Origin of the sequence: Caniella muris (assembly GCF_943193035.1) — a bacterium.
In the GTDB taxonomy this organism is placed as follows: domain Bacteria; phylum Actinomycetota; class Coriobacteriia; order Coriobacteriales; family Atopobiaceae; genus Granulimonas; species Granulimonas faecalis.
Genome location: NZ_CALPCK010000001.1, coordinates 232,260 through 289,694, shown reverse-complemented (window position 1 = coordinate 289,694; position 57,435 = coordinate 232,260). Strand labels below are relative to the sequence as shown.

At 71.0% G+C, this 57,435-nt stretch carries 48 protein-coding genes, 3 tRNA genes, 1 other RNA gene and 1 pseudogene (2 of these 53 running past the window's edge); 14 read left to right on the top strand and 39 right to left on the bottom strand.

Translation table 11 applies throughout. The features are described from left to right. The 19 genes and pseudogenes from mnmA to NFR49_RS01155 all read right to left on the bottom strand — a co-directional run. Window positions 1–646 (bottom strand): annotated as a pseudogene (gene mnmA, locus NFR49_RS01245) (tRNA 2-thiouridine(34) synthase MnmA); its annotated part reaches 407 nt to the left of the window's first position; the annotation flags it as partial. A gap of 118 nt (window positions 647–764) precedes the next feature. Further along, entirely contained in the window at window positions 765–1,931 is a 1,167-nt protein-coding gene (locus NFR49_RS01240) for a cysteine desulfurase family protein (protein WP_251157884.1), read from the bottom strand. Between the two features lies 1 nt (window position 1,932). Then, the gene (gene rpe, locus NFR49_RS01235; protein WP_251157883.1) at window positions 1,933–2,613 is read right to left on the bottom strand and encodes a ribulose-phosphate 3-epimerase; all 681 of its coding nucleotides are present in this window, start codon (window positions 2,611–2,613) and stop codon (window positions 1,933–1,935) included. Between the two features lie 20 nt (window positions 2,614–2,633). Beyond that, window positions 2,634–3,668, bottom strand: coding sequence for an NAD(P)H-dependent glycerol-3-phosphate dehydrogenase (locus NFR49_RS01230; protein WP_251157882.1), 1,035 nt, complete (start codon window positions 3,666–3,668; stop codon window positions 2,634–2,636). A 1-nt stretch (window position 3,669) separates the two neighbouring features. Then, window positions 3,670–4,623, bottom strand: a complete 954-nt coding sequence (gene plsY / locus NFR49_RS01225; protein ID WP_251157881.1) for a glycerol-3-phosphate 1-O-acyltransferase PlsY — start codon at window positions 4,621–4,623, stop codon at window positions 3,670–3,672. 5 nt (window positions 4,624–4,628) lie between these two features. After that, a complete protein-coding gene (der, locus tag NFR49_RS01220) occupies window positions 4,629–5,951 on the bottom strand; it encodes a ribosome biogenesis GTPase Der (protein WP_135977571.1) in 1,323 nt (440 codons plus the stop codon). A 45-nt stretch (window positions 5,952–5,996) separates the two neighbouring features. Beyond that, on the bottom strand, window positions 5,997–7,385 hold the full coding sequence (locus NFR49_RS01215) for a DUF512 domain-containing protein (RefSeq protein ID WP_251157880.1): 1,389 nt from the start codon (window positions 7,383–7,385) through the stop codon (window positions 5,997–5,999). Beyond that, window positions 7,382–8,236 (bottom strand): 4-hydroxy-3-methylbut-2-enyl diphosphate reductase, encoded by an 855-nt coding sequence (ispH, locus tag NFR49_RS01210; protein WP_135977572.1) that lies wholly within the window; start codon window positions 8,234–8,236, stop codon window positions 7,382–7,384. The genes NFR49_RS01215 and ispH overlap by 4 nt, the downstream gene beginning before the upstream one ends. Before the next feature lie 2 nt (window positions 8,237–8,238). Then, window positions 8,239–9,840, bottom strand: a complete 1,602-nt coding sequence (cmk, locus tag NFR49_RS01205; protein WP_251157879.1) for a (d)CMP kinase — start codon at window positions 9,838–9,840, stop codon at window positions 8,239–8,241. Then, window positions 9,837–10,487, bottom strand: a complete 651-nt coding sequence (locus NFR49_RS01200) for a histidine phosphatase family protein (RefSeq protein ID WP_251157878.1) — start codon at window positions 10,485–10,487, stop codon at window positions 9,837–9,839. Before NFR49_RS01200 ends, cmk begins: the two co-directional genes overlap by 4 nt. Beyond that, on the bottom strand, window positions 10,484–11,314 hold the full coding sequence (locus NFR49_RS01195) for a pseudouridine synthase (RefSeq protein WP_251157877.1): 831 nt from the start codon (window positions 11,312–11,314) through the stop codon (window positions 10,484–10,486). Before NFR49_RS01195 ends, NFR49_RS01200 begins: the two co-directional genes overlap by 4 nt. Next, window positions 11,301–12,047: an SMC-Scp complex subunit ScpB gene (gene scpB, locus NFR49_RS01190; RefSeq protein ID WP_251157876.1), complete on the bottom strand. Its 747-nt coding sequence runs from the start codon at window positions 12,045–12,047 to the stop codon at window positions 11,301–11,303. The genes NFR49_RS01195 and scpB overlap by 14 nt, the downstream gene beginning before the upstream one ends. Further along, window positions 12,044–12,850 (bottom strand): segregation and condensation protein A, encoded by an 807-nt coding sequence (locus NFR49_RS01185; RefSeq protein WP_204407474.1) that lies wholly within the window; start codon window positions 12,848–12,850, stop codon window positions 12,044–12,046. Before NFR49_RS01185 ends, scpB begins: the two co-directional genes overlap by 4 nt. Beyond that, complete coding sequence (locus NFR49_RS01180) at window positions 12,851–13,540, bottom strand: site-2 protease family protein (protein WP_251157875.1); 690 nt, start codon at window positions 13,538–13,540, stop codon at window positions 12,851–12,853. A gap of 10 nt (window positions 13,541–13,550) precedes the next feature. Continuing rightward, window positions 13,551–13,841, bottom strand: a complete 291-nt coding sequence (locus tag NFR49_RS01175; protein WP_251157874.1) for a hypothetical protein — start codon at window positions 13,839–13,841, stop codon at window positions 13,551–13,553. Further along, window positions 13,834–15,861, bottom strand: coding sequence for an ABC-F family ATP-binding cassette domain-containing protein (locus NFR49_RS01170; RefSeq protein WP_251157873.1), 2,028 nt, complete (start codon window positions 15,859–15,861; stop codon window positions 13,834–13,836). Before NFR49_RS01170 ends, NFR49_RS01175 begins: the two co-directional genes overlap by 8 nt. Before the next feature lie 11 nt (window positions 15,862–15,872). Beyond that, window positions 15,873–16,247 (bottom strand): VOC family protein, encoded by a 375-nt coding sequence (locus NFR49_RS01165; RefSeq protein WP_251157872.1) that lies wholly within the window; start codon window positions 16,245–16,247, stop codon window positions 15,873–15,875. 196 nt (window positions 16,248–16,443) lie between these two features. After that, entirely contained in the window at window positions 16,444–17,121 is a 678-nt protein-coding gene (locus tag NFR49_RS01160) for a thiamine diphosphokinase (RefSeq protein WP_251157871.1), read from the bottom strand. Then, the gene (locus NFR49_RS01155) at window positions 17,121–17,789 is read right to left on the bottom strand and encodes an HAD family hydrolase (RefSeq protein WP_251157870.1); all 669 of its coding nucleotides are present in this window, start codon (window positions 17,787–17,789) and stop codon (window positions 17,121–17,123) included. Before NFR49_RS01155 ends, NFR49_RS01160 begins: the two co-directional genes overlap by 1 nt. 118 nt (window positions 17,790–17,907) lie before the next feature. Between NFR49_RS01155 and NFR49_RS01150 the strand changes: the two genes are divergently transcribed. Beyond that, entirely contained in the window at window positions 17,908–18,156 is a 249-nt protein-coding gene (locus tag NFR49_RS01150) for an FmdB family zinc ribbon protein (RefSeq protein WP_251157869.1), read from the top strand. Window positions 18,157–18,193: 37 nt separating this feature from the next. On the opposite strand, the gene NFR49_RS01145 is transcribed toward NFR49_RS01150, so the two are convergent. The 3 genes from NFR49_RS01145 to def are packed head-to-tail and all read right to left on the bottom strand — an operon-like array spanning window position 18,194 to window position 21,120. Beyond that, the gene (locus tag NFR49_RS01145) at window positions 18,194–19,639 is read right to left on the bottom strand and encodes an RsmB/NOP family class I SAM-dependent RNA methyltransferase (protein ID WP_251157868.1); all 1,446 of its coding nucleotides are present in this window, start codon (window positions 19,637–19,639) and stop codon (window positions 18,194–18,196) included. Next, window positions 19,639–20,559 carry a methionyl-tRNA formyltransferase gene (gene fmt / locus NFR49_RS01140; RefSeq protein WP_251157867.1) on the bottom strand — a complete coding sequence of 307 codons (921 nt, stop codon included), beginning with the start codon at window positions 20,557–20,559 and terminating at the stop codon, window positions 19,639–19,641. The genes NFR49_RS01145 and fmt overlap by 1 nt, the downstream gene beginning before the upstream one ends. Window positions 20,560–20,568: 9 nt before the next feature. Next, a complete protein-coding gene (def, locus tag NFR49_RS01135; protein ID WP_251157866.1) occupies window positions 20,569–21,120 on the bottom strand; it encodes a peptide deformylase in 552 nt (183 codons plus the stop codon). Window positions 21,121–21,489: 369 nt separating this feature from the next. On the opposite strand from def, the gene NFR49_RS01130 reads away from it, so the two are divergent. Further along, window positions 21,490–21,795 carry a helix-turn-helix transcriptional regulator gene (locus tag NFR49_RS01130; protein ID WP_251157865.1) on the top strand — a complete coding sequence of 102 codons (306 nt, stop codon included), beginning with the start codon at window positions 21,490–21,492 and terminating at the stop codon, window positions 21,793–21,795. Then, entirely contained in the window at window positions 21,792–22,163 is a 372-nt protein-coding gene (locus NFR49_RS10215) for a HipA N-terminal domain-containing protein (protein WP_420840254.1), read from the top strand. The genes NFR49_RS01130 and NFR49_RS10215 overlap by 4 nt, the downstream gene beginning before the upstream one ends. Before the next feature lie 21 nt (window positions 22,164–22,184). On the opposite strand, the gene NFR49_RS01125 is transcribed toward NFR49_RS10215, so the two are convergent. From NFR49_RS01125 to NFR49_RS01105, 5 genes are all read right to left on the bottom strand, one after another. Then, the gene (locus tag NFR49_RS01125) at window positions 22,185–23,945 is read right to left on the bottom strand and encodes a DUF262 domain-containing protein (protein ID WP_251157864.1); all 1,761 of its coding nucleotides are present in this window, start codon (window positions 23,943–23,945) and stop codon (window positions 22,185–22,187) included. A gap of 36 nt (window positions 23,946–23,981) precedes the next feature. Continuing rightward, window positions 23,982–27,086, bottom strand: a complete 3,105-nt coding sequence (locus NFR49_RS01120; protein WP_251157863.1) for a GIY-YIG nuclease family protein — start codon at window positions 27,084–27,086, stop codon at window positions 23,982–23,984. 2 nt (window positions 27,087–27,088) lie between these two features. After that, complete coding sequence (locus NFR49_RS01115; protein ID WP_251157862.1) at window positions 27,089–28,597, bottom strand: Eco57I restriction-modification methylase domain-containing protein; 1,509 nt, start codon at window positions 28,595–28,597, stop codon at window positions 27,089–27,091. Beyond that, entirely contained in the window at window positions 28,590–29,258 is a 669-nt protein-coding gene (locus NFR49_RS01110) for an SAM-dependent DNA methyltransferase (protein WP_251157861.1), read from the bottom strand. The genes NFR49_RS01115 and NFR49_RS01110 overlap by 8 nt, the downstream gene beginning before the upstream one ends. Window positions 29,259–29,467: 209 nt before the next feature. After that, window positions 29,468–30,082, bottom strand: a complete 615-nt coding sequence (locus NFR49_RS01105; RefSeq protein WP_251157860.1) for a recombinase family protein — start codon at window positions 30,080–30,082, stop codon at window positions 29,468–29,470. A 163-nt stretch (window positions 30,083–30,245) separates the two neighbouring features. Between NFR49_RS01105 and NFR49_RS01100 the strand changes: the two genes are divergently transcribed. Further along, complete coding sequence (locus NFR49_RS01100) at window positions 30,246–30,863, top strand: Fic family protein (RefSeq protein ID WP_251157859.1); 618 nt, start codon at window positions 30,246–30,248, stop codon at window positions 30,861–30,863. Between the two features lie 109 nt (window positions 30,864–30,972). On the opposite strand, the gene priA is transcribed toward NFR49_RS01100, so the two are convergent. Beyond that, window positions 30,973–33,264, bottom strand: coding sequence for a replication restart helicase PriA (gene priA, locus NFR49_RS01095; protein WP_251157858.1), 2,292 nt, complete (start codon window positions 33,262–33,264; stop codon window positions 30,973–30,975). Window positions 33,265–33,702: 438 nt separating this feature from the next. After that, window positions 33,703–34,965 carry a methionine adenosyltransferase gene (gene metK, locus NFR49_RS01090; RefSeq protein WP_251157857.1) on the bottom strand — a complete coding sequence of 421 codons (1,263 nt, stop codon included), beginning with the start codon at window positions 34,963–34,965 and terminating at the stop codon, window positions 33,703–33,705. Between the two features lie 274 nt (window positions 34,966–35,239). Here metK and NFR49_RS01085 point away from each other — a divergent pair, with 274 nt between their 5' ends. From NFR49_RS01085 to msrA, 6 genes are all read left to right on the top strand, one after another. Continuing rightward, window positions 35,240–37,948, top strand: a complete 2,709-nt coding sequence (locus NFR49_RS01085) for a YhgE/Pip domain-containing protein (protein ID WP_251157856.1) — start codon at window positions 35,240–35,242, stop codon at window positions 37,946–37,948. Further along, on the top strand, window positions 37,945–40,209 hold the full coding sequence (locus NFR49_RS10130; RefSeq protein ID WP_275557124.1) for a YhgE/Pip domain-containing protein: 2,265 nt from the start codon (window positions 37,945–37,947) through the stop codon (window positions 40,207–40,209). Before NFR49_RS01085 ends, NFR49_RS10130 begins: the two co-directional genes overlap by 4 nt. 68 nt (window positions 40,210–40,277) lie before the next feature. Continuing rightward, on the top strand, window positions 40,278–41,774 hold the full coding sequence (gltX, locus tag NFR49_RS01065) for a glutamate--tRNA ligase (RefSeq protein ID WP_251157855.1): 1,497 nt from the start codon (window positions 40,278–40,280) through the stop codon (window positions 41,772–41,774). Window positions 41,775–41,779: 5 nt separating this feature from the next. Next, a complete protein-coding gene (sdaAB, locus tag NFR49_RS01060) occupies window positions 41,780–43,351 on the top strand; it encodes an L-serine ammonia-lyase, iron-sulfur-dependent subunit beta (protein WP_251157854.1) in 1,572 nt (523 codons plus the stop codon). Between the two features lie 98 nt (window positions 43,352–43,449). Beyond that, the gene (locus NFR49_RS01055) at window positions 43,450–44,676 is read left to right on the top strand and encodes a lysylphosphatidylglycerol synthase transmembrane domain-containing protein (protein WP_251157853.1); all 1,227 of its coding nucleotides are present in this window, start codon (window positions 43,450–43,452) and stop codon (window positions 44,674–44,676) included. Window positions 44,677–44,698: 22 nt separating this feature from the next. After that, on the top strand, window positions 44,699–45,238 hold the full coding sequence (msrA, locus tag NFR49_RS01050) for a peptide-methionine (S)-S-oxide reductase MsrA (protein ID WP_251157852.1): 540 nt from the start codon (window positions 44,699–44,701) through the stop codon (window positions 45,236–45,238). A gap of 49 nt (window positions 45,239–45,287) precedes the next feature. Here the strand turns inward: msrA and NFR49_RS01045 are convergent, their stop codons facing one another. From NFR49_RS01045 to NFR49_RS01005, 9 genes are all read right to left on the bottom strand, one after another. Next, on the bottom strand, window positions 45,288–46,784 hold the full coding sequence (locus NFR49_RS01045) for a lysylphosphatidylglycerol synthase transmembrane domain-containing protein (RefSeq protein ID WP_251157851.1): 1,497 nt from the start codon (window positions 46,782–46,784) through the stop codon (window positions 45,288–45,290). A 178-nt stretch (window positions 46,785–46,962) separates the two neighbouring features. After that, window positions 46,963–47,039 (bottom strand) — tRNA-Glu (locus NFR49_RS01040). A 34-nt stretch (window positions 47,040–47,073) separates the two neighbouring features. Next, window positions 47,074–47,150, bottom strand: a tRNA-Glu gene (locus NFR49_RS01035). An 8-nt stretch (window positions 47,151–47,158) separates the two neighbouring features. Continuing rightward, window positions 47,159–47,232: transfer RNA gene (locus NFR49_RS01030), tRNA-Gln, on the bottom strand. Window positions 47,233–47,378: 146 nt separating this feature from the next. Further along, the gene (brnQ, locus tag NFR49_RS01025; RefSeq protein ID WP_251157850.1) at window positions 47,379–48,749 is read right to left on the bottom strand and encodes a branched-chain amino acid transport system II carrier protein; all 1,371 of its coding nucleotides are present in this window, start codon (window positions 48,747–48,749) and stop codon (window positions 47,379–47,381) included. A 92-nt stretch (window positions 48,750–48,841) separates the two neighbouring features. Continuing rightward, on the bottom strand, window positions 48,842–49,762 hold the full coding sequence (locus NFR49_RS01020) for an SPFH domain-containing protein (RefSeq protein ID WP_251157849.1): 921 nt from the start codon (window positions 49,760–49,762) through the stop codon (window positions 48,842–48,844). Window positions 49,763–49,794: 32 nt separating this feature from the next. After that, window positions 49,795–51,132 (bottom strand): glutamate-cysteine ligase family protein, encoded by a 1,338-nt coding sequence (locus NFR49_RS01015; protein WP_251157848.1) that lies wholly within the window; start codon window positions 51,130–51,132, stop codon window positions 49,795–49,797. Window positions 51,133–51,221: 89 nt separating this feature from the next. Beyond that, entirely contained in the window at window positions 51,222–52,655 is a 1,434-nt protein-coding gene (locus tag NFR49_RS01010) for a CCA tRNA nucleotidyltransferase (RefSeq protein WP_251157847.1), read from the bottom strand. Further along, window positions 52,648–54,003 (bottom strand): C1 family peptidase, encoded by a 1,356-nt coding sequence (locus tag NFR49_RS01005; protein ID WP_251157846.1) that lies wholly within the window; start codon window positions 54,001–54,003, stop codon window positions 52,648–52,650. The genes NFR49_RS01010 and NFR49_RS01005 overlap by 8 nt, the downstream gene beginning before the upstream one ends. Before the next feature lie 121 nt (window positions 54,004–54,124). On the opposite strand from NFR49_RS01005, the gene NFR49_RS01000 reads away from it, so the two are divergent. Beyond that, the gene (locus tag NFR49_RS01000) at window positions 54,125–54,748 is read left to right on the top strand and encodes an HAD family hydrolase (protein ID WP_251157845.1); all 624 of its coding nucleotides are present in this window, start codon (window positions 54,125–54,127) and stop codon (window positions 54,746–54,748) included. 69 nt (window positions 54,749–54,817) lie between these two features. Here NFR49_RS01000 and rnpB read toward each other — a convergent pair. After that, window positions 54,818–55,170, bottom strand: an RNA gene (gene rnpB / locus NFR49_RS00995) — RNase P RNA component class A. Window positions 55,171–55,225: 55 nt separating this feature from the next. On the opposite strand from rnpB, the gene NFR49_RS00990 reads away from it, so the two are divergent. The 3 genes from NFR49_RS00990 to NFR49_RS00980 form a co-directional block, all read left to right on the top strand. Continuing rightward, the gene (locus NFR49_RS00990) at window positions 55,226–55,861 is read left to right on the top strand and encodes an IMPACT family protein (protein WP_251157844.1); all 636 of its coding nucleotides are present in this window, start codon (window positions 55,226–55,228) and stop codon (window positions 55,859–55,861) included. Between the two features lie 70 nt (window positions 55,862–55,931). Next, the gene (locus NFR49_RS00985) at window positions 55,932–57,311 is read left to right on the top strand and encodes a putative DNA modification/repair radical SAM protein (protein WP_251157843.1); all 1,380 of its coding nucleotides are present in this window, start codon (window positions 55,932–55,934) and stop codon (window positions 57,309–57,311) included. Beyond that, a protein-coding gene (locus tag NFR49_RS00980; RefSeq protein ID WP_251157842.1) for a TIGR03915 family putative DNA repair protein crosses the window boundary here: on the top strand, window positions 57,247–57,435 show its 5' end (the start). It continues 951 nt past the right edge of the window; 189 of the gene's 1,140 nt are visible here — the first part of the coding sequence; it begins with the start codon at window positions 57,247–57,249; its stop codon lies off the right edge, out of view. Before NFR49_RS00985 ends, NFR49_RS00980 begins: the two co-directional genes overlap by 65 nt.

The following is a 57,435-nucleotide window of genomic DNA, read 5'->3' as shown; positions in this document are numbered from 1 at the left end:
CTCCGGGCTCGAAGGCGTCGGGGCGCCGCCCCCGGAGGAACGCGCGGTAGTCGCCGCCGGGGGCGAAGCACACGCCCATGGAGTCGGGGGCGTCGGCGGCGGGCAGGGAGGCGGCGCGGGCCTCCGCCCTGACCTCGGACTTCGTGGCGGCCGAGAGGGGCGCCAGGAGCCGGGCCACCTGTGCCTGGGACAGCTCGCAGAGGTAGTAGCTCTGGTCCTTGGAGCGGTCCTCTGCCCGGGCCACGCGGGTGACGCCGTCGTCGCCCGCCACGAGCCTGACGTAGTGGCCCGTGGCCACCCGGTCGCAACCGAGGGAGTCGGCGAGGTCGAGGAGGGCGGCCACCTTCACGGAGCGGTTGCAGGCCACGCAGGGGCTCGGCGTGAGCCCCGCGGCGTAGGCCTCGGCGAAGGGGGCGCACACCCGCCGCTCGAAGGCGTCGGAGACGTCCACGGCGCGGTGCTCCACGCCGAGCGAGGCGCAGAGGGCCCGGGCGCGGTCCATGGCGTCGTCGGACGGCACGGGGACGCCCCCGCGCGCCATGACGAGCGTCGCGGCCACGACCTCGTGGCCCTGGACCAGGAGCCGGGCCACCGTGGCGGAGGAGTCCACCCCTCCCGACAGGCCCACGAGAACCCTCACGGCACCACCCCTTCGAACGGGCGCGGCCCGACGGGGCGCCGCGCGACGACCGGCCCACCCGCGGAACCTTCCGCGGGTGCCAAGGGGTCCGGAGCCGCCCGCCCCCGGACCCGTGCCCCCTACCCTAGCGCCAGCGCGCGACGACGGCCAGGAGCTCGTCGCAGAAGGCGTCGAGGTCGGCCGGGTCCACGCGCTCGTCGAACGAGACGCGCAGCGACCCCAGGGCGAGGTCGCGCGGGATGCCCATGGCCGTGAGCACGTGGCTCGGGTCGAGGGAGCCGGAGCTGCAGGCGGAGCCGGCCGACACCTCGAAGCCCGCGGCGTCGAGGGCGAGGATGAGGGTCTCGGACTCAACGCCCTCCACCACCACCGACACGATGCCGGGCAGGCGGTCGTCCCCCACCTCGGCGCCGGCCGTGGGCCTGATGCCCGTGCCCGGCGCGCAGAGGCGCCCGTAGACCCCCCGGGCGAGGGCGGCCACCGCGGGGCGCACCTCGGGGATGGCGCCCACGCAGAGCTCGGAGGCCGCGGCGAGGGCCACGGCGCCGGCGACGTCGGGGGTCCCGGGACGCCGCCCCCCCTCCTGGCCGCCGCCGAACTCCTGGTTGCGGTAGGGCGCCCCGCCGCGCACGGCCAGGGCCGCGGTGCCCTGGGGGGCGCCGATCTTGTGGCCGGCGATCGAGACGCCGTCCACGGAGGAGAGCCCGAGCGGGATGCGGCCGAACGCCTGGATGGCGTCCACGAACACGAGGGCGCCCGCGGCCTTGGCGGCCTCGGCGACGGCAGGCACGGGCTGCACGACGCCCGTCTCGTTGTTGGCGGCCATGAGGCACACGAGGGCCACGTCGTCGCCCAGGAGCGGGGCCACGCGGTCGGGGCCCACGGCGCCCGAGGCGTCGGGCGAGGCCACGTCCACGGAGAAGCCCCGGGCCTTGAGGGGCGAGGCGAGGTCGATGACGGAGTCGTGCTCCACGGCGCTCAGCACCACGCGGCGCCGCCCGGGGTCGCGCTCGCGGGCCCCCTCGGCGAGGCCGACGACCCCGAGGTTGTTGGCCTCGGTGCCGCCCCCGCAGAACGAGACGTCCATGGGGCGGAACCCGCACCCCAGGCACGCGGCCACGGTGCGCCGCGCCCCCTCGAGGGCGGCCTGGGCCTGGCGGCCGAGGGTGTGGAGCGAGCTCGGGTTGGCGCATGCCCAGGGCTCGGCCTCGTAGGCGGAGCGGGCGGCCACGGCCTCGGGCCGGAGGGGCGCCGAGGCCGCGTAGTCGAGGTAGACGAATCGACGGTCCATGTCAGGCGCGCCCCGTCCTGCCGAGGTGGCCGGCGCGGCGCAGGCGGTCGACCGCCGCGGCGCGGTCGGGCCTCCCGAACACGGAGCTGCCGGCCACGAGCACGTCGGCGCCGGCGGCCACGATGTCGGCGGCGTTGACGTCGCCCACGCCGCCGTCCACCTCCACGAGCGGCGCCGCGCCCACCCGCTCGCAGAGCCTGCGGAGGTCGCGGAGCTTGCCGAGGGTGGACGGGATGAACGACTGCCCGCCGAAGCCCGGGTCGACGCTCATGACCAGCACCATGTCGAGCTCGCCGAGGAGCGCCTCGAGGGCGCCCACGGGCGTGCCGGGGTTGAGGGCCACGGCGGCCTTGGCGCCGGCGGCGTGGATCTGGGACACGATGCGGTGCGGGTGCCGCGCCGCCTCCATGTGGAAGCTCACGACGTCGGCGCCGGCGTCGAGGTAGAGGCCCACGCACTCGTCGGGGTTGGTGACCATGAGGTGGACGTCGGCCACGAGGTCGCCCTGGCGCCTCACCGCGGCCACCATGGCGGGACCGAACGTGAGGTTGGGCACGTAGTGGCCGTCCATGACGTCGATGTGGGCCCAGTCGGCCGTCCCGATGGCCTCGAGCTCGGAGCGGAGGTCGAGCAGGTCGGCCGAGAGCAGCGACGGGGCGATGAGGACGGGTGCGTCTTCCATGGGTACTCCTCGGCGGTTCGTCATCGGGCGTCGCCTCCCAGTCCGTAGAACTCGTCGTAGGGCATGCGGTCGAGCAGCCGGCGCATCTCGCCCTGGAGGGGAGCGTGGTCGTAGAGCACGGCGTGGACGGCGGCCACGATGGGGGCGTCCACGCCGAACCTCCCGGCCAGCTCGTGGGCGGAGCGGGCAGCGGCGGCGCCCTCCACCACCATGCGGGTGCGGGCCTGGTACTCGTCCAGGGTCTCCCCCGCCACGAGGGCGGCGCCGAACGTGCGGTTGCGGGAGTGGGGCGACATGCAGGTGGTGGCGAGGTCGCCCATGCCGGCGAGGCCCATGCAGGTCATGGGCTCGGCGCCCATGGCGCAGGCCAGGCGGCCGATCTCGGCCAGGCCGCGGGTCATGAGCACGGCGCTCGTGTTGTCGCCGAGCTCGAGGCCGCGGGCGATGCCGCAGGCGATGGCCACCACGTTCTTCACGGCGCCGCAGACCTCCACGCCCACCATGTCGGACGACACGTAGGCCCTGAAGGAGGGGGCGATGAACAGCGAGCGGAAGAGGTCGGCCACGGCGTCGGAGGCGGCGGCCACCACGGCCGCGGCCGGCTTGCCCTGGCAGATCTCCTCGGCGTGGGTGGGGCCCGAGAGGCACGCCATCCGGCCCGGCCCGCCGCAGACGTCGGACACCACCTGGGTCATGAGCATCATGGTCCCGGGCTCGATGCCCTTGGTGAGCACGCACACCGGGACGTCGTCGCCCAGGAGCGGCGCGAGCCTCTCGGCGGTGGGGCGCATGAAGGCGGAGGGGACCACGACGACCACGGCGTCGGCGCCGTCCAGCGCCTCCCCCATGGAGGAGGTGGCGCGCACGTTGGCCGGCAGCTCGTAGGAGGGGAGGTAGAGCGGGTTGCGGTGCCCCTCGGTGATGCCGCGGGCGACCTCGTCCTCGAGGGCCCAGCCGCAGACCTCGCCGGCGTTCCGGGCGAGGAGCCCGGCCGCGGCCGTGCCCCATGAGCCCATGCCCACGACGGCGACCTTGCCGCACACGGTGCCAGCCATGTCACTCACCCTTTCCGGTCTCGTCCTCGATGTGTCGGGTCACGGCCTCCTCGTCGCCGAAGAACAGGCCGGTGCCCGGCGCGGGGACCCGGGAGGCGTCCCGCTCGGCAGCCTCCTCGGCGGCCTCCTGCACCCGCTCGACGGACTCGACGCGCTCCCCGGCGTCCACGCCGGCGTCCTCGGCCACCTCCGCGCGCTCGGCGCGCTGCAGGCGCGAGGGGGCGCCGTCGGTGCCGGAGACGGAGACGTCGGCGCGGGCCACGGCCTCGGAGGCCACGGCCTCGGAGGGGGCGTCGCCGGTCCTCATGGAGAAGGTCGACTCGTCGCCGGAGCGCATCTTGGCGATGTTCTGGCGGTGCGCCCAGACCACGACCACGGCGACGACGACGAACGGCAGCTCGAAGGCCCAGGAGGAGGGCTGGTAGAGGAAGAACGCGAGGAACGGCAGGGCCACGGCGGCGGCCACGGACCCCAGGCTCACGACCTTGGACGGCACGGTGCAGAGCGCCCACACCACGAGCAGGCCGAGGGCGATGGGCCACGAGATGCCGAGGGCCGCGCCGAACCCCACGGCGATGCCCTTGCCGCCGCGGAAGCGCAGGTACGGCGAGAAGACATGGCCGCAGACGGCGGCCAGGAACAGGCAGGCGCCGGTCCAGGACCACGCGCCCATGGGCAGCGCCTGGGAGACGTCGCCGCCGAAGCAGAAGAACGCCAGCACCCACGTGCCGAGGAACGTGCACACGAAGCCCTTGGCCACGTCGCAGGCCAGCGTGAGGGCGGCGGCCTTGGGGCCGACCTCGCGCGCCACGTTGGTGGTGCCGATGTTGCCGGAGCCCTTGGTGCGGACGTCGACGCCGTCCGCGTCGCCGAAGATCAGGCCGAAGGGGATCCCGCAGATGCAGTAGGTGGCGAGCATCAGCAGGAGCAGGACGAGCGTTACGGAGGTGCCCATGGCGGTCACGAGTCCTTTCTACGGAAGCGGAGGCGCACCGGGGTGCCCTCCAGGTCGAAGTTCTCCCGGAGCCGGTTCTCGAGGTAACGGCGGAAGTTGTCGTCGACCACCTCGGGGTAGTTGCAGAAGAACGCGAAGACGGGGGGCCTCGACCCCGTCTGGGTGCCGTACATGATGCGCAGGCGCTTGCGGTCGCGCGACACGGTGTGGCCGGTCTCGCGCAGGCGCTGCAGCAGGTCGTTCAGGGCCGACGTGGGCACCTGGCGCGAGCGGTTCTCGCAGACCTGCGCCACGAGGGCCCAGATCTTGTCGACGGAGCGGCCGGTGAGGGCGGAGATGCGCAGCCGGGGCGCCCAGGGGGCGAAGTCCAGGCGGCGGTCCACCGACATGACGCACTCCTCGCGCTTGCGGTCGGTGTCGGCGAGGTCCCACTTGTTGAGCAGCACCACGAGGGCGCAGCCGCGCTCGATGGCGAGGCCGGCGATCTTCTGGTCCTGCTCGGTCATGCCCTCGGAGGAGTCGACCACGAGGAGGCAGACGTCGGCCTCGTCGATGGCACGCAGGCCGCGGACCATGGAGTAGTACTCGATGTCCTCGTGGACCACGGAGCGCTTGCGCATGCCGGCGGTGTCGACGATGCGGAAGGGCACGCCGTCGCGCTCCACCACGATGTCCACGGCGTCGCGCGTGGTGCCGGCGACGTCGCTCACGATGGAGCGGGTGCGGCCGGCGATGCGGTTGACGAGCGACGACTTGCCCACGTTGGGGCGGCCGATGATGGCGATGTTGACGGTGCCCTCGGGGTAGACGTCGTCGTGGGCCACCTCCTCGGGAAAGGAGCCCACGAGGTCGTCGAGCAGGTCGCCCGTGCCGGTGCCGTGGAGCGCCGAGAGGGCGCGGGGCTCGTCGAGGCCCAGGGAGTAGAAGTCCCAGAGCGCCGCCTCGTTGGTGGGGTCGTCCACCTTGTTGACGCAGAGGAAGACGGGCTTGTCGCTGCGGCGCAGGATGCGCGCCACGGCCTCGTCCTCCTCGGTGGCGCCGGTGCGGCCGTCCACCACGAACACGATGGCGTCGGCCTCCTCCACGGCGGCGAGGGCCTGCTCGCGGATGCGGCCGGAGAAGGCGTCGTCGGTGCGGCCGGTCTCGATGCCTCCGGTGTCGACGAGCACGAACTCCACGCCGTTCCAGTCGGCCTCGTGGTACGAGCGGTCGCGCGTGACGCCGCGCGACTCGTGGACGATGGCGTCGCGGCCCTGGGCGATGCGGTTTACCAGGGTGGACTTGCCCACGTTGGGGCGGCCCACGACGGCGACGATGGGTTTGGGCATGGATCACTCCTCGGCAGTTCCGACACAACCCCTTGATTATGCTTGTTACCCGTTCAGCAGGTGCCCGTAAACGCCGTCCACGAGGCTCTCCGGCAGCGTCTCGATGAAAAAGGCATCCCCGCCGCGCTCGGCGAGGGCCGCGACGACGTCCGCGGCGGCCATGCCGTCGAGGGTCACGGAGTCGAAGTTGAGCATGAGGTCGGGCAGCACCACCACGGTGCGCGACAGGTCGGCCGGCAGCTGGGCGAGGAGGTCCTCGGCCACGATGAGGCCGGTGACGTTGACGTCGCCGCCGAAGTAGTCGTTGCGCACGGCGAAGGCCTCGGCCCGGGGCGCCCAGCCGACCCCCTCGAGGAAGCCGCGGTACACGCCCTCGGCGGCCTCGCCGCACACGAGCAGGAGCCTGAGGTCGTCACGCTCCAGGGCGCCGGCGACCGCGGCCGCCCTCCCGGGCAGCTCCGCCACCACGCGGGAGGTGTCGTCGATGAAGCTCCTGAGCATGCCGATGCCGTCGTAGAACTGCGGGTAGCCGTCGTAGTCCTCGGCGGGCGGCGGGTCCAGGCGGGCGGCCACGTAGAACTCGTCCGAGAGCTGGAACCGCGTGATGCCCAGGGTGGCGCGGGCGCGCCCCTGGTAGGGCGCCACGGCCTCCACCACGGCGCGGGCGGCCTCGGGGTCGTCGGAGTAGCTCCTCGTGAAGGGCGAGTTCTTGGTGTAGCCCATGGGCACGATGGCGAGCGAGGTGACGGCCGGGTGCGCCTCCACGTAGTCGAGGGTGCGGAGCAGCTCCTCGCCGTCGTTGAGGCCCGGGCAGAGCACCACCTGGGCGTGGACCTCGATGCCCTCGTCGCACAGGCGCTCGAGCACCTCGAGGCCCCGGGCCTCATTGCGGCCCATCATGGCCCGCCGGGCCTCGTGGGACACGGCGTGGATGCTCACGTTCATGGGCGAGAGGCGGTACGAGACGATGCGCTCCAGGTCGTCGTCGCCCACGTTGGTGAGCGTCACGAAGTTCCCCTGGAGGAAGCTCAGGCGGTAGTCGTCGTCGCGCAGGTAGAGCGAGTCGCGCATGCCCTCGGGCAGCATGGCCATGAAGCAGAAGACGCAGGCGTTGCGGCAGGTGCGGATGCCGTCGAACAGCACGTCGGAGAAGGCGAGGCCCCAGTCCTGGCCGGGCCCGCGCTCGAGGGTGCAGGCGCAGGCCTCCTCGGAGCCGTCCTCCCCCACCACGGCGACGTCGAGGTCCACGGAGGCGCCGTCGGCCTCCCAGCGCCAGGTGATGATGTCGTCCAGGGGCACGCCGTTCACGGCGTCCACACGCATGCCCGGCTCGAGCCCGGCCTCCCACGCGGGGCTCCCCTCCTCCACGGAGGCCACCCAGGCGCCGAGCACCGGGAGCTCCTGGCGGCCGTAGTCGGCCCGCTGCTCGCTCACCGGCCCTCGCCCACCATGGCCTCAAGGGCCTCCACGACCTCGTGGATCTGCGTCGCGGGCGTGGAGGCGCCGGCGGTGACGCCCACGGTGTCCGCGCCGGCGAGGAACGCGGGGTCCAGCTCGGAGGCGGACTCCACGTGGCACGTGGGCACGCGGCCGGCGCAGATCTCTGCCAGGCGCGTGGTGTTGGCGGAGTTCTTGCCGCCGATGACCACCATGGCGTCCACGGAGTCGGCCAGGCGCGCGGCCGCCTCCTGGCGCTCGCGGGTGGCCTCGCAGATGGTGTTGTGCACGCGCACCTCGCCGAACCTCGCGAGGAGCTCGGAGACCACCTCGTCGAGGAGGCCCTTCTCCGTGGTGGTCTGCACCACCACGCCCACCCGCCTGGCGTCGGGCAGGGCCCGGGCGTCCGCCGCGGACCCCACCACGTGGGCGCCAGGGGCGTGGCCGAGGATGCCCTCGACCTCGGGATGGCCGGCCTGGCCCACCACGACCACCTCGTAGCCCTCGGCGGCCAGGCGCTGCGCCGCGCGGTGCACCTTCTTGACGTAGGGGCAGGTGGCGTCCACGACCTCGAGCCCGGCCGCCGCGGCCTCGTCGGCCACCTCGGGCACGACGCCGTGGCTGCGGAGCACGAGGCGGTCGCCCGCCGGGAGCCCCCGGATGGCCCCGTCGTCCACGGCGTCGGCGCCGCGCTCCTCGAGGGAGGCCACCACCTGCGGGTTGTGGATGAGCGGTCCCATGGTGTGCACGGGGGTGCCGCCGGCCGAGAGGACGCCGTCCACGAGGGAGAGGGCGCGCTCCACGCCGAAGCACGCCCCGGCGCGGTCGGCCACGACGATGGTGGCCACGGCTACCACTCCCCCGGGTGCTCGCGGCGGAGCTCGGCGCGGAGCTCCCAGACGCGGTCCATGGCGCGCCGCTCCATGGCGTCGAGCTGCTCGCGACGCCCCTTGACGCCGAGGGCGCCGAACCTCAGGGGGCGGCCCACCTTGAAGAAGACGCGGTGGGGCCGGGGCAGGCGCTTGCCCTCGGGGGTGACGTCCCTGGCCCCCACCACGGCCATGGGGGTGACGTCGGTCTTGGCCATGCGGGCGATGAGGGCGAAGCCCCCGTGGATGTCGGCGGTGCCGTCGTCGTCGCGGATGCGGGTGCCCTCGGGGTAGATGAGCACGGACTCGCCGCGCTGGATGGCGCGCTTGGCCCGGCGCACGGCCTTGAGGTCGGCCGTGCCGCGGTCCACGGGGATGCCGCCCACCCGGGTGAAGACCCACCGGGTGAGGTCGTTCCCGTTGAACTCCTTCTTGAACACCGGGCGGATGCGCAGGCCGTGGCGCCAGAACATGACCACGCAGATCACCGGCTCCACCATGGAGACGTGGTTCATGACCACGACGGTGCCCTTGTCGCGGCGCCCGAGCTCCTCCATGAGGGGCTCGGCGTCCTCGAAGCGCCAGGGCCAGTACAGGCGCGTGAAGCCGTACACGACGGCGCACGCCGCCGAGTAGACCATGCGGCTGGGCAGGGGAAACTCGGCCATGCCGTGGTCGTAGTAGTCGTCCCACGTGTTGTGGAAGGGCCGCATGGGGGCGTCCCCGCCCGCGGCCTTGGAGGCCTTGGCCGACTTGGCGGCCTTCCCGGCCCCCTCCCCCGCCTCGGAAGCGGGAGCGGGCTCAGGCGCGGGCACGGCCTCGGCCTTGGGGGCCTCCTCGGGGGCGTCCTTCGGCGCGGCTTTCGGCGCGGCCTTGGCGGCCGCCCGCTCCCGGGCGCCGTCCACGAGGGAGGCCACGGCGTCCACGACCTCGTCGGCTGTCATGGAGGTGGAGTCCAGGCGCACGGCGTCGTCGGCGCAGCGGAGCGCGCCCACGGCGTGGGCCTCGTCACCGGCGTCGCGGGCCAGGATGTCGCGGTAGATGCGCTCGTAGAGGGCCTGGTCGCGGACCTCGGCGCCGGGGGTTCGGGGGTCGGTGCCCTCGCGCTCCATGGTGCGGCGGCGGGCCCGGGCCGCGGCGTCGGCGGAGAGGAACACCTTCACGTCGGCGTCGGGGAAGACCACGGTGCCCATGTCGCGGCCCTCGGCCACCACGTCGCCGGCGGCGCCCACGGCGCGCTGCTGGGCCACCATGGCCTCGCGCACGGCGGGGACGCCCGAGACGGCGCTCACGTTGGAGTCCACCTCGGCCGTACGGATGGCGGAGGTGACGTCGCGGCCGTCGAGGAGCACCGTGGGCGCGCCGCCGGGCTCGGCGGCCGGGCCGAAGGCGATGGTGACCGAGCGGGCCAGGGCACCGAGGGCGCAGGCGTCGGAGGGGTCCACGCCCCGTTCGAGGGCCGCCAGGGTCACGCAGCGGTACATGGCGCCGGTGTCCAGGTAGGTGAGCCCCTCGCGGCGGCCCAAGGCCCTCGCCACGGTGGACTTGCCGGACCCCGCGGGGCCGTCGATGACCACGATCATTGATTCTCCTCCTTCTCCAGGGCGGTGCGCGCCCTGCCTCGGGCCGCCACCTCCTCGGGCGTGAGCCCCATGGCACTGACCATAAGCCTGGACGAGCCGTCGCCGACGAAGATCTGCGACGAGACGTTGCCTATGGCCATATCCCAGAATCTGTCCACTTCCATACCGTAGGCGGCGCCGAGGAGGGCCCTCGTCATGCCGCCGTGGGTGACGCAGGCCACGCGCCCCCCGAAGCCGCGGGCGTCCTCGAGGAAGTCCGCGGCCCGTCCCATGAGGTGCTCGAACGACTCGGCGCCCGGCGCGGGGCGCGAGCGCCCGTCCGGGCCCACGGGCCAGGGGAACGCGAGGCCGCGCTCCCGGCCCTCGGCCGCCGTGAGCCCCTCGAGCGCGCCGAAGTCTATCTCGACGAGGCGCTCCTCCACCTCGGGCTCGATCCCGAGGCAGAGCGCCGCCCCGAAGGCGATGGAGCGGCAGCGCACGAGCGGCGACGTCAGGATGCGGTCGGGGCGCCAGTCCACGAGGGCCCGCACGGCCCGGGCGCACTGCAGGGCGCCGCGGTCGGACAGCTCGACGTTGCGCCGGCCCGAGAAGAGGTGGGCGGTGTTGCCCAGGGTCTCGGGGTGGCGCATGAACAGGACCTCGCTCACGGGCGCCCACCCCTCCCCCTGCGGCGTGCGGCGGCCTCGGCCTTCACCCCGTCGAGCTCCCGGGCCTCCACGCTCGTGAGGGGGCGCCAGGCGCCCTCGGCGAGCCCTCCCAGGCGCACGGGGCCGAAGCCGTCCCGGTGCAGCCGCACCACCGGGTGGCCGATGGCCTGGAGCATGCGCTTGACCTGGTGCTTGCGGCCCTCGTGGATGGTGAGGGCCACGACCGACATGCCCTCGGGCACCCCGTGGGGCGCCACGGCCGCCACGCGCGAGGAGCGCGGCGAGAGCACGTGGCCGCGGGCGGGCGCGCAGGGGCCGTCGTCGAGCTCGATGCCGTCGTGGAGCGGCTCCAGCTCGCGGGGGCGCACGACGCCCTCCACGAGAGCCACGTAGTCCTTGGACTTCTCGGCGGACGGGTGGGCAAGCGCCTGGCCGAGGTCGCCGTCGGTGGTGAAGAGGAGCAGCCCCGTGGTGTCGCCGTCGAGGCGCCCCACCGGGAAGAGCCCGGGGTGCTCGGCCACGGGCACGAGCTCGGCCACACAGGGGCGGCCCCGGGGGTCGCGCATGGTGGTGAGGTAGCCCGCCGGCTTGTTGAGCACGATGGTGAAGGGGCCGTCCCCGAGGGAGACCGGCCGGCCGTCCACGCGCACCTCGTCCACGGCGGGGTCCACCTTGCTGCCGAGCTCGGTGACCGTCACGCCGTTCACCGTCACGCGGCCGGCGGTCATGAGGTCCTCGGAGCCGCGGCGGCTGGCCACGCCGGCCCGGGCGAGGAACTTCTGGAGCCGCATGGGCACCACGGCAGGCGCGCCCTCACTCGTCGTCATCGTCGTCCACCTCCAGGAGGCCCGGGTCGATGTCGTCCAACACGTCGCCCTGGACCTCGACCTGCCCCGTCACGACCTCCTCGTCCAGCTCCGCGCCGACCTGCCCCGCGCCGTCCAGGCCCTCGCCGTCGTCGGCCGGGGCCGGGGCCGCGCGGCCTCCCAGGCGCTCGATGATGAACCGGCGCGAGGCCTCGTCGGGGGCGAAATCCTCCAGGGGCGGCAGCGCCTTGATGGACGAGAGGCCGAACCTCTCGAGGAACGCCGTGGTGGTGCCGTAGAGCACGGCGTGGCCGCGGTCCTTGTCGCGCCCGGCCTCGCGCACGAGGCCCTTGTCGATGAGGGAGGCGATGACGCCCTCGGAGTTCACCCCGCGCACGGCCTTGACGCCCTCGCGGCTCACGGGCTGGTGGTAGGCGATGACGGCGAGGGTCTCGAGGGCGGCCTGGGAGAGCTTGCGGGTGTCCCAGGAGGCCACGAGGCGCTCCACCTGGTCGTGGTAGGCCGGGTGCGTGAACAGCCGCCAGCCGCCGGCCACCTGCCTGAGCTGGATACCGCGGTTGGCGTCCTGGTACTCGGCGGAGAGGTCCGCGAGCGCCTCCACCGCCTCACCCGGCGCGATGCCGAGCACCTTGGCCACGGTGGTGGCGGGCAGCGGATCGGAGGACACGAGCAGCAGCGCCTCTATGCAGCCCTTCTGGGAGTCGGCCGGCAGGCGGTCGAGGGTCTCGTTCATAGGTCGTCCTCCATGTCCTGGATGTCGGTGGGCTCGTAGGGCCCCGAGCCCTCCACGCAGGCGACGTCGATGTCGCCGAAGAGCTCCCTCTGGGAGAGCCGCACCATGCCGCGCTTGAAGAGCTCGAGGATGGCGAGGAAGGTCACCACCACGGTCTCGGGGTCGCGGGAGCCGTCGAGGAGCTCCGAGAAGGTGGCGAACCCGCGGGAGCGCACCACGCGGTCCACGCTCGCGGCCGTGAGGGCCACGGGGAGCCGCTTGGGCGCCACGTGCTCCGCCTCGAGGAGGAACCCCTGGCGGCGCGACTCGCAGTCGGCGCAGATGACGGCCAGCCCGCGCAGGGTGACGCCCTTGAGGAAGTCGGGCATGACGCCCAGGAACTCCGGGTCGGGGCCGGCCGTGCGCGGGTGCATGCGCGACTCCGCCTCCATGCGGGCCCCGAGCGCCGCGCCGGCGTTGCGGAACTGCTTGTAGGCCATGAGCCGGGCCACGAGGACGTCGCGGGCCTCGTCCGGGGAGAGGTCGAGCAGGTCGTCCTCGTCCTCCTCGTCGCCGCGGGGCCGGCCGGCGCCGTCCTCGGGGACGAGGGAGGCGGCCTTGATGTCGAGCAGCGTGGACGCCACGAGGACGAAGTCGCTCGCCACGTCGAGGTCCATCTCGCCCATGCGCTCGACCTCGGCCAGGTACTGGTCGGCCACCTCGGCGACGCTGATGGCGCCGATGTCCACCTTCTGGCGGCTCACGAGCGACAGCAGCAGGTCGAAGGGGCCCGAGAACGAGCCGGTCTGCACCCGGAACGACACCTACAGGCCACCTCCCCAGAGCATGACGTCGTAGAGGCTGCCGGCGGTGACGTCGAAGTACGCGCCGAGCGGGTTCACGTGCAGGAAGTCGGGCAGCAGGTAGAGCACGACGATGAGCACGGGCATGGCGTAGCGCTGCACCTGGTAGTAGGCGTCGAGGGCGCGGCCCTTGAGGAAGAAGCCGATGACGTGGGAGCCGTCGAGCGGCGGCAGCGGGATGAGGTTGAAGAAGCAGAGCACGAGGTTGACCCACACGTAGTCGGCCAGCACCTGCACGAGCACCGGCGCCTGGAGGGGCGCCATGGGCCAGAGGGCCACGACGGCGCGGAAGACGAGCGCGCCCACGGCGGCCTGCACGAGGTTGGAGGCGGGGCCGGAGAGGGCCACGAGCACCTCGTCGCGGCGCCGGTGGCGCAGGCGCCACGGGTTGTAGGGCACCGGCTTGGCGTAGCCGAAGACCGGCCCGCCGAGGAGCACCATGACGAGCGGGAGCACCACCGAGCCGAAGGGGTCGAGGTGCCTGAGGGGGTTGAGGGAGAGGCGCCCCTCGTCCTTGGCCGTGGCATCGCCGCAGAGGTAGGCCGTGTAGCCGTGGGCCACCTCGTGGAGCGTGGCGGCCCACATGACAATGGCCACGGTGATGGCGGCGTCGAGGAGGTAGGACAGGACGCCGGCGCCGGTGAGATACATGGCCCTCCCCTCAGCGGACGGCCGACGAGGCCCGCATGAGGCCCCAGTCGAGGACGAACAGGAAGACGGCCACCAGGAAGAAGTCGCCGCGGAAGGCACCGCCGAGCGGCGTGGGGATCACGAGCAGCCCGGAGACCGCCGTGGGCACGAAGTCGTTGAGCCCCATGACGATGGAGACGAGGCCGAGGTTGGTGGCCGTGCCCAGGCAGAGGACCACCACCAGCGCGGAGAGCACGATGGCGGCGGCGCGGCAGAGGTAGGCGAGCGCCCGGAAGGCGCGGGAGGCGGCGGCGCTAGCCATCGACCTCGGCCTCCTCGATGAGCGTGGAGAGCTCCAGCCACTCCTCCTCCAGGGAGGAGATCCTGGCCTTGAGGTCGTTGTACTCCTTCATGGCCTCCTCGAAGCGCGCGGCGTCGGCGTAGAGCTCCTCCGACGCCATGAGCTCCATGAGCTCGTCGTAGCGCCTGTGGGCGGGGTCGAGCTCCCTCTCCACCTGGCGCAGGCGCTTCTTGGAGCCGGAGAGGCGCCTGTTGCGGGCGTTGCGGGCCTCGGCCTCGGCGCGGCGCTGCTCCTTGGTCTTGACGTTGCGCCCGGCGGGCTTGGGCGCCTCCTCGGCCGCCCGCTGCGGCGCCTTGGCCTTCTGGCCGATGGCCACGACGTTGCGCGAGCCGGCCGACGCGGAGGCGGCCTCGGCGTCGGCCCGGGAGGCGAGCTCGGCGCGCTTGAACAGGAAGTAGTCGTAGTCGCCGTCGTAGACCGTGACGGTGCCGTCGCGGACGTCCACGACCTTGTTGGCCACGGCGCGCACGAGGTGCTCGTCGTGGCTGATGAGCACGATGGTGCCGTCGAACTCCTTGAGGGCCTGCTCGAGCACGTCCACGGAGTCGATGTCCAGGTGGTTGGTGGGCTCGTCGAGGCAGAGGAGCGGGTCGGGCGACACGAGCATCTTGGCGAGCGCCAGGCGCGCCCGCTCGCCGCCGGAGAGCATGGAGACACGCTTCTCGACGTCGTCGCCGTGGAACAGGAAGGCGCCCAGGAGCTGGCGCTCCTGGGACGTGGTCCAGCCGGGGGCAGCGGCGTCCATCTCCTGCATGACGGTGTTGGCGGCCGTGAGCTCCTCGAGCTGGTGCTGGGCGTAGTAGGCGAGCTCGACGTTCTTGCCGAGGGAGACCGAGCCGGCGTCCGGCTGCAGGTGCCCGCAGATGAGCTTCATGAGCGTGGACTTGCCGGCGCCGTTGGGGCCCACGAGGGCCACGTGGTCGCCGCGGTAGAGTGTGAGGTCGGCGTCCTCGTAGACCACGTTGTCGTCGAAGGCCTTGCGCACGTGGTCCACCTTGACGACCTCGTCGCCAGTGCGCGGCGGCTCAGGAAAGCGGAAGTGCACCTTCTTGGACTGCTCGGGGAGCACCACGAGCTCGCTCTTGATCTTCTCGATGCGGGCCATGCGCTCCTGGGCCGCCTTGGCCTTGGTGGGCTTGTAGCGGAACTTGTCCACGAAGACCTGCATGTGGGCGATCTCGCGCTCCTGGGCGGCGCGCTTGGCGCGGAGCTGCTCGAGGTTGGCCTCGCGCTGGCGCAGGTAGTCCGAGTAGTTGCCGGTGTAGGTGCGCAGGGAGCGGTTCTCGAGGGCGGCCACGTGGTCCACGCAGGCGTCCATGAAGGAACGGTCGTGGGAGACGATGAGGACGACGCCGTCGTAGCTGGACAGGAAGCCCTCGAACCACTGGACGCTCTCGAGGTCGAGGTGGTTGGTGGGCTCGTCGAGAAGCAGGACGTCGGGGTGGCGCAGCAGCAGCTTGGCGAGGCTGATGCGCATCTGCCAGCCGCCGGAGAACTCGAAGGCCGGCTTGTCGAGGTCCTCCACGGGGAACCCCAGGCCGCACAGGATCTGGCGGGCGCGGCTCTCGAGCTCGTAGCCGCCGGCGGCCTCGAAGCGGTCGCGGGCGCGGCCGTACTCCTCCATGGCGGCGTCGAGGGCGTCGGGGTCCTTCTCGGTGGCCATGACCTGCTCGAGCTCGGAGATGCGCTCGCCCAGGTGCGCGATCTCGGTCGCGGAGGCCATGACCTCCTCGAGGGCCGAGCCGTCGCCGGCGAGCTCCGCCTCCTGCTCGAGGTAGCCCACGGTGGCGCCCCGGGCGAGGGTCACGGAGCCCTCGTCGGGCGACTCGAGGCCCATGACGATCTTGAGCAGCGTGGTCTTGCCGGCGCCGTTGGGGCCCACGAGGGCCCACGACTCGCCGGCGTTGAGCTGGATGGTGGCGCCCGAGTAGAGGACCTGGGGGCCGAAGGACTTTGCGACCTTGTCGATGAGGAGGATCACGGGGCTTGTTCCTAGTCTTGCGTGAGGTGGATGGCGAAGCCCGCGACGGGCTCCTTGAAGTAGACGAGCTTGGTGGAGCCGTCGGGCAGCAGGGCGCGGGAGGACTCGTCGACCTCGAAGCCGCGGGCGGCGAACCAGGCCTCGGCGGCGGGGATGTCGTCCACGTGGAAGCCGATGTGCCCGTGCTCGCCGCGGCCGCAGCCGCGCATGGTCTCCACGAGCGTGCCGCTGAACAGCGACACGGGGGTGTCGGTGCGGGGCAGGCCCATGAGGCGGGAGAAGGCCTCCGCGATGGAGGCGGCCTCGGCGTCGTCGGCGGCGTTGACACCCACGTGGGCGATGCGCAGGCCGAAGAGCTCTACGGGGTCCTCGCTGGGTCGTTCCATCGGTTTGTCCCTTCACCGTGTGCAGGCAGTACCGTCAAGTATATGCCAGCGCCCGGCGGGGCTGTCACCCCCGGCCGGAAACGCGGCGCGACCGTGCAGGGGACGCGCACAATCGCGGTTTGTCCTCATCGACCCGTCGAGGATGCGGGGGATCCGGACCTCCCCTCGGTCGGCGTCGCCCGAGCGAGGCGCCGGCTCAGCCCTCGAACAGGAGCACGAGGCAGCAGCCCGCGTGGCACTCCACCTCTCCCCCGCTGGCGGCCTCCACCACGTTGGAGACGCCGAGGTCGTCCAGGGCGTCGAGCCACCGGTGGTCCAGCGGCCAGTGGAGGCCGCGCTCGGAGATGCAGGTGCCGTCCGCGAGGGGCACCGCGGAGACCGTGCGGCCCCGGCCCTCCACGCGCACGGAGCGCATGCCCTCCGGCGAGAGGACCCAGCCCCGCCAGCCGTCACCCACGAGGGCCACCGGGCGCCCGCTGTGCCGCCGCACCACGCCCAGGACGCCCAGGCCGTGGTCGACGCGGCCGCCGGTGGCGCAGAGCAGGGTGAACGCGGGGACCGTCCCGCGGGCGGCCGCGACGGCCTCCCCCAGGGCGAACGCGGCCTCCAGGTCGGTCATGTCCTTCTCGCACGGGAGGGCCACGCGCTCCGGCACCGCCGAGGCGACCCACGCGAGCACGTCGGGCCCCGCGGAGTCGCCGTCGCCCACGAAGGCGTCCGGCACCACCCCGGCGTCGCGGCACCACGCGGCGCCGCGGTCGGCCGCCACGACGTAGTCGGCCCCGGCGCAGCATGCGGCCAGCAGCCCGCGGGAGCAGGGCTCGGGCGAGCCGGCCACCACGGCCACCGAGAATGACACGTCGCCAGGACCCACTAGAGCGCCTCCAGCACCTCTTGGAGGGTGACGCCGCGCCAGCCCTCGGGGAGCGCCACGTCGGCCACGGCCTCCATGTCGCCGAGCCCGTGGCGGCTCGTGGGCCAGGTGAGGCCGAGCGTGGGGAAACCCGCCCCGTGGGCCACGGTCACGGCGTGGAGGGAGTCGTCCACCACGAGCACCTGCGAGGGGTCGAGCCCCAAGTCGGCGGCCGCCGCGAGCCACATGCCGGGCTCGCTCTTGCTCGGGTAGCCCATGGACACGGAGTAGATCCGGTCGAAGAAGCCGCGGAGCCCGTTGGCCCCAAGGCCGCACTCGACCTCGGGGAGCTCGGAGCAGCTGGCCACGGCCATGGGCAGGCCGGCCCCGCGCACCTGCTCCAGGAAGTCCCGGGCGCCGGGTATGGCCGGGACGTCGTTGGCGTAGTGCCAGTGGGCCCGCTCCATGACCTCGGCCTTGATCCGGGCCGGGTCCACGTCCAGGCCGTTCTCCCTCACGAACATGGCCAGGCCCTCGTCGGCCCCCATGGTCTCGGCGCGGGCCTGGTGGGCCCGGGCGGCCTCCTCGCCGGCGTAGGCGGAGAGGACCTCGGGCAGCACCGAGCGCCACATCCCCATGGAGTCGAGCAGTGTGTCGTCGCAGTCGAAGACTATGGCCTTGATGTCCACGGAAACCTCCCTTTTCAAGCGGTCCACCAGACTCTAGCGCAAGGGCGTCGCAGTGTTTATGGAGGGGACAGCCGAGGGGTACAGTTATGCGTCGCACAGCATCGACGAAAGGAGCGCCATGGCCCGCTACGACTACCGCTGCACCGAGTGCGGAACCGTCTTCGAGGTGGAGCACCCCATGGGCGAGCGCCCGGAGGTGGCCTGCCCTGCCTGCGGCGCACCCTGCGAGCGCGTCTTCGAGGCGAGCGCCATCACCTTCACCGGCTCCGGCTTCTACAACACCGACAGCCGCGACTCCTCGGGGTCGGGGCCCCACTCCACGTCGTGCGCCGGCTGCTCCGGCGGCGACTGCTCCGGCTGCCACTAGCGGCACCGACGGCGCCCGGCCGGGACCGGGGCGCCGCCTACCCCCGCCGGACGAGCCGGGCCGCGAAGTGCCCGTCGGGGCCGTCCGTGGCGGGCACGCTCGCGAAGTCGCCGGACGGGAGCACCCACCGGCGCACCATGCCCTGGAACGGCACCGGCGCCGCGGCCACGCCGGGCGCGCGGCCGCAGTCCTCGCGGCGGAAGCCGCGGCCGGCGGGGCTGTCCAAGAACCGGTCGACGACGGCCGGGCCCTCCTCGTCCAGGACCGAGCACGTGGCGTAGACGAGGGTCCCGCCCGGGGCCACGCGCCTCGACGCCGCCTCGAGGATGCGGCCTTGGAGGGCCGGCAGGCCGTCGGGGTTGTCGGCGTCGAGCACCGAGGGATCGAGGGTCCAGGGGATCTCCGGGTGGCGGCGCATGGTGCCCGTGCCGGAGCAGGGCACGTCGCAGAAGACGGTGTCGAAGGAGCGGTCCAGCTCCCCGGGCAGGCCGGGGCCGTCGAGCAGGCGGGCGTCCCAGGCCATGGAGGTGACGGACGCCTCCCAGCCGTGGCTCACGCGCTCCCGGGCCAGCTCCACCTTGGACTCGGAGAGGTCCACGGCCACCACCTTGGCCGGGCCGCCCAGGGCCGCCGCGGCGTTCTCCAGGAGGATGGTCTTGGTGGCGCGCCCCTGCCCCACCTCGAGCAGCGCGGTGCCGGGAGCCGGCGCGCCGATGCGGCTCACCATCTGGGAGCCGAGGTCGCTCACCACCACGTCCACCGAGCCCACGAGGCCGCTCCGGGCCAGGGCGGCGGGCTTCTCGAGCAGGAACGACCCGGGCAGCGCCACGGGCACCGGCGCCGTGCCGCTCTCGCGCAGGCGTGTGTAGGCCTGGGCGGCGTCGCACACGCCGGCGTTGGCGGCGACCCACGCGGGGGCCGGCTCCAGCTGGGCCAGGGCCATGGCGGCCGCCTGGGGCCCCGGCAGCGAGGCGCACAGGCGCGCGGCGAGCCAGGAGGGCATGCCGGCCACGAGGGAGACGTCGGCCACGGAGACGGGCACGCCGCCCGCCAGGGCCGCCGTCACACGCTCCCGGGCGCTCCGCACGCGGGGGCGGTCGCAGGAGACCACCTTGCGGAGCACGGCGTTGGCCAGGCCGGACGCGCGTCTCGCCACGGTGCGCACGAGCTCCACGCCCTGGGAGACGGAGACCTCGGGCGAGGTCTCGAGGTACATGACCTCGAAGCAGGCCACGCGCAGGGCGTCGCGCACACGGGGCTCGAGGTCGCGGGGGCGCCGCAGGTGGCTGTCGAGCACGGCGTCGAGCAGGCCGCGGCAGGCCGTGGACCCCAGCACGAGGCGGGAGGCCAGGCCGCGGGCCTTGAGGGAGAGGCGCGCCATCTCCGGGGCGGCGCGCAGGAGCTCACGGGCGTAGGCGTCGCGGCGGCGGGCCCGGGAGACCACGGCCAGGGCCACGGCGCGGGAGGGCGAGACCTCGGCCATCAGATACGCTCCCAGCGGCAGTCGGGGTCGTCGTGCAGGCCGCGGGCCCACTCGCCGGCGGCCATGGCGCGCTTGCCGTCGGGCTTCACCTCGAGCAGCTCCACGACGCCGTCGGAGCAGCCCAGGGCCACGCGGCCGTGCTCGATGCGCAGATGCCCAGGACGGGCGCCGAGGCCGGCCACCGTGCGGGCGGCGAGCACACGCATGCCTCGGCCACCGGCCCTGAGGCGGGCGGGAGCGGCGTCGCTCGAGGCCAGCACGCGGCGGACGTTGGCCACGGCGGTGTCGTCGGGGTCCAGACGCATCTCGGCCTTCTCCACCTTGGAGGCGTAGGTCACGAGGGACTCGTCCTGGGGCGTCCAGACGGCCTCGCCGGCCTCGATGGCCACGAGGGCCCGCACGAGGAGGCGGGCGCCCAGGTGGGAGAGCTCGTCGGTCACCTGGGCGCTGTTCTTGCCGTCGATGGGCACCGACCCCGTGAGGCAGAAGTCGCCGGCGTCGAGCTCCTTGACCACGCGCATGATCGAGACGCCGGCCGTGCGGTCGCCGGCCAGGATGGCGCGCTGGATGGGGGCGGCGCCGCGCCAGCGCGGCAGCAGCGACGCGTGGACGTTCACACAGCCGAGAGGCGCGAGGTCGATGACGCCCTGGGGCAGGATGCAGCCGAAGGCGGCCACACACAGGATGTCGGGCTCGAGGCCGCGGAGCCATGCCTGGGTCTCGTCGTCCATGCGGGTGGCCTCGCGCACGGGGAGGCCGAGACGCGCGGCGCACGCCTTGACGGGAGAGGGGTCGAGGGTCTTGCCGCGGCCGCGCACGGCGTCGGGGCGCGTGACCACGCCCACGACGTCGAAGGTGGCGTCGAGGGCCTCGAGGGAGGGCACGGCGAAGTCCGGCGTGCCCATGAAGACGACGCGCATGGCGGCCCCCTACTCGGTCTCGCCGGGGCGGACGCCCTCGGCGATGGCCTGACGGACGCGGGTGGCGGCACGGGCGCGCGCGATGGGGCCGAGGTGGTCGAGCATCACGGTGCCGTGGAGGTGGTCGATCTCGTGCTGGAGGCAGCGGGCCAGCAGCGTGCCGTCGGCCTCGTAGCGCATGAGGTCGCCGTCGAGGTTCTGGGCGTGCACCACCACGTGGCGGGGGCGCTCCACGTCGACGGTGACGCCGGGAAACGACAGGCAGCCCTCGGAGCCGGTGAAGGTCTCCTCGGACTGCTCCACGATCACGGGGTTGATGAGCACGTAGGGGTTCTTCTTGGTGCCGTCGCCGTAGTCGCAGTCGATGACCACCATGGCCACCGACTCCCCCACCTGCGGGGCGGCCAAGCCGCAGCCCTCGGCGGCGTACATGTCGTCGATCATGCGCTCGGCGAGGGCGCGCACCTCGGGGGTTATCTCGTCGATCTGGCTGGCCTCGCGGGTGAGCACGGGGTCGCCCATGAGGACGATGTCATCAAGCATCGCATCTATATCGGCCATGGGTCTCCTCACGGTAGGTTTTCCACCCAGCATTCTACCCGGAGAGGGGGACCGTGAGCGGGGAGCTGCAGTGATGTGCGTGTGGGGCCGCGGGGGGCGCGGGGCCGGCGGCGATGCGGGGGAAATCGCGATTTCCCCCGCAACTTGGGGCGGGAAACGAGGGGAAATGGGGGTTGCCCCTCGGTTTTTGAGGCCGACGGTGCGGCCAGATCCCGATTTCCCCTCACTTCATGGCGAGAAATGAGGGGAAATCGGGATTGCTCCTCATCGAGGAAGACGCGTGAGAGGCAAACGGCCGCAGCGAGATACCATCGTTTATTTGCTACACTCTATTGGATTGTGTCGTTAGTAAGCGACGTTAGGTTGAGCATGAAGCGAGCCATCCCGTTCAGGACGCGTCAAGCCGCAAAGGAGATCGGCCAGTCCATCGGAGACTGGCGAAGGATGCAGAACCTCAAGTCAGAAGAGCTCGCGGACATGGCGGGCGTCTCACGCTCCACCCTATCGAGGCTGGAGAACGGAGACCCCTCCGTGAGCCTGGCGACGCTGCTCAACATCTGCAACGTCTTTGCGGTCATGGACCGGGTCATCGACGCCGTCGACCCTTACGAGACGGACTACGGGCGGGCGCGTGCGTCCCAGGAACTGCCGCAGCGGGTGAGGAGGGCCAGGTGATAGGGCGGCTCGAGGTCTTCTGCGATGGGAGCAGGGTGGGAACCGCGTGCTTCAACCTGAGGCGAGGGGGCATCAGCACCACCTTCACCTATGAGGAATCGTGGCTGGGAGACGAGACGGGCTTTGCACTCGACCCCGCCCTCCCATTGGTGTCCGGCGCCCATCACACGCAAGGGCTGCCCGGCAGCTTCAGGGATTCCCTGCCCGACCGCTGGGTGACGTCGACCGCCTCATCGGCGTCTCGGACCGTGGAAGGCAGGAGTCGCACGCGGGGCCGGCGGCGATGCGGGGAAATCGCGATTTCCCCTCACTTCATGGCGAGAAACGAGGGGAAATCGCGATTGCCCCTTACCGAGGAAGCCGCATGAGAGACGAGCGGCCTGCGACGCCTAGATCGCCCAGACCTCGTTGGCGACCGCAGCGAGCTCCTCGGCGCGCTCGGCGATGGCCGTCTCGTCCCACACCTCGGCCGCAAGGGGCCTCTCCATGGTACGGAGGCCGGCGGCCGACGACTCGAGGCCGGGCTTCGCGCGCGTCCTCCCCTGCGCCTCGCGTCCCTTCTTCTTGACGTCCCATGGTGCATTGCTCACCGAGGAGTTCAGGCCCTGGGTGATGATGGCAAGGTTGCCGAGCGTCTTGAGCGTGTCGTTGCGCTCGCGCTTGGCCTGCTCGTCGCCGTCGAACGGCCACTGCTCCTCCCACTTTCTCGGCATGAGGTGCTCCAGGCTGTAGGAGTCGAAGCCGAGGAGCTGGGTGCAGTCCTTGTCGTCCCTGAGCGAGGCCTCGAGCAGGTAGAGGATGCCGCGGGCCTGCAGGTGGTTGAGGCGTCCCTCGCTGCGGAAGGCTGCGTCGACCTTGTCGAGGGAGGGAAGGTCGGTCGTGCTCTCGCTCTCGCGCGACAGGCGCTCGCGCAAGGCGTCGGGCGCGACCACGCCCTCGCGGATGAGGCTGGAGAAGAAGCGGTTGTAGTTCTTGGTATCCGCCCGCAGTACCATGCGGCGCATGACGTAGGCCTCGAGGATGCCGAGCATCTCGTCAAAGAGGGCGTCGTCGGCGATGTGCTCCCTCAGGTACAGCACGTACGGGATGAGGGTGGAGTTCTGCAGGCCGAAGATGACGACGTTCATGCGGTCCATGCCCGGCACCGGGCCGACCATGCGCCCGCGGGCCGAGGGGTCGAAGAGCCCGCGGAAGGTCTCGGCGTTCGCCTTGAGGGCGTCGATGAGGGACGAGGGGTCGCCGTCGCAGTGGTTCATAATGAACTGCCGATAGGACTGGAACAGACGCTCGGACTTCTCGTAGGAGCGGCGCTCGTCCTCGGAGACGTCGTCCTTCTTGTCCGCCTCCAGCTGGAGGAAGGCCGAGAAGAAGAGGTCGATCATGGAGCGCCTGAGGCGTCCGGTGGTGATTGTCTGGTCCCAGTAGGCCTTCGTCTCGTCGTCGCGCTCGAAGACGTCCTCCCAGTGGGTCTTGTAGGTCTCGATGTTCTCCCTGCTGAAGAAGTAGTTCTTGAGCAGCTCGGCCGTGGTGAGGCGCATGCCGAGAGAGTTGATGGTGTCGAAGATCTGCTGCTCGTCGTCTTGCTCGCTCAGGGTAATCAGGACAAACTGCGTGAATTGCATCAGATCCATGTAGTTCATTGACCAGGCACGGTCCTCATCGATGTTCTCAACGAAGTAATTAAACGCCTTGATGACATTCGAGTCACCGTCGAGAGGCGAGGCCGTCTCGGCCGCCATCGCACGCTCGAAATCCGCCCTGTCGTTCCGGTTATGGAGGAAGTAAAGGCGCTTCGTCAAAGAGTGTTGCGTCTCCCTCTGAAAGTAGAAGCGCGAGTCAAACGACTCATTGCCGGTTTTGAGGGCGATGACCTTCAGGAGCAGCTGCATGGTGGTGAGCCGCTGCTGGCCGTCGACGACAATCGCCTTGCTGGCAAAATCGTCGTTGCCCGGGCCGCAGTCGATGGTCTTCTTCAAGATCACCGACCCGAGGAAATAGGGCTCGCGCGCCTCGCACATGTTTTTGAGATCGTCGAGGAGACGGGCCCACTCGTCCTCTCCCCAAACGTAGGAGCGCTGGTAGAACGGCACCTCGAGCAGACGGCCCGTCTTGAAGATGTCGTCCGGCAGCAATGCCTCTTTTGCTTCCATTGTTTCCTCCAATTTAAATTGTTATTATCAGAATCGCTAGACCGTAAGCAGCCCCTGGTGAAACGCGCTTGGGAACAGGAAGGTGCGCTCCTTGCCGTCGAGGAAGACGGCGACCTTGCCACGCTCCCGGTCCACCGTGAGCACCTCTCCGTAGCCGAAGGCCCTGTGGAACACCGTGTCGCCCGGCTCGAGCGCGTCGAGCGCGGCCTCGTCCACCCGAGGCGCCGCGGGGGCCTGCTCGACCTCCGCCGGCCAGCCCTTGAGCCGCCAGGCGGGACGGTGCCCCGTCGCCTTCGACCCGCGGGCCGAGAAGGTAAACTCCGCCCCCCTGTCCGCCAGGCCCTGCATGCGGGGGCGCAGCTCGGAGCCGCCCGCCACCCAGAGGTTGCCACCCTTGTCCCGGTGGTCGACGAAGGTGACCCCGTCGGCGGCGAGCTCGGATGTGACCCAGTCGCTGCACACGCCAACGGTCTCCCCCACCGAGGCGACGACCACGTCGCCGGCCCTCGCCGGCGCAGGGGGATCGCCTGCGATACCCGACCCCCGGCCGCTCGGCGTGACCATGGACTCCTGCTGGGCCGCCTCGAGGTACTCGGTCTCGTTGAGGGACGTGTCATAGAGACCCACGCGCTCCCCGGCGTGACGGTTCACACCGGCGTACTCGAGGCTCGCGTCCTCGTAGCGCCGGAACTTGTAGATGGCGTCGTTCATGAGGGCGTCGTTGAACACTCCCAGGGATATGAGCAGGTCGAAGTCCTCCACCGTGAGGCCGCACACCTTCTGGAACAGCCCCGGCTCGAAGCGCCTGATGACGTCCTTGAGCGTCTGCTCGCGGTAGTCCGTGAGGTACATGAAGACGGGGATCCTCGTGGCGAACTTGACGAGCTTCTCCTGCACGAGCTTGCGCTTGCTCCGGACCTCCTTCTCCTCCTTGGAGAGCTCCTTCTTCTCCGCGGGGGTGAGGTCTCCCTCGCTGTCGCGCTTTGCCTTCTTGACGGCCTCGCTCTTGTTGACGATGGTCTCGAGCACGTTGTCGCCCAGGGCGCGGAAGCCCTCGATGCCCATGATGGCGTCCATGGCCCGCTCGTTGTCGATGATGCGCTGGAGCGTGGCGTTGTCCACGTTGACAAGCAGGGCGCTCTCCCATCGGCGGGCCAGCAGGGTGGCCGAGGTGCCGGCCATGGCCAGGTCGAGAATCTCGGCAGCGTCCACCTTCCTCATGGTCGAGCCGTCGTAGGCAAGGACCGGCAGGAAGTCGATGAACTCCCCCACCTTCTGCTCGGGGCCCACATCGCTCTCCACGTCAAGACGCACCGAGTAGTCGGACACCATGCGGAGGCTGCGGTCCAACGCGAAGTCGAAGACGTACGCCTCCTTCTTGATGACCTGCATCCGCCCCTCGTCGTCGACGGCCGTCCAGGGCGATTGCACGCGGAAGGCGGCTTGGAAGTAGGTCTCGGGGCTCCGCATGTTGGTGAGCATGAAGATGCCGCCCCACGGCTTCACGGTGACGCCCGTGGTGAGCTTTCCGCAGGTAAGCGTGATCGTCTTGCTCTCCAGCGGGTCTTCCATTGAGGCTCGGACCTTGTCGAGCGCCGCCTCGCCCATGCCGGCCTCGGAGCCGGCACACACGTTGACCGTATAGTCATGGAAGAACGTGTTCTGCCGCTCGCGGAGGAGGTTGCGCATGGCATAGCAGCTGTTCACCCGTGGCAGGTACCAGAGGGTGTGGTTGAGCATGGAGAGCAGCCGGGCGTCGGAATAGGGCATGGCCGGACGCTCGGAGCCCAGCTTGAGGTCGCCCACCGTAGAGGGGGCGTGGGCGCCGCGGATGAGGTCGAGCCACTTCTGCACGGAGTCCTTGAGCACGAACTCCGCGGAATCCCCCTCCCCCGTGGCCTCGAAGAAGACGTTGAGGTCGAAGGTGTTGAACTCTCCGCCCTGGGCCACGCGGCGGATGTCCTCGGGCATCTGGTAGGTGAGCATGACCATGCCCGGGAGCGCCTCGTAGGGGTTGGGCGAACCCGGGTGCTCATCCGGCCAGGCCTTCTTGGCGGCCTGCTCGTCGGAGTAGGTCCAGTTGTAGATCTGCTCCTCGATGAACTCGCCTGAGTTGAGGGCGCGGAACGGGGTCCCCGAGAGGAACAGGTAGTAGCGGGTGAAGATGGGCAGGTCGCCCTCGTCGATGCCGTTGCCGGTGTTGACCTTGCCGATGCCGGTGTCTTGGGAGCCGGTGTCGCGCTCGTCCTCGTCCTCCTGGGAGAAGAGGCCCTTGGCGTTGTCGTTCCAGGCGCCGAAGTGGTACTCGTCGAAGATCACCAGGTCCCAGTCCTCCGTGCGCACCCACTCGTGCTGGGGCTTGAAGGCCCCGTTCTTCCCCTTGCCGAGGAAGTCCTGGAACGAGCCGAAGCACACGATGGGCCGGCTTTTGTCGGCGGCCTCGTACTGCCGGGAGATGTCGGGGTCGCCGGGCCTCGCGGGACGGCTGATGAACTGCCAGCCCTCGAAGTCCACGTGGGTCTTGAGATCCTCCTCCCAAGCCGCCTTGACCGCCGGCTTGAAGGTGAGGATGAGGATGCGATTGAACCCCATGCGGCGGGCGAGCTGGTACGACGCGAAGGTCTTGCCGAAGCGCATCTTGGCGTTCCAGAGGAACTTGGGCGTGCGGTCCGTGGCCTCGCCGTCAAGGGAGCGGAAGTACCGTTCCGTCTTCTCCACGGCCGCGAGCTGCTCGGGGCGCATGGCAAAGGTGTTGGGACGCCCCTTGACCGCCTGGGTGCGGTCTCGCACGGCGTTGTAGGCCACCTGGACATCCTCGACGGAACAGGCGAACCACTCGGTGAGCTTGCCGGCGTCATCCCGTTTGCGACGGATCTTCATCTCGTCCACGAGCACCCGGTGCACCTCGTGGTCCATGAAGGTGGTGCCGTCCGCGCGCATGGCCGGAGCAGTGAACTCCACGTGGTACGGCTTGATGCCGGGCTTGAGCGTTGGATAGTGCTCCCGCATGCGCTCCTCGACGGTGCGGCTGGTGTAGCCCACCTTGAGGAGGCCGGCGAGGTCCGGGTTGGTGGGCTCGCTGTAGGCGTAGATGACCGGCTCGGTGGACGGGCGCCCGGGAAGGAGATCGGCGATGGGCATGGTCAGTCACCGAATTCCGTTATCAAAGCCTCACAGTAATTGCGCTCTTCAGATGACAGTGAGAACTCTGCGTAGAGGTTCGTGTCATCCACACGTAAGCCCTTGGTTATTTCCGGCACAAAGGCGAACTTGTCTCGACTCAGATTGATCGATGTCAGCGCCTGGGCGATGAGTAGCCTTGCTATCTTGCTTTTAAGTAGTGAAGAGACATGCTCAGCCTCATCCAGCGTCTCATAAGGACCAACCACTAAATATGAATCCGTGCACACCTCACCAGGTTTAAGCACCTCGATACGAGACAAAACCCGCATTTGACCATTTTTATCTGGCTCACCTGCGTGCTCGTAGGTAATACGACTAATCATGACCTTATAGGAGTCCACATACTCATTCGAGTCAACCTGCCCTCTTGCGATATACGAACGCCCCTTGGAAGAAATCAACAGAAGGTCACCGTCGCTCTTCACCGTATGGCCTCGCTCTGACGTGGGGAGACCAAAGGGATTACGCGACGATACCTTTGTGGCAAGCGCGGGGAATCCAGCCGCGAGGACCTTTCTTACTATAGAGACGGCTCCGTTTTGTCTGACAAAAACGGGGAACTCTTTCAAAGAGCGTGTCATGGTGCTCTTCGAGGGCCCGATAATCGTCGCTACCTCGCAATCCCCTTCCGCATCTCTGTCCCATAAGAAGTAGCTGACACCACCGCTCACACTGTTTTGCGGGAAGCAGTCTTTTGCATTGATGTAGTCGACCAGCTTACGGATATGTCGATCTGAGAGCATGTCCTCTCGAAACTGCGTTAGACCCTTTCCGCCTGCAAGCCACCGGGAAGGAGTAATCATAATCAAGTAACGAGGGGCGAGCTTGATGGCCTGGGAAACAAACAGCTGGTAGATAGGACTGGCGCTCGCTCCATTACCTCCGTCGCTCAGTTGGTACGGCGGGTTGCCCACGATTACGTCGAACTTCATCTCTTTTATCTCTTTCAGGTCTGCCGGGTGGACGAACTCGTATGCGTGCTGCTCGAGGCTCTCGCCCCTGTCGTAGTTGACCTTTGCCGCCCCGCACCACACGCACCTGCCGTTCTTCCAGGTGTGATGCGTGCGGCGGTAGCGCACGTTGCCCTCGGCGGTATCAAAATGCACAACCGAGTACCTGGAGTTGGGGTACTTGGAGCAGTAGAGGCTGCGGCGCGAGAGCAAGCTGCAGAGCTCCGTGGTGGCGATGCCAAAGAGCTGTTTCTTGTAGATGTGCTCCAAACGCTCATCGAGGTCCGGGATCTTGTCCTCCAGCCCCGTGATCAGGCGCTTCGCGATCTCGCGCAAAAAGATGCCGCTCTTGCACGCAGGGTCCAGGAACGTGGCGTCGGAATCGCTCCAGATCTCTTCTGGAAGCATGTCCAGCACCTGGTTGGCAACCTCCGGCGGGGTGAACACCTCGTCGTTGGAGAGGTTGGCCAAACAGCTCAGGACGTCGGGGTTGTAGGTCTCCGTGAAGAGGTCAGCCATGGTCCACCACCTCGAAGATCGAGGTGGGCTCGAACTCCGCCACCACAGGGGCGAGGCGGACGTTCGTCCCCTCCTCGACGCCCCACGCCGTCCCCGTGGAAGGGAACAGGCTCGGCGTATCCTCCTGGTTCTCTAGCAGGTCGCAGAGCCGGTAATCGCGGCGCTTGACCTTGTCCCCGAAGACGAGGGACCACTCGGAGAACGTTATGGGCTCGCCCTGGGCCGTCTTCATGGTGAGTGCGTCGCCGCATTGGATGTTGTGGGAGAGCACATAGGCTGCAGCGTCCAAGAAGGCGGGGTTACCGGCAGACCTGCAGACGGAACGCCACTCGCCGGCCACGATGCCGAGCAGGCGCTCGCGGCACTCCGCGACGTTGTCCTCGAGCAGCTCCACCCCGTAGAGGCTCGCCACGGCAACGAACGCGTCACGCTCCCAGACGGCGGCATCGCGTTTGCAGCGCCTGGTTGCCACGGCGAGCTTGCGGCGGAGCACCTCGGCGAGGAAGTTGCCGTTGCCGCACGCCGGCTCGAGGAACCGGGAGTCTATGCGCTCCGTCTCCTGTCTCACCATATCGAGCATGGCGTTTACCTCGCGCTCCGCGGTGAAGACCTCGCCGTGCTCCACCACACGCCGGCGCGATTTGACCTGGCTCTCTCCCACGCTTGCGTCCTTCGAACGGACGCGGCGGGTGGCCCAAGGTCACGAAAAGGTAGTCGTTTTGAGAGGGTATTATCTGAAAATGAACCGAAGTAACTACCTGCACATTTCGCGGCGGGTCAGCACTCGAGAAGGCGCTTGAGGGGGCTCCTCAAAACGACTACGTTCTGCGAAGTTCACAGGAGAAGCGCAGACGGTCCCACCGTTCCCGGTCAATCCGTCGTCTGGGCGCAGGCACTGTCCTCGGCCCTCCAGCGGTCGAAGGTCGAGACGCTCACATGGAGGCGACGGGCCGCCTGCCTGCGGGTAAGGTCGCCGCGAAGGAACTCCTCCCTCACGGCCTCGTAGCAGTCGGGGCGCGCGATCCTGGGGCGCCCGAGGTGCTTGCCGCGGGCCCGTGCGGCGGCGATGCCCTGGGCCTGCCGCTCGCGGATCTTCTCCCTCTCGAGATGGGCCACGTAGGCGAGGAGCTGGAGGACTATGTCCGAGATGAAGGCGCCCGTGACGCCCTCGGCGTCCGAGCGCGTGTCCAGCAGCGGCATGTCGAGCACCACGATGTCCACGCCCCTGTCGCGTGTGAGCTCGCGCCACTCCGCGATTATCTCGTCGTAGTTGCGGCCGATGCGGTCGATGCTCAGCACGTAGAGGACGTCGCCCGCCCTGAGCCGCCGCTTGAGGCGGCGCCACCCCGGGCGGTCGAAGTCCTTGCCGCTGGCCTTGTCCTCGTACACGGCGTCGAGCCCCAGCTCCGCGAAGGCGTCAAGCTGGCGGTCGAGGTTCTGGTCTGCGGACGACACGCGCGCGTAGCCGAAGGAACGGTGGTCCATGGAGCCCTCCCCTCGCGATCCATGGGCAAAGACGCGGCACCGGGGCGACGCGGGAGGGGGTCTCTCTCCAGTATAGCGTACATCTGTTCTGTTTTGGGAGGGGTGACAGGCCCGGCGCAGTACCAGTATCATGATTTGCATGGCTGATACCAATCTAGCCCACATGATACCGAAGCCCGTCTCCGCGAGCAGGACGCCGGATGCCGTGGAGGGGCTCTGCCGGGCATGGTCGGCGGCCCATGAGGGCGGCGGCGTTAGCCCGCTCCTCCTCTGTGGCGCCTTCGTCCTCGACTTCACCTGCATTCACCCGTTCTCGGACGGCAACGGACGCATGAGCAGGATCCTGACACAGCTCCTGCTCCTCAAGGACGGGTACGACGCTGTGCTCTACTCCCCCCTCGAGGCCGTCATAGAGCGCCGTCGTCCCGAGTACTACGACGCCTTGCAGGCATCCTCCATGGGATGGCACGAGAACGCGTCGGACCCGAGGCCGTTTCTCGTCTTCCACCTCGAGACCTTGGCGGAGTGCCAGCAAGAGGCTCGCCGGAGGCTCGAGGCCCGGGGAGATGCCCCGACATCCAAGGGCGACAGGGTCGTCGAGTTCATGGCCTTCCACCAAGGCCCGTTCCGGAAAGCGGACATCTTGGCCGCCCTGCCCGACATCTCCGAGATCACGGTCAAGAGGGTGCTCGCGCAGGCCCGGCGCGACGGCTTGCTGGAGCTGCTGGGGTCGGGGAGGTCGTCCGCCTACCTGTGGAGGGGCGACGGCGACCGCCCGTAGACGACCCTTCGGTGAGTGAAAACCCGTTCACCGAAGCCCCTGGACCCCCAGAAACCGCTCATTGAAGCCCCTGAAGCCACTCACCGAAGCCCGCCGCCACGCCCGCCGCCTACAGCAGGTCGTAGGCGTCCACGTCGATGGCCACCGAGACGCCCCGGCTGTCCACCGCCGAGCAGGCCCTGGCCAGAAAGCCGCCCAGGTCGCCGTCCACCGGCGCCTTCACCAGCACGTGGCGCCGCAGGCGGTCGGCCACCTTGCCCTTCACGCACTCCGCCGGCCCCACGACCTGCCAGCCCCGCTCGCCCTCGGCCTGGGAGCGCAGCGCCGCGGCGACCTGGGCCACCACGCGCTCCACGAGCGCCCCGTTGACGCCCGACACCACCACGTTGCCCAGGCGCCTGAACGGCGGGTAGGCGGCCTCCTCGCGGTCGGCCAGCTCGAAGGCCCTGAACGCCGCGCGGTCGTGGCCGGCCACGCACGTCACGGCCGGGTGCGTGGGCCAGTAGGTCTGCACCAGCACGCGGCCCGGGTCGTCGCCGCGGCCCGCGCGGCCCGCCACCTGCTCCAGGAGGTCGTAGGTCCTCTCGGACGCGCGGAAGTCGGGCAGCTTGAGGGTGGTGTCGGCATTGATGACGCCCACGAGCGTGACCTCGGGGAAGTCCAGGCCCTTGGCTATCATCTGCGTGCCGATGAGCACCGCGCCGTCCGCCGCGTCGAACTCCTCGAGCAGCGCCTGGTGGGCCCCCTTGCCCCGGGTGGTGTCGGCGTCCATGCGCACGACGGGGGCGTCGGGCAGCATCATCCGCAGCTCGTCCTCCACGCGCTGGGTGCCCACGCCGTAGGCGGCGAGGTAGCGGCTGCCGCACGCCGGGCAGTGGGTGGACGGGTTGGGAAACGCCGCCTGGGGCCAGGTGCGCCCGCAGGAGTGGCAGGCGAGCTCGTGGGTGCGCTCGTGGTAGGTGAGCGCCGTGGAGCAGTGCGGGCACGTGGGTACGCACCCGCAGTCGCGGCACATGAGGAACGTGGCGAACCCGCGGCGGTTGAGCAGCAGCACCGACTTGTGCCCCGCCTCGAAGTTCTCGACCAGGGCCTTGCGGAGCGGTGCCGAGAACGGCGAGTTGTTGTTGGCGGCAAACTGGCTGCGCATGTCCACGACCTGCACCGCGGGCAGCGTCGCCCCGCCGGGGCGCTCCTCCATGGTCACCGACGTCCACGAAGCGCCGCGCCACGACCCGCGGGCGCAGCGGGCCACCGCCTCCATGGACGGCGTGGCGCTCCCCAGCACGAGAGCGCCCCCGCGCAGGCGCGCGAGCTCCGCGGCGACGTCGCGGGCGTGGTAGCGGGGCGCCTGGTCCTGCTTGTAGGAGTGCTCGTGCTCCTCGTCCACCACCACGAGGCCGAGGTCGGCCATGGGCGCGAACAGGGCCGAGCGGGCGCCCACCACGACGCGGGCCTCGCCGGAGCGGATGCGCTCCCACTGCTCGCGGCGCTCGCCGGTGGAGAGCCGCGAGTGCAGGATGGACACCGTGTCGCCGAAGCGGCTGCGGAACCGGCCCACGGTCTGGGCCGTGAGCGAGATCTCGGGCACGAGCACCACGGCGCCCCTCCCCTGCCCGAGCATCCGCTCGATGGCCGAGAGGTAGACCTCCGTCTTGCCCGACCCCGTGACGCCGTCCACGAGCACCACGCCGCCGGAGCCGTCGGCCACGGCGGCGTCCACGGCGTCGAGGGCCCGCACCTGACCGTCCGACAGGCGCTCCGGACGGGCGGCCCGGGCGCTGGAGAGCGTGGTGGCCGGTCCCTGGGTGCGGCGACTCTCCACCACCACGACGCCCTTCTTGGCCAGCGCCGTCACGGCCCCCTGGGCTCCCGACACCACGGCCTTGAGCTCGGCGAGGCGCTGCGGCCCCTCGGCGAGGGCGGCGAGGAGCTCGCGCTGGCGCACGGCGTTCCTGCGCGGCTCGTACCCGTCCGCCCCCTCGCCCAGGCGCACCCAGCGGTCGTCGGCGGCCTTGACCTGCTCGTTGACGAGGCGCCAGGGCCCCGAGCCGTCGTCGCGCACCACCTTGACCGTCTGGCCCGGCGGCAGGAGGAGCCTCAGGCAGGAGGCCGGGGGTGCGGCGTACTCGTGGGCCATCCAGAGGGCGAGGCCGGCGGACACCCGGTCGAAGGCAGGGGCGGCGAGCACCTCCTCGACGTCGCGCACCTTGGCGGGGTCGACGCCGGCCGGGGGCTCCTCGTCCATGGCCACCACGTAGCCCACGGCGGAGCGGCCCGAGAAGGTGACGAGCACCGTGGCACCCACGTCCACCTGCCCGGCGAGGCGGTCGGGCACCCGGTAGTCGTAGGGCTCCGTGAGGGCGCGGGTGGGGATGTCGAGGACGACGGAGGCGAAGGGCACGGGCTCTCCCTGGGGCCGGGGCTGGCAGGACCATCCAGTGTAGCCCCACCGGGCCGTCTGGCAGGAAGCGCCACGAAGGCGGCGCACCTCTCGGCCGGCACCCTTGGCGACACGCCTGTCGGCGCCTGTGTCGACGCCCCTGTCGGCCGGCGCTCCTGTCGGAAATCGCGGTTTCGGACCGCCGAGACCCGGACGCCACGGCCCGGAGCGGCATGCAATCGCGGTTTCATGCCGCTCCGGGCCACCCGATGGCGACAACCCCCGTCAGCGACCGCGATTTCAGACCCCTCGGCCACCCGCGAGGCCGCCCGCGACCGTCCGAAACCGCGATCACCGACGTCGCCCTCCACGGAAAAGGCCGCAACCTCCCCGAACCGTCGTCGGGGCGGCTGCGGCCCGTTGCAGAGCGGCCGGCGACCGGTCGCCACAATGTCGGGGCTACTCGGTGAGGGCGGCCACGGCGGCCTTGAGCTCGTCGGCCTTGTCGGTGGCCTCCCAGGTGAAGTCGGCGTCCTCGCGGCCGAAGTGGCCGTAGGCCGCGGTCTTGCGGAAGATCGGGCGGCGCAGCTTGAGGTCGCGGATGATGGCGCCGGGGCGCAGGTCGAAGACCTCCTTGACGGCCTGCTCGATCACGGCGTCGGGCACCACGCCGGTGTCGTGGGTGTCCACCAGCACGGAGATGGGGTAGGCCACGCCGATGGCGTAGGCGAGCTCCACCTCGCAGCGCTTGGCGAGGCCGGCGGCCACCACGTTCTTGGCCACCCAGCGGGCGGCGTAGGCGGCGGAGCGGTCAACCTTGGTGGCGTCCTTGCCCGAGAAGGCGCCGCCGCCGTGACGGCCCATGCCGCCGTAGGTGTCGACGATGATCTTGCGGCCGGTGAGGCCGGTGTCGCCCATGGGGCCGCCCACCACGAAGCGGCCGGTGGGGTTGACGTAGATCTCGGCGTCGGACCAGTCGATGCCCTCGCCGTCGAGCACCGGGGCGATGACATGCTCGATCATGTCGCGCTTGATGACGTCCATGGACTCCACCGAGGGGTCGTGCTGGGTGGAGAGGACCACGGCGGTCACGGCCTTGGGCTCGTCGTCCTCGTAGCGCACGGTGACCTGGGTCTTGCCGTCGGGGCGCAGGTAGGACACGGTGCCGTCCTTGCGCACCTTGGCCAGGCGCTCGGAGAGGCGCTGGGCCAGGTGGACCGGCATGGGCATGAGGGTCTCGGTCTCGTCGGTGGCGTAGCCAAACATCATGCCCTGGTCGCCGGCGCCGATGCGGTCCTCGAGCTCGGCGGCCTCGCCGCGCTGGGCGCCGTAGGACTCGTCCACGCCCATGGCGATGTCGGGGGACTGCTCGTGGATCATGTTGATGACGCCGCAGGTGTCGGCGTCGAAGCCGTAGGCGGGGTCGTCGTAGCCGATCTCGCGGATGACGTCGCGGGCGATGTGCTGCACGTCCACGTAGGCCTGGGTGCGGATCTCGCCGGCCACGAGCACGGTGCCGGTGGTGACGAAGGTCTCGCAGGCGCAGCGGACGGCGTCCACGTTCGCGTGGCGCCCCGACGGGGAGACGTAGCCCTTGGCCTCGAGGTCGGCCTCCTTGGCGAGAATGGCGTCGAGGATGGCGTCGGAGACCTGGTCGCAGATCTTGTCGGGGTGCCCCTCGGTAACGCTCTCGGAGGTGAAGTAATGGGTCTCAGTGGCCATAGAGTCTCCTTTGCGGCGCCATGCCGCGTCGTGCGGCGAAAACAGTCCCCACGTTATTACCCCGGGGGGAGTGGAACAATCCGGAAAAATCGCCTCGATGGTCCCCCGCGGGTCCCCAAGGCCCAAAGAGCGTAGCGCCACCGGGAATCCGGGGCAAAGGGCCGCGGCAGCTGGCATACAAGCGGACCCCTCCCCCGCCTCCGGGACGGGACGGGGCCATACTGGGGATTTTCGGGACGGCCCTGCAGACCCTCGACCTTCCATGGGGAGACGCGTGCACAACATACTTCTGATATTCAAGCGGGACATCGTCCGCATCCTCAAGAACCCGGTGGCCCTCGTGGTCACCCTGGGGGTGGCGGTGATCCCGGCCCTCTACGCGTGGTTCAACATCCTGGCCAACTGGGACCCCTACGAGAACACCGGCACGATCGCCGTGGCCGTGGCCAACGAGGACGTCGGCGCCGACGTGGAGGGCCAGGGCCACGTGGACGTGGGGCAGGCCGTGGTGGACGCCCTCAAGGACAACCACAAGCTCGGGTGGACCTTCGTGGACCGCAACGACGCCCTCTCCGGCGTGGACTCGGGCCGCTTCTACGCCGCCATCGTGATCCCCGAGGACTTCTCGGCGGACCTGGCCTCGGTGGTCACCGGCAGGCTCGACCGACCCAAGCTGGAGTACTACGTCAACGAGAAGCTCAACGCGGTGGCCCCCAAGGTCACCGACTCGGGGGCCTCCACGGTGGAGAGCACCGTCAACGAGCAGTTCGTCTCCACCGTGACCGACGTGGTCACCGAGAAGGCCAAGACCCTGGCCGGGGACGTCACCCAGGGCACCCAGGGGGCGGCCGACAGCGCGTCGGCGAGGATCCGCGAGGCCAAGGGCGACCTGGAGGCCATCGGCGGCCTCGTGGACAAGACCCGCGCCACCTGCACGTCGGCGCAGGCCGCGGCCACCGACGCCCAGGGGGTGCTGGACAGGCTCTCCTCCACCGTGTCGGGCTCCTCCGACACCCTCGGCTCCGCCCTCTCCCAGCTCGGCGAGGCCAGGGACCAGGCCCGCACCCTCTCCTCCCGCCTCGATGACGCCCTCGTGGGCGGCGCCACCACCATGGCCGGCATCTCGTCGACGGCCTCCCACGACATCGGCGCCCTCGCGGGCGACATCGGCGGCGCCCAGGCCACGGTTGACTCGGCCGCGGCCCAGCTGCAGTCGGCCCAGGACAGCCTCTCCCAGGCGAAGCAGCGCCTCGACCAGGCCGTGGCCGACCTGCCCGTGGACGGCCCCCTCGGCGACCGCGTCGCCGAGCTCAAGCAGCGCCTCCAGGAGCAGTCCGGCCGCATCCAGGCCCAGCTCGACGCCCAGCAGGAGGCCCTGGACCGGCTCTCGAAGCTCTCGGAGGCCGTGAAGAACGCCACGTCGGCGGCCGACTCCGGCGCCCAGGGGGTCAACGACGCCGTGAAGGGGGCCGCCGACGGGCTCCTCGACACCCGGGAGTCGCTCTCCCGCGACTCCCTGCCCCAGGCGGGGCAGGCCCTGGACGACTTCGCCGGGGCCGGCTCGTCGCTCCAGGGGATCCTCGCCTCCCTCTCCACCTCCATCGAGGGGGCCAAGGGGTCCCTGGGCCAGCTCGTCGCCACCGTGCAGGAGGCCGACGGCGCCCTCGGCAACACCCGCGAGGCCCTCGACGGGGCCATGGGCACCCTCGACTCCCTCTCCGCCGACCTCGCGGCCGTGACGAGCTCCGAGGCCTTCTCCTCCCTGAAGGAGCTCACCGAGGTGGACTCCGGGCGCCTCGCCGACTTCATGGGCTCGCCGGTGGCCATCGAGCAGAAGGCGGTCTTCCCCGTGGCCAACTACGGGTCCGGCGTGACCCCCTTCTACACCGACCTCGCCCTCTTCGTGGGAGGGTTCGTGCTCGTGTCCATCTACAAGCTCGAGGTGGACCGCGAGGGCATCGAGAACCTCAAGCCCTGGGAGGCCTACTTCGGCCGGTGGCTCCTGCTGTTCGTGGTGGGCGTGCTCCAGGCGCTGATCACCTGCGTGGGCGACCTCGTCCTGGGCATCCAGTGCGTGAGCCCGGCCGCCTTCATCCTCGCCGGCGTCGTGGAGTCGTTCGTCTACGTGAACATGGTCTACGCCCTGGCCGTGGCCTTCAAGCACGTGGGCAAGGCCCTCGCCGTGCTCATCGTCATCCTGCAGATCCCGGGGTCGTCGGGCCTCTACCCCATCCAGATGCAGCCCGACTTCTTCCGCGCCCTCTCCCCGTGGCTGCCCTTCACCTACGGCAACAACGCCATGCGGGAGGCCATCGCCGGCTTCTACGACGGGCACTTCGGCCACGACCTCCTCATGCTGCTGCTCTTTGTGGTGCCCTCGCTCCTGGTGGGCGTGGTGCTCAGGCGCTACCTGCTCAACCTCAACCGCCTCTTCGACGCCAAGCTCCGCGACACCGACCTCATGATCTGCGAGCGCACCGAGCCGCCCGAGGCCCACTTCCGCCTCTCCACCCTGCTCAAGGCCGCCCTCGACTCGGAGTCCTACCTCAAGGTCTTCAACGAGCGCTGCACCTGGTTCAACCGCCACTACCAGCGCATGGTCCACGTGGGCTTCCGCTGCCTGGTGCTGTGCTCCACGGTGCTGCTCGTGCCCATGTTCGCGGCGGGCCCCGAGGTCAAGTTCACCGTCCTGGTGATATGGATCTGCGCCATCCTGGCCCTCATCGCCTTCCTCGTGGTGGTGGAGTACCTCCACGAGCGCATGAACGAGAAGACCGACCTCACGTCGCTGCCCCGCGACCGGCTCCTCGAGATGGTGGGAGAGAGCCTCGACCGCGAGGTGGCCCCCATCGCCCCGTTCTCCCGGATGGGGTGGCCCAAGGGGAGCCTGGCGCAGCTGCTCAAGGACGCCAAGGCAGGTGAGCGCAGGGACGGCGACGGACCGGCGGAAGACGACCGCGGGAAAGGGGGTGACGGGCGATGAGGAAGGTCTGGAAGCTCTTCTGCCTCGACGTTCGCCACGCCACCATGAACGTCATCGCCGGCATCGTGTGCATCGGCCTCATCATCGTGCCGTCGCTCTACGCGTGGTTCAACATCGCCGGCAGCTGGGACCCCTACGCCAACACCAGGAACGTCAAGGTGGCCGTGGCCAACACCGACGAGGGCTACACGAGCGACCTCATGCCCATAGACATCAACGTGGGCGAGAAGGTGACGAGCGCCCTGCGGGAGAACGACCAGATCGGCTGGGTCATCACCGACAAGGACGACGCCATGGGCGGCCTCGAGGCGGGCACCTACTATGCGGCCATCATCATCCCGCCGGACTTCTCCCGCGACCTCCTTGGCGTGCTCGACGACGACGCCGCCAAGCCCACGCTGGAGTTCTACAGCAACGAGAAGGAGAACGCCATCGCCAACGTGGTGACCGACAAGGCCTCGGGGGCCCTGCGCGAGCAGATCGACACCACCTTCGTGGAGACCGTGGGCAGGATCGGCACGTCGGCCCTGGGGTCGCTCTCCGACTACCTGGACTCCGACGCCATCTCCTCCCTGGCCCAGAGGCTGCGCGCCAGCGTGGGCACCACGGCCGACTCCCTCGACCGCACGGCCTCCGACGCCCGCGCCTACGCCTCCCTGGTGGGCTCGGCCTCGTCGCTGCTCTCCGGGGCCCAGGGGCTCCTCGACACCACCGCCCCCGAGGGGGCCTCCATCCCCCAGGCGCTCTCCCAGGCCGCCTCGGGGGTCCGCTCGGCCGACGACGCCCTCGGGTCGGCGGACTCCGCCATCGAGGGCGCCCTCTCCGGTTCCGCCGACTCCCTGGACGCCGTCTCCGCCAAGATCGACGCCGCCTTCGCCGACGCCGGCGACAAGACCCAGACGGTCGCCGACGGCCTCGACGCCGCTGCCGGCACGGCCCAGGAGCGCAAGGAGGCCGTGGACGCCCTGGTGGAGGGCTTCACCGCCCAGAGGGACCAGCTCCAGTCCATCCGCGACGCCCTCGACCAGGCGGCCTCGTCCGACGGGTCGGTCACCGAGCCGGAGCGGGCCGCCCTGGCCGCCGTGGACCGCGCCATCGCCGCGGCGGAGCGGGCCCTCTCGTCGCTCTCGTCGGCCTCCCAGACCCTGGGGGACCTGGGCGGCTCCCTCACCGCCACCGCGTCCGACCTGCGCCGGGGCGCCACCGACGCCGCAGGGGCCAAGGAGCGCCTCGACGGCATCGTGAGCCAGGCCAAAGACGCCGTGAAGGGGGCGGACACCACCTACGGCGACACCCTCGGCCGGTCCCTGGCGTCGCTCGCCTCGGCCGTGGACGGGGCCAGCGCGGACGCCTCGGCCGTCCAGAGCTCCCTGGACGACTCCATGGAGAGCCTCTCGGCGGTGTCGGGCCAGGCCGCCTCGGACCTCTCCTCCATCCGGTCGGAGCTCGCCGGGGCCGCCGACGACCTCGCCGCGAGCGCCTCGGACCTCAGGGACCTCCAGGGCCGCATCGACGCGGCCCTCGCCTCGGGCGACATGGACCAGCTTCGCCGCATCCTCGGCGGCGACCCCGCGACCCTGGCCGCCTTCCTCTCGGCCCCGGTGGAGCTGGAGCGAAACGCCGTCTACCCCGTGGCCAACAACGGCAGCGCCATGGCCCCCTTCTACACCACCCTCGCCCTGTGGGTGGGGTCGCTCATCCTCGTGGTCATCGTCAAGGTGCAGCCGAGCGAGCGCGAGCTCGCCGAGGTGGGCGGCGCCAGGCTCTGGCAGGCCTACTTCGGCCGCATGGGCGTCTTCGTGCTGCTGGCGCTCCTCCAGGCGGCCCTGGTGTGCGCCGGCGACCTCTTCTACCTGCAGATCCAGTGCGTCCACCCCGGCCTCATGTTCCTGGCGTGCTTCGCCTGCGCCTTCGTGGACGTCAACATCATGTACGCCCTCACGGTGTCGTTCGGCGACGTGGGCAAGGCCATCGCCGTGTTCCTCCTGGTGATCCAGGTGGCCGGCTCCGGCGGGACGTTCCCACCCCAGATGCTGCCGGGCCCCTTCCAGGCGGCCTACCCGTTCCTGCCGTTCGTCCAGGCCATCCAGCTCATGCGCGGCGCCGTGGCCGGGGTCTACGGCATGGACTACCTGTGGCACATGCTGGCGCTGCTGGCCTTCATCGTCCCGTCGGTGGTGCTTGGCCTCTTCCTGCGGCGCCCCCTCATCCGCCTCAACGAGTGGATGGAGCACCAGCTGGCCTCGACGAAGGTGATGTGAGGGGGCGCCGCGGCGCCCAGGGGCCGTAGTACCATGGGTTGGCATTGCACCCCGTGTTAGGAGCAGTTTTGAAAGACACAGCCGTCCGCGTCCGATTCGCGCCGTCCCCCACCGGCAAGCTCCACGTGGGAGGGGCGCGCACCGCGATCTACAACTGGGCCTTCGCCCGGGCCAACCACGGCACCTTCATCCTGCGCATCGACGACACCGACCCGGCCCGCTCCACCAAGGAGAACGAGGGCGTCATCCTGCGGGCCATGCGCTGGCTGGGCCTGGACTGGGACGAGGGCCCCGGCGTGGGCGGCGACCACGGCCCCTACAAGCAGGCCGAGCGCCTGGACATCTACCGCGAGGCGGCCGAGAGGCTCGTGGCCGAGGGCCGCGCCTACCCGTGCTTCTGCACGCCCGAGCAGCTGGAGGCCGACCGCGAGGCCGCCCGCGAGCGCAAGGACCCCTTCCAGGGCTACCAGGGCCGCTGCCGCGACCTCGACCCCGCCGAGGCCCGGCGCCGCGTCGAGGCCGGCGAGCCCCACGTGCTGCGCATCAAGGTGCCCCGCGACCGCGGCGACGTGGTGGTGCGCGACGCCGTCCACGGCGAGGTGACCTTCAACGCCCGCGAGCTCGACGACTTCGTCATCGTGCGCTCCGACGGCACCCCCACCTACAACTTCTGCACCGTGGTGGACGACGCCCTCATGGGCATCACCCACGTCATCCGCGGCGACGACCACCTGTCCAACACCCCGCGCCAGGTCATGGTCTACGAGGCCCTCGGCTACCCCGTGCCCGAGTTCGCCCACATCTCCATGATCCTGGGCGCCGACGGCAAGAAGCTCTCCAAGCGCCACGGCGCCACCTCCGTGGAGGAGTACCGCGACGCCGGCTACGACCCCGAGGCCTTCGTGAACTACCTGGCCCTGCTCGGCTGGTCCCTCGACGGCGAGACCACCATCGTGCCGCGCGAGGTGCTGGCCCGCGAGTTCTCCCTCGACCACGTGTCCAAGAACCCGGCCACCTTCGACCCGGCCAAGCTCGACTGGATCAACGGGCGGTACTACGAGGCCATGGACGACCTCGAGTTCGCCCGCCGCGTGCTCGAGCCCGCCCTCGTGGCGGCCGGCCGCGAGGAGCGCGGCTGCGTGGACGCCCGGCCCGAGTGGTACTGCACCCTCGCCGCCATCCTCAAGCCCCGCACCAAGCGCGCCTCCGACGTCGAGGGGCTGACCGCGTTCCTCTACTCCGGCGACGCCCCGCAGATCGAGGAGAAGGCCTGGACCAAGGCGCTCGCCAAGGACGGCGCCGCCGAGGCCCTCGCCGCCGCCAGGGCCGCCCTGGAGGGCCTGGCCGACTTCGACGCCGGGTCCGTCGACGCCGCCCTCGAGGCCCTGCCCGAGGAGCTCGGCACCAACAAGCGCAAGTTCTTCGCGGCCGTCCGCGCGGCCGAGACCGGCTCGCTCGTCTCGCCGCCCCTGGGCGCCTCCATAGAGCTTCTGGGCCGTGCCCGCGCCCTCGCCCGCCTGGACGCCGCCATCGCCAAGGTGGCCGCCGGCTCCAGGGAGGCCTAGCCGCCATGCTGCCCAGCGCCTTCGAGGTCCTCGGCCCCGTGATGGTGGGGCCCTCAAGCTCCCACACGGCGGGCGCCCTGCGCCTGGCCCGCGTGGCCCGCGAGATCGCCCCCGGGCGGGTGTCCTCCGTGGAGTTCACGCTCTACAACTCGTTTGCCAAGACCTACCTGGGCCACGGCACCGACAAGGCGCTGGTGGCCGGCATGCTCGGCCTCGACACCGACGACGGGCGCATCCGCGACTCCTTCTCCCTGGCGGACGGGCAGGGCCTCGCCTTCTCGTTCCGCACGTCCGACGAGGGGACGGGCCTGCACCCCAACACGGTGGACATCGCCATGGGCCTCGACGACGGCGGGTCGCTCACGGTGCGCGGAGAGTCCGTCGGCGGCGGCCGCGTGCGGCTCTCGGCCGTGGGCGGCGTGGCCGTGGACGTGGCCGGCGAGTACCCCACGCTCTTCGTGCACCACGGGGACCGCCCGGGCGTCCTGGCGCGCCTCACGGGGGCCCTCTCGGCTGCTTCCATCAACATCGCCACCATCCGCACGTTCCGCGACAGCCGGGGCGGCGACGCCTACACCGTGGCCGAGCTCGACGAGGCCCTCCCCGCCGAGCTCGTCGCCGCCGTGGGGGCCGCCCCCGGCGTCATCTTCGCCACGTCCCTCACCATCCCCGGCGCCCTTCCCGTTGCGGCCGAGGGGCCCCAGGGGCCCGACTTCTCCTGCGGTGCCGACCTCCTCGCCCTCTGCCGGGAGCGCCACGCGTCCATCGGCTCGGTCATGCGCGAGCGCGAGGCCGGCCTCGCCGTGGGCGGGGCCCTGGCCGCCGACGAGGCCATGGGCCGGGTGCGCCGGGCCATGGAGGTCTCCGTGCGCGCCACCGTGGAGCGCCCCGAGCGCTCCCTGGGCGGGTTCCTCCACGGCCAGGCCCGCGCCGTGGAGCGCCGCTCGGCCGCCCTCGCCGCCCCGCTCCTGGGAGGCGCCCTCTCCGCCGCCGTGGCCGGCGCCATGGCGGTCCTCGAGCGCTCCGCGGCCATGGGCGTCATCGTGGCCGCCCCCACCGCGGGCTCGGCCGGCGTCGTGCCCGGCGCCCTCATCGCCTGTGCCGACGCCCTGGGGGCGCAGGAGCGGCTGGAGGGCGCCCTCTGGTGCGCCGCGGCCGTGGGCGCCGTCGTCATGGCCAACGGCAGCGTGTCGGGGGCCGAGGGCGGGTGCCAGGCCGAGGTGGGCACCGCGAGCGCCATGGCCGCGGCCGGCCTCTGCCAGATGCTCTACGGCAGCCCCGAGACCTGCCTCACGGCGGCCTCCATCGCCCTCGGCAACCTCCTGGGCCTCGTGTGCGACCCGGTGGGCGGCCTCGTGGAGTTCCCGTGCCAGAACCGCAACGCCATCGGCGTGGCCAACGCCTTCACCTCGGCCCAGCTGGCGCTCTCGTCCGTGGGCTGCCCCGTGCCCTTCGACGAGGCCGTGCAGGCCATGACGCTCGTGGGCAACGCGCTGCCGGTGAGCCTCCGCGAGACCGCCCAGGGGGGCCTCGCCGCCTGCCCGAGCGCCTGCGCGGCCTGCGGCTCCTGGGACTGAAGCCCCTGATACACCGTTCCGGCGGCCCGATGCGGCGGCGGGTGCTCTTTGGGTAGGGACCTACCCAGACAAGCCCCGAGCCCGGAGAGGAGCCGTTCGTGCCACCGGTCACCCGCACGCAGCCAAAGACGGGGGACGCCCCCGACGTCCTGGACTACGCCACCAAGGGCCAGGCCGTCGCGGCGCTCGAGGCCTGGGAGCAGGGGCGCGACGTCCCCGAGGGCGGCCGGGCCCCGGCGGCCCCCGGCCCCAAGGCCAAGCCCGACCGCAAGGGCGCCGTCGTGGGGGCGCTGTTCATGGCGGCCGTGTTCGCCTCGCTCCTCGTCTACATCGAGGGCAGCGGCCGGGGCCCGGCGCTCATGGACGCCCTGGGTCGGGTCCAGGCGCCCTGGGTCTGGGCCACCTTCGCCGTCATGGTGGCCTACCTGTTCTTTGGCACGCTCGCCTTCGTCACCACCGTGGCAGTGACGCCCGACGCCCCGGCGGGCTTCCTCGACCTGTGCTCGGCGGAGGCCGCCGGCACCTTCTTCGGCAACCTCACCCCGATGATGGCGGGGGCCGTGCCGGGCCAGATCTGGCGCCTGGTCAAGGGCGGCTTGGGGCTCGGCGCGGCCGGCGCCGTGCAGATCACGCGCTTCCTCATGTTCCAGACGGCCGAGATCGTGCTCGGCGGCGCGCTGCTGGCCCTCACCTGGGACCGCTTCTACGCGCAGGTGGGCGCCGTCATGTTCGTGAACCTGTTCCTGTTCGCCTTCAAGGCCGCCCAGATGGCGGTACTGCTCGCCGCCTGCCTGTTCCCCGACTGGGTGACCAAGGTGGCCCTCTCCGCCCTGGACCTCGTGGACCGCAGGAACCTCTTCGGCCTCCGCAGCCGCACGGAGGGCTGGCGCTCCTCCGTGAGGACGCAGGTGGCGCAGTTCTCCTCCACGTTCCGCACGGCCGTGCGCCACCGGGGCACCATGGCCGTCATGCTCGCGTTCTCCATGGCCCAGCAGGCGTGCCTGTGGGTGTCGCCGTGGTTCGTGCTGGGGGCCTTCGGCATCCACCAGGACCCCATCGTCACCTGCGCCGCGGGCTCCCTCGTGCAGTTCGTGGCGAGCTCCATCCCGCTGCCGGGGGGCACCGGCGGCGTCGAGGCCTCCTTCGCGCTTTTCCTGGGGCCGGTGTTCGGCTCCGCTGCCACGGCCGGCTACCTCGTATGGCGCCTCGTGACGTTCTACGGCTACACCGCGCTCTGCGGCGCGGCTACCATGGTCTCCACCAAGCCGTCCTCCCCCACCGTGCGCCAGCGGATGCGCGGGCTCGTGGAGCGGCTCGGATCCTGAGGCCGCGACCGGAAAGGACCCCATGGACAGGACCCTGTACCTCTGCGGAGGCTGCTTCTGGGGCATCGAGCACCTGATGGAGGGCATGGCCGGCGTGACGTCCACCGTGGTGGGCAACGCCAACGGGGCCAGGCCCGAGGACGCCGTCTACGAGCGCGTGTGCGCCGGCGGCACCGGTTTCAGGGAGTGCGTGCGCTGCACCTTCCGCGGGGGCGACGACGTCGCGCGGTCCCTGCTCTTCTCGTTCTTCGCCGTCATCGACCCCACGGCCAGGAACCGCCAGGGCAACGACGTGGGCGAGCAGTACCAGGCCGGCGTCTTCTGGGAGCCGGGCGACGCCGCCACGGAGCGCGAGGTGCTCGCCGTGGCGGGCGCCGTGGCGGGAAGGCATCCCGGGTTCGCCGTGGAGCTGGGACCCGTGGAGGGCTTCTATCCCGCCGAGGGGTACCACCAGCGCTACCTCGACCGCAACCCCGGCGGCTACTGCCACGTGGCGCCGGGCCTCATCCGGGCGCTGCAGGACGGCACGGTGGACCCGGCGGAGGGCTACCGGCTGCCGTAGGCGGCCGGCCCCCGCGGGCGGGCAGTCAAGCAGGCAGGCTCGTTCGGCCTCAGCGCCTCCGGCCGCGCCTGGACACCGAGACGTGCGCCACGCGCCCCTTGCGGGTGCGGAACCGCTGCCAGCGCTGGTAGATGGAGCGGCGGTGCGACGAGCGCAGCGTGGTGAGCGGCAGCGACACGACCGTGGGGATGAAGAACGTGATGAGGCGCCAGACGATGAACCCGGCGGCGGCCGCGCTGCCGAAGATGGGGCCGAAGAAGAGCGCGAAGCCGGCCTCGTTGCCGCCGGTGCCGCCGGGCAGCGGCACGGAGTTGCCGATCATCTGCACCATGGAGGCCGCGGCGAGGCACGTGACGAAGTCGGCGTCGCCGCCGAAGGCGCGGAGCACGAACCAGGGCACGGCGTAGAACGCGAGCATCTGCCCCAGCGTCACCAGGAGCGTGAGGGCGAGGGACTCCTTGTGGCGGAACGAGTCGCGGAAGGTGCCCCCGAACGACATCACCTGGGTCTGGAGGACGTCCTCGTAGCGATCGACGCGCTCGCGGGAGAGCCAGCCGTGGCGGCTGGCGAAGCCCAGCCCCCAGTGGCCCACGCGGTTGACGAAGCGCGGGAAGAGGCACACGCAGAGCAGGCCGAGGGCCTGAGCCGTCTGGATGACGAAGACGACGATGTTGACGAAGACGATGTCGCCGTAGGTCTGGAGGAAGAAGTCGAACCGCAGGAGCAGCAGGACGGCGGCCACGACGACCTCGCCGGCCTGGTAGATGACGAAGCGCGTGAGCTGCGTGGCGGAGGCCTCGCCCACGTCGAGGCCGGCCTGGGTGAGGCGGAAGATCTGGGCCGGCATGGTGCCCGTGCTCATGGGCGTGAGGTTGCCGAAGAGCACGCCGTTGGCCTCCACGGACATGCAGTCGCGCAGGCCCAGGGGGCTGTCGGGGTCGATGTAGGCCGCCAGCACGAAGGCCAGGGACCCGAAGGCGAAGTTGAGCCCCATGACGAGGAGCCCGGCCACGAACCAGCCGGCCTCGGCGTTGTGGAGGGCGTCGACGAACTCGTCGAACTGACCCGAGACCACGATCCAGAGCATGTTGACGGCGAGCACCGCCGCCATGAACAGGGCGCCCTTGCGGGCCTTGGCCTTGTCGCGGCTCTCCTCCTCGCCCACGCGGGTGCGCGGGCCCGCGGGGGACCCCTTGGGCTTTGCAGCGGCCTTGGAACCGGCCTTGGCCTTCTTGGGGGCGCGGTGGGCGGCGCCGGCCACGCCGATGCGGAGGCCCTTGGGCTTGGCGCGGCGGGCGGGCTCGGAGGCGGGGCCGGCACCGGGAGACGGGGCAACGGGTTCGGCGTTCCCCGCATCAGCCCCGTCGACGTCGAAGAAGCCCAGGGCGTCCTCCAGCGGCTGCTCCGCGGCCTCGAGGGCCTGGGGCGCGGGGCCGTCGGCGGGGAGCTCCAGGCCGTCCACGTCCACGACGGGGTCGACGGGGCGGTCCACGGGGGCGTCGGCGGAAGACGCGGTGTCGACCCCGTCGCGACGTCCCTCGTCCATGCCCCTCCCCTCTCCGACGGCATTCCTCAAGCTCATTCTGATGGTTATACCTGAACCGCCGCGCGCCCTGACGCTGTGCCGTGCGCTCCACGGGAAAAGCGGGGCCAGCGGGGCGGCAGGCATGGGCGACCTGCCGCGAGACAAAAACGCGGGCCCCAGAGGGACCCGCGGTCACGTTTGGTAGCCCGTACCAGATTCGAACTGGTGATCTCCGCCTTGAGAGGGCGGCGTCCTGAACCGCTAGACGAACGGGCCATATGTGAGGGCCGCCGGAGCGGCCCGTGGTGCGTGGTAGCCCGTACCAGATTCGAACTGGTGATCTCCGCCTTGAGAGGGCGGCGTCCTGAACCGCTAGACGAACGGGCCGTAGGGGATGGCTGGGATGGAGAGAATCGAACTCCCATTGACGGAACCAGAATCCGCTGTCCTGCCGTTAGACGACATCCCAATATCCCTGTGCGCCGATTGCTCGGCGCGAGTAGTTACATTAACGCAATGCCCCGGGCCGTGCAACCCACAATCGCGACGAATTTGCCGCCGATCCGTTTCCGCGGCTCAGGAGGCCGGATGGGGGCCCGTCACCGGCCCGCTCCCCTACCTCCGCGCCGGCAGCCTCGGCGACAGCAGCCACGTGGCGCCGAGGACCACGGCCGTGGGGACCACCCACCCCAGGCCCACGCCGGCCAGGGGCAGCCAGTCGAGCACGGTGGGCATGCCGGGGGCCAGGGCCCCACATGCGGCCTGGGCCACGCCCAGCACCGCGGCGCACCCCACGGCCGCCGGCCAGCACCACGGCCGCCGGTCGAACGCACCGGCGCCGAAGGCCATGAGCACGAGCACGATGGCCGGCGGGTAGAGCGCCTCGAGCAGGGGCACGGAGAGCGCGAGAATCTGGGTGAGCCCCACGTTGGACACCACGCAGGAGAACCCGGCGAACGCGGCCGCCCACGCCACATAGGGCACGCGTCCCAGGCGGTGGGCGCCGGGCTCCGGGGCGCCGGCCCCGTAGGTCTCGAAGAAGTACGTGCCGCAGCAGCTCACGAGGCCCACGCAGACGTTGAGGCACGCGAGCAGGAAGATGGCGGCCACGAGGGCCACGCCGGCAGTGCCGAAGTGCCCGTAGGCCGCGGCCGTGAGCACCTCGGCGCCGTTGGACGCGCCGGGCGCCACGGTGCCCATGGTGGCCCCGAGGAACGAGAACGCGCAGTAGATGACCGCCATGAGGGCGCCGGCGCCGAGGCCCGCCAGGGAGACCTCGCGGGCCTGGTCGCCCCTGTCGGCCACGCCGAGGGACCCCAGGTTCTCGGCGACCACGAGGCCGAAGGTCATGGCCGCCAGGAGGTCCATGGTCTGGTAGCCGGTCACGAAGCCGTCCACGGCGGGAGACGCCGCGTACGCCGCCTGCACGGGCCCCGGCACGCCCAGCGGGTCCACGAGGCTCGCCACGGCGAGGACGGCGATGAGGGCCACGAGGGCCGGGCCCGTCGCCTTGCCGAGGAACCGCGAGAGACGCCCCGGACGGAGCGCCATGGCGAAGGCCACGGAGAAGAACGCCACCGAGAAGACGAGCTGGGACGCGGCCTCGGAACCGTCGGGCAGGAGCGGCGAGAGCATCTCGAAGGCCGTGGAGCTCGTGCGCGGGATGGCCAGCAGCGGGCCGATGGAGAGGTAGACCAGGGCCACGAACACGGCCGAGAAGCGCGCCGAGACCCTGCCGGCGAGCGCCCGGGCGTCGCCCGCCAGGGCCACGGCCACCACGGCGAGGACCGGCAGCCCGATGCCCGACACCAGGAACCCCACGGTGGCCGGCACGGCGGCCGTGCCGGCCTGGAGGCCCAGCAGCGGCGGGAGGATGAGGTTGCCCGCGCCGAAGAACATGGAGAACAGCATGAGGGCCACGACGAGCCGCGCCCTCCCGTCGAGCGGTCGGACGGGGCTCGGGCTGGACTCTGGACGCTGTCCCATGGGCTCTCCTCGCGGGTATGCAAAACGGCCGGTGCCGGGTGTGTACCCCCGGCACCGGCCGCCGTTTCCCTTAAGGGACACCCCCGGGGCCCCTAGGCCTTTCCACCGTCCCGGCGCTCGGCCTCGATGGCCGCCATGACCTGGGCCATGACGTCCGTGGAACCCAGGTCCTCGGGGATGAGGAGCGTCGAGGAGCCCTTCTCGGCGAACTTCTCGAGCATGCCCAGGCGCTGGGTGAACATGAGCAGCATGTTGGCCTCGTTGCTGGAGAGGCCCGACTCCTGGATGGTGGAGAGCGAGCGCGCCAGGCCCTCGGCGATGGCGATACGCTGCTGGGCGATGCCCTCGCCCTGAATCTTCATGGACTCGGCGTCGGCCTGGGCGGCGATGACGGAGCGCGCCTTGGCGGCCTCGGCCTCGTTGGTGGCGCTCACGCGGTCGTTGGCCGTGGTGATGATGCGGTTCATGGACGCCTGGACGTCGGCCGGAAGCTTGATGGAGGTGATGAGCGTGGTCACGATGGCGTAGCCGTAGCCCACCATCTTCTCCTTGACGTCCTCGCCGATGGCGCTCGCGATGGCGTCCTTCTCGGAGAAGACGGTCTCGAGGTCCCGGGTGGGGATCTGAGAGCGCAGGGCGTCCGCGAAGTAGTCCTTGATCTGACCCACGGGGTCGGCGAGCGTGTAGACCGACTTGTAGATGCCGGACTCCCGGATGTCGGCGCAGGGCTCCTGGTCCACCCGGTACTGGATGGCAACCTCGAGGCCGATGGTGACGTTGTCCTTGGTCTTGGCGTCGTAGTCCAGGTGCAGGTCCTGGGTCATGAGCGAGACGTCGTGGGCCGCCTCCACCACCGGGATGAGGAGGTTGAGGCCCGGCCGCAGCACACGGTTGAAGCGGCCGAAACGCTCCACGACGGCCACGTGCTGCTGCCTCACCACGACCACCGAGGCGCAGACCACCGCCACCACGACGACGAGGAGCACGATGGGCAGGATGCGGTCGAACACCATGGCTGGTCCAATCTCTCGGGCCCGCGCGGGGCCTATCCTTTGAGGTAGAGGTCCCTGGGGACGAGCCGCGACTGCCACAGGCTCGAGAGGCCGTGGAAGATGCGCCGCTCGTCGTGGTCGGTGAGGCCGTTCTCGGCGAGCTGGATGAGGCGCTGCACGAGCGTGGTCATGGGGGTGCCGTAGACCTCCGCCTCCCAGCCGAGGGTGCGAAGCTGCCAGTAGGCCATGCGGACGTCCTCCTCGGTGCGGCCGTCCACGAGCAGGGCGCTCGCCCGCCCGAAGGCGTCGGCGTCGTAGAAGACGCCCTTGACGAAGGCGGCGAGGGCGGCGGCCAGGCGGGGCGGCATGGAGTCGGCGTCGCGCATCTCCACGATGCCCTTGAGGCGCACCGTGGGGAACACCATGGACAGCATGTGCGCGAGCTCCCCCTCGGAGAGGTCGCGCATGGCCATGATGTCGGCCTCGGTGGCAGAGCAGGTGGAGATGGTGAGGCCGTGGTCGTCCGTGAACAGGATGGGCCTCACGCCCATGAGCCAGTCCACGTAGGACTCCGGCGAGAAGTCCCCGTCGAACGTTCCGGGCACGACGCCGCAGCGGGCGCCGTCCACGGAGTCCCAGATGCGCGAGCGCACCATGGACGGCGTGTCGCAGGGGGCGAGGCCGCGCCAGGAGCTCACGTTGTCGCAGAGGAACGAGAGGATGGGGCCCAGGGCCACGGCCAGGCGGAACTGCTCCACCATGGAGTCCTCCTCGCCGCAGTCGATGGAGACCTGGGTGGAGGCCGAGAGCCGCATCATGTCGCGGGCGTAGCGGCCCGTGCGGGAGAGGTAGGCGTCCATGAGGCGGTAGCGCTCCTTGGGGATGAGCGGCACCTCCCGGGGGTCGGCCGTCACGGGGTCGCAACCCAGGGCCACGAGCTGCCACTCCACGCCGAGCTCATCGCAGATGGCGAGGAACTGCTCGTCGAAGGCCTCGAGGGCGCCGAGGAGGTCCACCACGCTCGACGAGGGGCCCACGGAGGCCTCGAGCTGGCCGCCGGGCTCCAGGGAGACCGAGATGCCCACGGAGCGCCCGCAGCCCACATCGACCGTGCCCGCGTAGCCGAAGAGCCTGCCGTCCACGAGGACGCGCTCGTCTGGCGAGAAGTAGCGCTGCCAGCGCTCGAGGAGCGTGGAGATGCCGAGGACGTCGTCGAAGGCCACGCGGGTGCCGGTGACGGGGTCGATGACGATGCGCTCGAGCTCGAGGCCGAGCGTGCGACCCTCCTCGGGGCGCCTCGTCCGGGACCTCCCGCCTACGACGGAGCAGAGGGCGGTGCGGTTCCTCTCCAGCCTATCGGCCTCGGCGGCGGTGTAACGGGGTTCGCCCATGGAGCACCTTTCGACGCAGGGCAAGGGGCGGCATCCGATCCGCCACGTGCAAGGCCAGTGTACCCCCTCTCCGGAATTCGGTGAAGGGTCTAAGGTTTTCCGCAAACGGATGAATCATCCCTATGTTCTTCGATCCAACGGAGCAGCTTGTCGCGCCCGGGCCCCACCTCGCCCCGGTGCACGGCGTCGAGGGCCGCGCGGAGCGCCCGGCCCACGGCGGGGCCGGGGGGCAGGCCGAGCGCACCCATGACGTCCGCGCCGGATACCGCGAGGTCGGAGGGCCTGAGGGGCACGCCGGCGGCCAGGAGGGCGCGGCCGCGGGCCTCGAGGGCGTCCACCTCCACGGCATAGCCGCGGTACGCGGGCGCCTTGCCGGCGGCGTCGGCGCGCTTGAGGGCCATGAGCTCGAAGAAGAGGCCCGGCGCCATGGCCGGGGCCAGGCGGTCGAGGTCGCGGAGGATGGAGGTCACCGAGCGGTCGTCGTCCGTGACGGGCCGGTCGTGCAGGCGCACGAGGGCCAGGGCGGGCACCGCCACGGCGCGGGGCACGGCGAGCCGCGCCATGACCTCCAGCGCGATGTCGCGGCTCCGGGCCGGGTGGCCGAAGAAGTGGGCGTTGCCCTCGGGGCCGTAGGTGAGGCGGTCGGGCTTGCCCACGTCGTGGAGCAGCGCGGCCCACCGCAGGTGCTCGGTGGCCGTGCCGCCCGTGTAGACCTCGACGTAGTCCATGACGCGGGCCACGTGGCCCAGGACGTCCATGGAGTGGTAGGGCGTGCGCTGGGGGAACCCGTCCATGGCGGCGAGCTCGGGCACGGCGCAGAAGAGCGCGGGCCGCTGGGTGCGGAGCGCCCCTCCCCCGCGGCCGGTGGCGAGGAGGGCCCGGAGCTCGGACCCGATGCGCTCGCGGCTCACGTGCCGGAGGCCCGGGGCGTGGGCGTCCACGGCGGCCTGGGTGGCCGGCTCCACCGAGAAGCCGAGCCGCGCCGAGAACCGCACGGCCCGGAGCACCCTGAGGGCGTCCTCGGCCATGCGGGCGTCCGGGTCGCCCACGGCCCGCACGAGGCCGCGGGCGAGGTCGTCGCGGCCCCCGAACGGGTCGCGCAGGCCCCTCTCCGGGTGCCACGCCATGGCGTTGACGGTGAGGTCCCGGCGGGCGAGGTCGTCGTCCACGGAGTCCACGAACCGCACGGCGTCCGGGTGGCGGGCGTCGCTGTAGGCGCCGTCCACGCGGTAGGTGGTCACCTCCACGGGCACGCCCCCCACGACGGCCGTCACGGTGCCGTGGGCCGTGCCGGTCTCCACCACGGGGATGCCGGCCGCGCGCAAGGCGCGGGCGCCGTCCTCCCAACGGGCGCTCGTGGCGACGTCGACGTCGTGGACGGGGCGGCCGAGGAGGGAGTCCCTCACCCAGCCGCCCACGACCCACGCGCTGTGGCCGGCGTCCTCGAGGGTGCGCAGGACGGACCCGGCCTCCGGAGGGGCGGCGAGGCCGTCGGGCGACCGGAGGCGGAAGGCGTCAGGCAAGGGAGCCCATGGGGTCCCAGGGCGCGAGCACGATCGCCTCGGCGCCGTCCATGACGGAGCGCTCCTCGTCGGTGAGGTAGCGACGGTCCACGACCACCTGGTAGACGTACTGGTCGAACCAGTCGTCGGTGATGGTGTCGAAGCCCTCGCGGCCGTGGTCCTTGCCCCAGGAGTTCTCGACCTTCCAGACCTCGGGGCGCCCCTCGGCGTCGAGGCGCACGCCCTCGAGCACCATGGCGTGGGTCATGGCGGACTCGCCGTAGTCCAGGCGCTCCTCGCGGTCCATGCAGCCCTCCACCGCGAAGCCGAAGAGCTCGTCCACCTGCAGGGCGCCGCAGGACATGATGCCCTCGTCGCGCACGTAGCTCTGGGCCACGTCGCACCCGAACCACACCGGGCGGCCGTCGCGGAGCTGCGCCACGGCGAGCTCCTTGAGGCGGGACATGGGGAGGTTGAGGTAGCGCACGCCGCCGTCCTCCACGACGTTGCCGAGACGGTCGACGGTGAAGGCGTGCATGAGGGGCTTGTCGGCGGTCTCGGCGCTGATGCACGAGACGAGGGCGTCGACGTCCATCTGCACCACGTCGGAGAAGAACTCGTGGGGCGTGTAGGTGCCGTGCAGCACGAGCCTGCCGTCCTTGTCGCGCAGGCGCACCTCGAAGCTCGCGGGCGGCTCCCCGAGGCAGGTGACCAGCATGGAGTGGACGTCGGCCATCATGGTCCGGCGCAGGCCGTCAAGCTCGGCGGCGTCGGCGCCCTCAGCGTGGGCCCGGCGCAGGCGCATGGCGCAGCCGCGCAGGTAGCGAGTGAGGTAGCGGTCGAGCTCGGACGTGTTGCGGGAGCAGGCGGTCTCGGGCATGGCCTCCTTGGTCACCACGCCGTACTTCTTGACGATGGAGCGGAACATGTCCCACTGGCCGCCGTCGGCCACGGGGTCCTGGAGCAGGTACGACACGAGGCGGCCGTCCAGGGGCTCGTCGACGGTGTCGATCGCGTTCACGAGGAACCAGTTGGCCTTCTCGAGCTTGTCGAAGAAGAGCGGGTAGCTCTGGGAGAGCTCGAGGGTCTTGAGGCCGAGGCGCTCGATGACGGCCTGGCGCATGGTGTTGAGGCTCGCGAACATCCAGCAGCGCCCGGAGCGCTGCTGGTCGCAGCGGTCGCCCTGGGGGACCTCGACGTCGAAGCCCATGGCGTTGGCGGCCACGCCCTCGGGGACCCGGGCGGCGGCGCGGATGCCCACGGAGGTGACGGCGTTCTTGGCCACGACGTTGGCGCGCTCGCGGGAGAAGTGGGCGAGCCAGGCCTCGCGGTCCTGGGCGGTGACGGAGTCGGCGGGTGCGTGTGCCATGGGATACCTCTCTCGAAGCCGGGGTTTCGCCCATCCAGCGTAGCACCGGGCAGGGGACCCCGGCCGGTGGGGATACACTGGGAGCCGTGACCGAAGGCACGGAAGCGAACGAGGAGGGGCCATGGCGCCACAGGGAACGGGCACGGTGCGGAACGTCGTCTTCGACATGGGCGGGGTGCTCCTGAGGTGGGAGCCCGAGGTCTACGCCCGCAACGTGACGGACAACGACGAGGACGCGGGGCTGGTGCTCGAGGCCCTCTTCAAGGGGAGCGCCTGGGCCCTCTCCGACGCCGGCGTGTTCGGCCCTGAGACGGTGCTCATGGAGGCCTGCCACGCCCTGCCGGAGCGCCTCCACGGCGCGGCGGCCGAGGCCCTCCGGCGCTTCCCCTCCATGCAGGCCGTGATCCCCGAGGTCAACGAGCTCGGCCGACGCCTCAAGGAGCGGGGCTACGGCGTCTACATCCTGTCCAACGTGAGCTCGAGGTTCCGCTCGGAGTTCGCTCCGAGGATCCCGCTGTGCGACGTGGCGGACGGCGCCCTCGTCTCGGCGGAGGAGCACATGATGAAGCCCGACCCCATCATCTTCCTGCGCTTCTGCGAGCGGTTCGACGTGGAGCCGGCGAGCTGCCTGTTCGTGGACGACACGGCGGTCAACTGCGTGGGCGCCGAGCGGGCCGGCATGCACGCCTTCCACTTCACCGGCGACGTCGACGCCCTGGAGGCCGAGGTGGCCCGCCTCTCCTGAGCCCCCCCGCACGGGCCCCATTGGAAGGCCCGCCGTCCCCGTGGGGGCGGCGGGCCTGTGTGCGAGAAGGTGCGAAGCGGGCCTGTAAGCCGGGTTCTGTAATAGACGACCATTTATCTCGAGGCCGCGTCGCCGCGGTCCTTCTCTCGCGCGCAACCCGAACGCGGGTCGGGCCAACCCATGGCGTTCCTATTTGCGCTTGCTCCGGATGGGGTTTACCAAGCCACCCCGTTGCCGGGGTGCTGGTGGTCTCTTACACCACCGTTTCAGCTTTTCCCTTAACCCTTGCGGGCCAGTGGGAGTCTTCTTTTCTGCGGCACTTTCCGTCGGATCGCTCCGCCCGGCCGTTAGCCGGCATCTTGCCCTGTGGAGCCCGGACTTTCCTCACCCCCGGGAGGGGGCGCGGCCGTCCGGCCCGCTTCGCGACCAAGCAGTATAGCATTGCACCAGACCGACGACACCCCCGAGGAGGGCCCCGTGAAGACCTATCTCACCCTGAAACCCGGAACCGAGGCCGTCTTCGAGCTCGTGGACCGCAAGAGCCGCTTCATCGCCGCCCTGCGCCACGTGGAGACGGAGGCCGAGGCCGAGGGGTTCGTCGACGAGGTGCGCGCCCTCCACCACGACGCCCGCCACCACGTGCCGGCCTGGGTACTGGCCTCGGGCAAGGAGCGAGCGAGCGACGACGGCGAGCCGCAGCGGACCTCGGGCCTCCCCTCCCTCGACGCGCTCCGCGGGGCCGGCCTGGCCGACGTCTGCGCGGTGACCACCCGATACTTCGGCGGCACGCTCCTGGGGCCCGGCGGGCTGGTGCGCGCCTACGGCGGCGCCGTGGCGGGCGCCGTGGAGGAGGCCCGCTCCCAGGGGCTCGTGGTGGAGATGCGGCCCGTGACCCGCGTCGCCTGCTGCATCCCCTACGCCTGGTACGACCAGGTGCGCCGCATGGCCGAGGACGCCGGCGGCAAGGTGGTGGGCCAGATCTTCACCGACGAGGTGCAGCTCACCTGCGACTTCCGCGCCGGCGAGGAGGAGGCGTTCCGCACCAAGGTCACGGAGCTCGCCAGCGGGCGGGACCTCTGCGTGGCGCACGGGCCGAGGTTCGCCGAGTTCTGATCGCGGCCGAACATCCGTTTGGCCCCTGCTATACTGAGGAGAAGGAACACCCGTTCTACCAGGAGGCGGCGTGGACACCCTCTCTAAGCTCACCATACTGGCGGACGCCGCCAAGTACGACGCGGCCTGCACGTCGTCGGGCGTGGACCGCGGGCCGCGGGAGGGGTCCCTCGGCGCCGCGAGCGCCGCGGGGTGCTGCCACAGCTTCACGCCGGACGGCCGCTGCGTGACCCTGCTCAAGGTGCTCATGTCCAACGTCTGCTCCTACGACTGCGCCTACTGCGTCAACCGCCGCTCCAACCCCCACGCCGCGGCCACGTTCGAGCCGGCGGAGCTCGCGCAGCTCACCATGGACTTCTACCGCCGCAACTACATCGAGGGGCTCTTCCTGAGCTCCGGGGTGCTCGGCGGCCCCGACCGCACGTGCGAGCGCATGATCGAGGTCCTCCGGCTCCTCCGCGAGGAGCACCGCTTCAACGGCTACATCCACGCCAAGGCCATCCCCGGCGCCTCCCCCGAGCTCCTCGACGCCCTGGGGCGGCTGGCCGACCGCATCTCCGTGAACATCGAGCTCCCCAGCTCGGGGTCGCTGGAGGCCCTCTGCCCCGAGAAGCGTGCGGGCACGGTGCTCTCCCCCATGCGCCAGATCCGGGACACCATGGAGCGGGAGCGCCTCCTCGGCGCCACGGGCCCCGGCTACCTGGGCGGCGGCTCGCACCTCTCGACGGTGAGGCCCGACCTCCCTCCGGCGCCCAGGGGCCTCCCCGGCGCCCGCGGCGGCCTCCGGAGGCGCGGCGGCCGCAAGCCCGGCGCCCCGGCCCCGTTCGCCCCGGCCGGGCAGTCCACCCAGCTCATCGTCGGCGCCTCCCCCGAGGACGACAACCGCATCCTCAAGCTGTCCTCCTCGCTCTACACCACCTACGGGCTCAAGCGCGTGTTCTTCTCCGCCTACATGCCGGTGGTGGAGGACGGCCGGCTCCCCCACCCCGAGACGCCTGTGCCCCTGCGCCGCGAGCACCGCCTCTACCAGGCGGACTGGCTCATGCGCTTCTACGGATTCACGGCGGACGAGCTCGTGAGCCCCGAGGCGCCCTTCCTGGACCTGGACGTGGACCCCAAGCTCGCCTGGGCCCTCGCCCACATCGACGAGTTCCCTGTGGAGGTCAACACGGCCACCAAGGAGGAGCTCCTGCGGGTGCCGGGCATCGGCCCGGAGGGCGCCCGCAAGATCTGCCGCGCCCGCAGGAGCCACCACCTGGGGTTCGACGACCTCGAGCGCCTGCGGCTCACCCTGCGCCGCGCCCGGCACTTCCTCACCTGCGGGGGAAAGAGGGACCCGCGGAGCCCCGCCGACCCCGAGCTCATACGGGAGAAGGTGGTATCCGATGCCCGAGGCTCCCGCTACAACCGCACCCGCCGCGCCGCCGAGGGGCAGCTCGCCCTGTTCTGAGGCCACCCTGCCCCCGGAGGTGCTCCGCGACCTGGCGGCCCTCGGGGCCCGGGGACCGCTCTGCCTCTCGTGCGAGGCCAGCGCCGAGGGCGTGCTCACGGCCGTGGGCGCCGCCTACCTGGCC

Coding starts and splice junctions, on each gene's coding strand:
- NFR49_RS01240 (WP_251157884.1), bottom strand. CDS start 1,931: ATGGACCGTCGATTCGTCTACCTCGACTACGCGGCCTCGGCGCCCCTC.
- rpe (WP_251157883.1), bottom strand. CDS start 2,613: ATGGAAGACGCACCCGTCCTCATCGCCCCGTCGCTGCTCTCGGCCGAC.
- NFR49_RS01230 (WP_251157882.1), bottom strand. CDS start 3,668: ATGGCTGGCACCGTGTGCGGCAAGGTCGCCGTCGTGGGCATGGGCTCA.
- plsY (WP_251157881.1), bottom strand. CDS start 4,623: ATGGGCACCTCCGTAACGCTCGTCCTGCTCCTGCTGATGCTCGCCACC.
- der (WP_135977571.1), bottom strand. CDS start 5,951: ATGCCCAAACCCATCGTCGCCGTCGTGGGCCGCCCCAACGTGGGCAAG.
- cmk (WP_251157879.1), bottom strand. CDS start 9,840: ATGATCGTGGTCATCGACGGCCCCGCGGGGTCCGGCAAGTCCACCGTG.
- NFR49_RS01195 (WP_251157877.1), bottom strand. CDS start 11,314: ATGACGACGAGTGAGGGCGCGCCTGCCGTGGTGCCCATGCGGCTCCAG.
- scpB (WP_251157876.1), bottom strand. CDS start 12,047: ATGAACGAGACCCTCGACCGCCTGCCGGCCGACTCCCAGAAGGGCTGC.
- NFR49_RS01180 (WP_251157875.1), bottom strand. CDS start 13,540: ATGTATCTCACCGGCGCCGGCGTCCTGTCCTACCTCCTCGACGCCGCC.
- NFR49_RS01175 (WP_251157874.1), bottom strand. CDS start 13,841: ATGGCTAGCGCCGCCGCCTCCCGCGCCTTCCGGGCGCTCGCCTACCTC.
- NFR49_RS01165 (WP_251157872.1), bottom strand. CDS start 16,247: ATGGAACGACCCAGCGAGGACCCCGTAGAGCTCTTCGGCCTGCGCATC.
- NFR49_RS01150 (WP_251157869.1), top strand. CDS start 17,908: ATGGCCCGCTACGACTACCGCTGCACCGAGTGCGGAACCGTCTTCGAG.
- NFR49_RS01145 (WP_251157868.1), bottom strand. CDS start 19,639: ATGGCCGAGGTCTCGCCCTCCCGCGCCGTGGCCCTGGCCGTGGTCTCC.
- fmt (WP_251157867.1), bottom strand. CDS start 20,559: ATGCGCGTCGTCTTCATGGGCACGCCGGACTTCGCCGTGCCCTCCCTC.
- def (WP_251157866.1), bottom strand. CDS start 21,120: ATGGCCGATATAGATGCGATGCTTGATGACATCGTCCTCATGGGCGAC.
- NFR49_RS01130 (WP_251157865.1), top strand. CDS start 21,490: ATGAAGCGAGCCATCCCGTTCAGGACGCGTCAAGCCGCAAAGGAGATC.
- NFR49_RS01125 (WP_251157864.1), bottom strand. CDS start 23,945: ATGGAAGCAAAAGAGGCATTGCTGCCGGACGACATCTTCAAGACGGGC.
- NFR49_RS01120 (WP_251157863.1), bottom strand. CDS start 27,086: ATGCCCATCGCCGATCTCCTTCCCGGGCGCCCGTCCACCGAGCCGGTC.
- NFR49_RS01115 (WP_251157862.1), bottom strand. CDS start 28,597: ATGGCTGACCTCTTCACGGAGACCTACAACCCCGACGTCCTGAGCTGT.
- NFR49_RS01105 (WP_251157860.1), bottom strand. CDS start 30,082: ATGGACCACCGTTCCTTCGGCTACGCGCGCGTGTCGTCCGCAGACCAG.
- NFR49_RS01100 (WP_251157859.1), top strand. CDS start 30,246: ATGATACCGAAGCCCGTCTCCGCGAGCAGGACGCCGGATGCCGTGGAG.
- metK (WP_251157857.1), bottom strand. CDS start 34,965: ATGGCCACTGAGACCCATTACTTCACCTCCGAGAGCGTTACCGAGGGG.
- NFR49_RS10130 (WP_275557124.1), top strand. CDS start 37,945: ATGAGGAAGGTCTGGAAGCTCTTCTGCCTCGACGTTCGCCACGCCACC.
- sdaAB (WP_251157854.1), top strand. CDS start 41,780: ATGCTGCCCAGCGCCTTCGAGGTCCTCGGCCCCGTGATGGTGGGGCCC.
- msrA (WP_251157852.1), top strand. CDS start 44,699: ATGGACAGGACCCTGTACCTCTGCGGAGGCTGCTTCTGGGGCATCGAG.
- NFR49_RS01045 (WP_251157851.1), bottom strand. CDS start 46,784: ATGGACGAGGGACGTCGCGACGGGGTCGACACCGCGTCTTCCGCCGAC.
- brnQ (WP_251157850.1), bottom strand. CDS start 48,749: ATGGGACAGCGTCCAGAGTCCAGCCCGAGCCCCGTCCGACCGCTCGAC.
- NFR49_RS01020 (WP_251157849.1), bottom strand. CDS start 49,762: ATGGTGTTCGACCGCATCCTGCCCATCGTGCTCCTCGTCGTCGTGGTG.
- NFR49_RS01015 (WP_251157848.1), bottom strand. CDS start 51,132: ATGGGCGAACCCCGTTACACCGCCGCCGAGGCCGATAGGCTGGAGAGG.
- NFR49_RS01005 (WP_251157846.1), bottom strand. CDS start 54,003: ATGGCACACGCACCCGCCGACTCCGTCACCGCCCAGGACCGCGAGGCC.
- NFR49_RS01000 (WP_251157845.1), top strand. CDS start 54,125: ATGGCGCCACAGGGAACGGGCACGGTGCGGAACGTCGTCTTCGACATG.